Source organism: Nocardia sp. NPDC051981, assembly GCF_040680715.1.
GTDB lineage: Bacteria > Actinomycetota > Actinomycetes > Mycobacteriales > Mycobacteriaceae > Nocardia.
Window position 1 is genome coordinate 226,012 of sequence record NZ_JBFAXK010000006.1, and the last position, 57,671, is coordinate 283,682.

A 57,671-nucleotide genomic window follows, 5' to 3' on the forward strand; every position below is an offset into this window, starting at 1 on the left:
GTCCGTTGCCGTGCACGTCATGCCGCCGCCACGGCGGTCCGATACCGAAAGCGACAGTCATGGACAAAGGTCTGCTCGACGACTTCGACACGATCACCGGCCATCCCGGATTGCCCGGCCTGGCCCGGGAACCCCGCGCGCTGGTGGGCAATACGCCGGTGCTGTGGGTAGGGGAACCGTTCGCGCCCCCGGGGCTCGGCTTCTGGGCCAAGCTCGAGGGACGCAATCCGGGCGGGATGAAGGACCGGCCCGCACTGCACATGGTGCGGTGCGCCCGGGAACGGGGAGTGCTGGCACCAGGCGGGCGGATCATCGAATCATCCAGCGGCACACTGGGGTTGGGGCTGGCGCTGGCGGGGCTGGTATACCGGCATCCGGTGACGGTGGTCACTGATCCGGGGCTCGAACCCATGGTCGCGCAGCTGCTCGCGGCCTACGGCGCCCATGTGGAGCTGGTGTCCGAGCCGCATCCGGCCGGCGGCTGGCAGCAGGCGCGCCGCGATCGGGTCGCCGAACTGCTGGCGGCCGAGCCCGGGGCGTGGTGCCCGGACCAGTACGGCAATCCCGACAATGTCGACGGCTACGAGTCCGTGGCCCGGGAGTTGATCGAACAGCTCGGCGGTGTCGACATCCTGGTCTGCGCCGTCGGGACCGGCGGCCATTCCGCCGGTGTCGCCCGTGCCCTGCGTCGCACCAACCCGGACCTGTCCCTGATCGGTGTGGACACCGTGGCCTCCACCATCTTCGGACAGCAGGCGGGCCCGCGACTCATGCGCGGTCTCGGCTCCAGCATCCACCCGCGCAATGTCGACTATGCCGCCTTCACCGAAATCCACTGGGTCGCACCGGCCGAAGCCGTCTGGGCCTGCCGCACCCTGGCCGCCGCCTACCTCGCCAGCGGTGGCTGGAGCGTCGGCGCGGTCGCGCTGGTCGCCGGGTGGGCGGCCCGTACCCACGCGCCGGGTACTCGTATCGTCGCCGTCTTCCCCGACGGTCCGCATCGCTACTTCGACACCATCTACAACGATTCCTATTGCGCCGCACACGGACTGCTCGGCGCTCCGCAACCCATGGCGCCGGACACGATCGCTCATCCCCGGGACCGGCAGGTGGAGAAGTGGACCCGCTGCTCCACGGTGATCGACCCCCGGGCGTCGGAGCCCGCGTCGGAGACGGGAGCCTGCGACCGCACTCCTGCTCTGACCGCGAACGCGGTCGGCCCGATTCCCGGTGGCGGTCCTGGCGGTGGTGCGGCCGGTCGTTCGACGGCGGTGGGGCCCGGAGATGGTGAGCCGGTGGGGAATCCGGCACTCGGTTCGGCGAGTGCACGCGACGTCGTGGAGCCGCTGTCGTGAACATCGTGGCGAAGTTCCGCGGGTTCGATCGGGCCGCGCGGTTGCTGATGGTCAATCAGTTCGGCATCAACCTCGGGTTCTACATGCTCATGCCGTATCTGGCCGGCTATCTGTCCGGGCCGCTCGGTTTGGCGGCGTGGGCGGTGGGGCTGGTGCTGGGTGTACGGAATTTCTCGCAGCAGGGGATGTTCCTGGTGGGCGGCACGCTGGCGGATCGGCTGGGGTACAAGCCGCTGATCGTGGCCGGATGCCTGTTGCGGACAGCTGGTTTCGCGCTGCTGGTGTTCGCGTCGGATCTGCCGGGCCTGCTCATCGCCTCGGCGGCAACGGGATTCGCGGGGGCGCTGTTCAATCCGGCGGTGCGGGCCTATCTGGCCGCGGAGGCGGGGGAGCGGCGGGTGGAGGCGTTCGCGGTGTTCAACGTTTTCTACCAGGCCGGGATGCTGGCGGGCCCGCTGGTCGGATTGGCACTGCTGGCCTTGGATTTCCGGGTCACGGCTGCCGCGGCGGCCGTGGTGTTCGCGCTGCTCACCGTGGCGCAGCTGTTCGCTCTGCCCGCGCGCCGCGGTGCCGAACCGGCCATGCGAACCTCGGTGCTGGAGGATTGGCGCACCGTCATCGCGAATCGCCGTTTCGTCGCGTTCGCGCTGGCCATGATCGGCTCGTATGTGCTGTCGTTCCAGGTGTATCTGGCGCTGCCCCTGCAGGCCGAGTACCTGGCCCGTGAGCGGGCGCAGACGGTCACCTCGGCGCTGTTCGTGATCTCCGGCCTCGTCGCGGTCGCGGGGCAGCTGCGCATTACCGCCTGGTTCCGGAAACGCTGGGGGACCGGCCGCGGCCTGGTGGTCGGTGTGGCCCTGCTGGCGGTGGCGTTCGTGCCGCTGGCGATCCTGCCCGTACCGCGGCCGTTCGGTGCGCCGGTGGCCATCGGCGCACTGCTGCTGGGGGCGGCGGTGCTGGCGGTCGGCACGGCGGCGGTGTTCCCGTTCGAGATGGACACCGTGGTCTCCCTGTCAGGGAATCGGCTGGTAGCTACGCATTACGGCTTCTACAACACGGTGGTGGGCATCGGCATCCTGGTCGGCAATCTCGCGACGGGTGCGCTGCTGGGTGCGGCGCATGCCGCCGGGGCGGACTGGGCGGTGTGGCTCGGTCTCGCGGTCATCGGCGCGCTGGCGGCCTTCGCCTTGCATGTCCTGAATCGGTCCGATCGGGATCCGGCCCCCACCGGCAGGCATCGCACGCCGATCGAGGATCCGTCATCGCCCGCGGGTCGGCGGATCGACTATCCGACCCGGCCGCTGCCGGTGCGGCGCTGAGCCCAGGACCCGGCGCGGCGATCCGCGCCGGGTCCCGGCTACCCGGCACAGACCTGGATGCCGATGCCGGCGGTGACGATGGACGCCACCGGGATGAACACGGCGGTGAGCGTGATCGCGGTGACCGCGATGCGCGTGTGCAGGCGGGGCGGGTTCTCCGGCGCGGAGAGGCGGCGGACCCGGGGCAGCAGTGCGGCCTCGGCGGTCGTGGGCGGGGTGGGCAGGGTGGAGAGGGTCAGCAGTGCCTGTAAGACGGCGTCGCGCCCGTGGATTCGAGCGGCGACATCGTCGGCGAGCATCTCCAGCAGGCGCGCCACCTCGGAGGCGCCCAGGGTGAACAGCTCGACCCGCGGCAGCACGGTGGCCAGGCCGCGGGTGAGGGTGAGCAGCAGGTGGTGGCGGCCGGCCAGGTGGGCGCGCTCGTGGGAGAGCACCGCATCGAGGTGATGGTCCTCGAGCGCCGCCAGCACGCCGCGGCTGACCACGATCGTATGGGGTTTGCCCGCAACGCAATACGCGGCCGGATGATCGACCTCGAGCACGACCGCGTCCAGGCCGGGGTGGTGGCGTCCGGCGAGCCGGGCCATGCGCGCGTGCTCGAGGGTGGTGCGGCGTGAGCGCAACAGCGTGGTGCCGAGCCGCACCGCCAGCACCAGCACGGCGAGCGTGGCGAATCCCGACAGCACGAACAGCCCGGTCTGCATGTGCCCGCCGTAGTCGCCTTCCGCCGCGTCGTGCAGGTGCAGCAGGCAGCTGTCCATGAATCGGGCGGAGAAGAGCGAAATCCGGTGCGTGACAAGGTCGATGACGATGATCGCCAGCGTCACCGTCCAGGCCAGCACGGTCGAGGCCATGGCCGCCAGCCAGGCCGCCACCGCGATTCGCGGCGCTGTCCCCGCGGTGCTGAGCCGGCGCAGTAGCCGGGGCGCGAGTACGGCCACGGCGAATCCGTACAGCAGCAGGCAGATAGCGACGCTCATGCCGGCACCCGCGATCGCGCTGCTCGCATCCGATCTCCTCCCGTGGAATGGACACGAGTGTAGAGGGCAAAACTGAGGGCAGGCTTACTCCCGCGGCGTGACCGCGGCCGCAGGCGCCCGGCAGGAGTGGCATGTCCAATACCCCTATGGCGTACTGTTTCTATATACCTACTGGGGGTATTATTCCGAACCTGGCGACAGGAGAACCGATGTCGACCCGAACCGAAGCGGCATGGCGCATGGCACGACACCCCGCCACTGTGACCCTCGCCCGCTGTGTCGCTCTCTGCGTGATGGCCGGCGTGCAGGCCGGCCTGCGCGGACGCGCAGCCGACTCGCCGTGCCGGGGTAGGAAAACCGCATGAATCGACCAGGCGTCCTTGCGCTCGGCGGCGATTCTCCGGTACTACGTATCTACGTAGTTGATACGTAGAAAGACCGGGTGTCGTTCTCTCGACGGCACCGGGACGCCGACCGGACCGGCGTCGACCACGGGTGGGGCCGGGTGTTTTCCGCGAGCAACCCCGGCCCCGCCCGTTGTCACCGCGGAGCGGTCAGCAGCGCGTGGGCGGCGGCCTCGATCGCCGCCTCGTCCAGCAGCACCGCCGCGGCGGCCGGGCCCAGCGGCACGAAACTGTCGGCGCTGGTGACACGGGCCATGCGGCCCTCGAATCCGGCATCCAGCAATGCCGCGCACACCGCCTCGGAAATACCTCCGCTGCGGCGGGTCTCATCGGCGACAAGCACCCGGCCCGTGGCGCGCGCCTGCTCGAGCAGATCCGCCACCGGCAGCGGCGCCAGCCAGCGCAGATCCAGCACCCGTGCGTGAATCCCCTGCGCGACCAGCCGATCCGCCACCCGCAGGCTCATCGGCACGCCATTGCCGAAGCTCACGATGGTGAGATCCGCGCCGGTGCCGTACACGCGGGCGCGCCCGATCTCGGCATGGCGCACACCGGAAATCAGCGCCAGCCAGCCGCCGTCCCCGGCGCGATACAGGTCCCGGGTGTGATAGAGCGCGATCGGCTCGAGAAACACGCACACCCGCCCGTCCACCCGCGCCGCCGACACACACGTGCGCAGCATCGCCGCCGCGTCATCGGCCCGGGCCGGCGCGGCGATCACCAGGCCGGGGATATCCCGCAGCGCCGCAAGGGAATTGTCATTGTGGAAATGCCCGCCGAACCCCTTCTGATAGGCCAGCCCCGCGATCCGCACCACCACCGGATTCCGGTACCGCCCACCCGAGAAGAACGACAGCGTCGCCGCCTCCCCCCGCAACTGATCCTCGGCATTGTGCACATACGCCAGGTACTGGATCTCCGGAATCGGCACGAACCCCGCCAACCCCGCCCCCAGCGCGGTCCCCAGCACACTCTGCTCATCGAGCAGCGTGTCGAAAACCCTTCGCACCCCGAAACTCTGCTGCAACCCCTTCGTCACCCCGTACACCCCACCCTTACGCCCCACATCCTCCCCGAACACCAGCACATCCGGATCGCGAGCCAGCAACTCCGCCAGCGTGTGATTCACCGCCTGCGCCAGGGTGCGAGGCTCGCCGGAAACCGATGAAGGAGGTGCTGCGGACGAAATTCCCTGTGCCGCAACCGGGCTCGCTGATACGTCGGCGGCCGCTCGCGTAGTTGCGGCCAGGTCCGATATCCCGGCTCCCGCGTCCGAGGTAGCGGGTGCCGGACGGGCGGTCGCACCGGCCGAATCCACGGCAGCGGCGGTGTGGGATGTGACAGGGTCGGTGGATATCCGGGCCGTGGCGGTCGGGTTTCGGGGAGCGGCGAATTGCGGTGTATCCGGCCCGGCGCCGCCGGTTCGATCCAGGTCGGGCCCGGTGCGCAGGGCGTCGGCGCGGATCGCGGCCGGGTGGGCGGGGGCGAGCGGGGCGGTGATCTCGGCGGCCGAGTGCAATTTCGGTTCGTGCCAGGCTGCTTCGGCGGCCTTGGCGACCTGGTCGCCGATCTCGTCGTAGCGCCTGACGATCTCGGCGGGGGTGGTGACGCCGGCGGTGACGAGCAGGCGGGCGGTGGCGGTCACCGGGTCGCGGCGCAGGTCCGCCGCGATATCGGCGGGGCGGCGGTAGGCCGATTCCATATCGGAGCCCGCGTGGCCGAGCAGCCGCACGGTGCGCAGGCGCAGGAAGGCCGGCTTCCGGTGTGCGCGTACGTGATCCGCGGCGGCGGTCGCCGCCGCCAGCGCGGCGGGCAGGTCGGTGCCGTCGGCATCGAAGTACGCGAGTCCCGGCCGGGATCCGTAGGCCTGCTCGATCCAGGTGCGCGGAGTGGGCACGCTGATGCCCAGGCCGTTGTCCTCGCACACGAACAGGATCGGCATCGGCACGCCCTGGTGGGCGGTGTGGATCGCGGCATTGATGGCCCCGGCCGCGGTCGAATGGTTGGCCGACGCGTCGCCGAAGCTACACACCACCACCGCATCCTGCGGCCACTCGGTGTGCAGGCGCAGCTGCGCGGCCCGGTCGAGGGCGAAGGCCACGCCGACCGCGCGCGGCAGGTGCGAGGCGATGGTGGAGGTCTGCGGAATGATGTGGGCGGGCTTGCTACCGAAAACCTTGTGCCGCCCACCGGAAATCGGGTCCGCGGCCGCCGCCACGACACCCAGCATCACATCGCGCAGCGGATCCAGGCCGGGCACCTGCCGGGCGCGGTGCACGAAGAACGCGCCGGACCGATAGTGCAGCAGCGCCGGATCGGTGACCCGCAGCGCCGCCGCCACCGCGACATTGCCCTCGTGTCCGGACGAACCGATGCTGTAGTACCCGTGCCCCTCCCGGGTGAGCCGCCGCGCGGCCAGATCCAGCTGCCGGGATGCGGCCTGGGCGTCGAACAGCTCCAGGCATCGCGCCCCGGTCAATCCGGTGGCGGCGTCGATCGGTTCCCGGTGCGCGCGAGCTGCTCCCGGCGTCGTCGCCGCCACCTCCGCGCGAAACCACTGATCCAGCTCAGCTTCCCGATCGTTGATGACGCCCTCCCATGGTTCGAGTTCGCCGGGATCTCAGCGTAGGTGTGACACAGCGCGATCAGCGGCAACATCGGATCTGTCGGCCAGGCTGTCCAGACTGCCGGGCGCAGGCCCCTCGCGGGCGTATTTCCGCCATGTTGGTGATCTGTTCGGAAGTATTCCAGGTGAATCGCCGTCATGGCTGTGGACTTCCGAAGACGCGGTCGCAACCGCTCAGCGCGGCCAGGCGTCGCGCGCCAGCATGTCGGTGATCAACGCCGCGATGTTCCAGGCGTCGTCACCGCCGCGATGGTGGGTCCCCTCGAGGGGCAGCCCCGCCAGCCGCAACGCCCCCGCCATCCCATATCGCCGCCTGGTGTCCCGCGCGACCGAGAAGGCCAGCTTGGCATTGGTGTGCCTGCTGCTGAACGGGTACCGCATCCCCGTCCCCTCGCACTGCGCGGTGAACTGCTTGCGGTCGTAGTCACCCCAGCTCGCCCACGGCCGCGAATCGGCATGGAATTCGGTGCGCAGCAACTCGCAGGCCTCCGCGAACCCGATTCCCGCCGCCACCTGGTCCGCCGTGAGTGTGGTCAGCCGGGTACAGAACTCGCTGACCGTCGAACGCTCGGGTCGCACCAGAATGCTGTGCTTGCTCACCCGCTCCCGGGTGACCGTATCGAGCACGCACACTCCGATCTCGATGATCTCGTTCGGCTGTCCCGGGGGATTGGGCCCCTCCCAGCAGGTGGCCTCCACATCCACCACATTCAGATATCTCTCGTCCATACGACCGCACGCTAGCGCGTGGATACCCGCGCACGACAACGATTTTCGGTGGCGTCGCACCGGAGCACCACTCACTCCGCGCGCAGTTTCAAACCCGTGTCGTTGCCGGAGTTGCGGATGGTGAGTTCGTTGGAATCGATGGTGGCCTTGGTCTTTCCGTCCAGTGCGTGCAGCACCTGCTGCTCGACCTCCATGACCTGCGGGTCGCACATCATGCGGGTGGTCGCGATCTGGAAGGTGACAGTGCCGTCGTCGATCTGGGCCGTGCCGGTCATGGTGTTGCAGCCCGCGCTGCCCGAAACCTTGCCGTCCGGGGTGATGGTGAGCGTTGGGCGGACCTCGTCGAGGGTGGCCGAGTGGACCTCGGCGTCGGGGCGCACCAGGGCGGTCACGATCCAGGGCGTGTCGATCAGCGGTTTGTCCGGGTGGGCGGCCTTGCGGTCGAGCATGGTGACGGTGGAGCCGTTGCCCTTCAGGGTGAGCGTGTCGCCGGTCAGCGTCCAGGCCGGCTGGGAGCGCAGCAGGCCGTCCTGCCAGCCGTCCGCACCCGCGAGATCGCCCGGGCATGCCATCAGCGTGGTCGCCATCTCCTCCACCTGGATTGTATTGCCTTGCAGGTCAACGGGTCCGGTGGCGGTATTGCAGCCGGAGGTGGCCGAGATGCGCCCGTCGGCGAAGGTCAGGGTCAACGGCCCGCCACCCGGGATCGGGGTGCCCACCACCGCGGTCGAGACGAAGGAGCGGCCCATGAGCGAGACGGACGGGATGTCGTTGACGCCGCCGTTGGAAGAGCATCCGGCCGCGGTCACGGCGGTCAGCGCGAGCAAGACCCACAGACGAGTTGCTGGCATATCTCCGATCGTACGGCGATCACACCCGGCATCCCGAGTGCCGACGCGAGCGTCCGCCCGATCGGGTCCACGAACGAGCCCGCGCAGCTCAGCCGTGGGCGAGCGCCTGGTCGGTGAGTGCGCCGATGACCGGTCCGAGTGTCCGGGCGTAGCTGACCGTGACATGGTTGTCGTCGCGGTACACCAGGGTGTTGCCGACGATGAGGGGGCAGCGGACGGCAGTGCAGAACAGCGAGGTGAGGTCGGCGTACCGGCCGCCTGCGGCGACGGACGCAGTCTGCTCGGCCACGACACCCGCGTCGTTCACCGCGACCGGTCGCTCGGGGGTGCATGCCAGGGCATCGTCGATGTGCTCGGACAGGCACGCCGGCACGGTGGTGTGCGGATCGGGGATCGGCCCGAGAACGAGGACGGCCGAGCCGATTGCGCGCAGCTGGGCAACCAGGCGGGTCAGGCCGTCGATCCAGGCAGCGTCGTACGAGACGAAGCCGAAGTCTCCGCCATAGCGCCGGGACATGCTCACCACGATCAGCCGTGGACGTTCGCTCTGCAGCCGGGTCAGCACCTGGCCGCGCCAATGCTCGCATTCGGTGTACTCCCTATCCAGATAGGGACTCGTAATGGGCAGGTCCAGCAGCGGGCAGGTGACCTTCGCCATGGTTTCCAGCCGCCAGCCCCGCGCCGCGGCGATCGGCTCCAAGGCAGGACTCCACATCGCGGCGTGCGAGTCACCGACCAGGGCCACCGTGGTGTCCGAGCCTGGATTACCCGAGGCGCACTCAGGTTGGCCCACATCGCGCCAGGAGCGCACACACCCGTTGTTGAACACGTCTGCCTTGTCGCCGGACGCGTTGTCGAGCGAGGGGGTGAGATTCGACGGGACAGCACGGATTCCGGCCGAGGCGGCGACCGCCGACTGCGTTTGCGTCACCAACTGCCGAACCGCCTCCTCACGGGGGTCGGCGGCAGGCGCGGACGGTACAGCGGGTGCGACGAGCGTGAGCGCCGGCGCCGACATGCCGTGGCCGACCGGGGCGGGGACGAGCATGAGCAGTGCCACCACCACACAGATGGCGACAGCAGTGCACGCGCCGCCACAGGCGAGGCTGAGCCTGGCAGAGCTGCGCAACAGTGCCGCGAAGCGGACCGGATTCTCGACCGACCAGTGCGTGAGCAGGGCGAGTCCGCCGGTCATCATGACCGCGCCGAGTGCGTCGACTCGCCTGAGCGGGTGGCCGAGCGCCAGGGGCGCCAGCAGCAACACCGGCCAATGCCACAGATACAAGGTGTAGGACAGGCCGCCGATCGCCCGCACCCGAGCCGGAGCCAATACCCGGCCGACCCCGAATCGTGGTGCGGCACAGCCGGACACGATCACCAGAGCCGTGCCCAGGACCGGCAGCAGCGCCGCGGCGCCGGGATACGGTGTCCTGCCGTTCAGCTGGGTGCAGGCCGTGACGATCAGGACCAGGCCGATCCATCCGGCGGGCGCGGCCACCGATTTCGGCAGCCGGGACCATGCGACGGCCGAGAGCGCCACTATGCCGCCGACCGCCAGCTCCCAGGCCCGAGCGGGCAGCGAGAAGAAGGCCCAGGGCGGCAGCACACGGGTCCACACCAGCGAGATCGTGAACGAGGCGGCCGCGACAACCGCGAGCACGATCAGATGCGGCAGCAGCGTGGCCGATCCGGTTCGGCGCCGCCGCACGAGCCAGGCCGTCGCCATGATGAGCACCGGCCACAGCAGATAGAACTGCTCCTCCACGCCGAGCGACCAGAACTGCTGGAACGGCGACGGCGGCGCATCGGCGGCGAGGTAGTCGGTACCGTGCAGGGCGAGCCGGTAGTTCCCGGCGTACAACGCGCTCGCGATCCCGTCGCCGAGGACCTGGCGGGCCTGCAGCGGCGGCAGCAGTACTGCCGCGCCGATCGCGGTGGTGACCAGGACGATGCTCGCCGCGGGCAGCAGCCGACGAGCCCGTGCACCGTAGAACCGGGCCAGCCCGATGGTGCCCGTGGCCGTCGCCTCCCGGCACAGTATTCCGGTGATCAGGAAGCCTGATATCACGAAAAAGACATCCACGCCGACGAATCCACCACCGAGCCCGGGCGCACCCGCATGGAAGAAAACAACGGCCAGGACCGCGACTGCTCGCAATCCTTCGATATCGGGCCGAAATCCCTCCCGGGGCGGCGATGCATGCTGAACCCGGTCTGCCTGCCGATTTATCAATCCGCTCCCGGCCGTGTCCGTCATGGGGCTGCATTGTTATCGATCGTGTGGGCCATGTCACCGCGACTCTCCGGGGGGTCCCATTTGCCGCTTCGCCCGCGCACCATCGCCGGGCGGCCCGTGCCGATCGCGTCCTGCCACGGTCGGGCCGGATGTTTGCTGCACGCCACCATCGCGGCCATCGGAGAGGTCGGCTGTCAACGCACCACCGTCCAGGAGATCTGCGACCGGATCTGGACACCGCCGTTCTCCGTCTCATGGAGGACATGCTGGCGGTTTACTCCGCCCACGCTTCGACCGCTGCGGCGCCGAGTTGACCTTGCCGCTACGTCAACTCATAGCGTCGAGGCCATGAGCGAGACCACCGAACCGGCCATCGACCGGACGATTTACCCCATGCCCATGTTCGCCACCTTCCGGGTGCGCGACCTCGCCGCCGCGACCGCCTGCTACCAGGCCGCCGGATTCATCGCGCTGGCAACCATTCCCGGCACCGACGGCACACCCGTCCTGGTGCACCTGCGGCGCATGAAATACCAGGACCTGCTGCTGGTCCCGGGCGAACCGGCGCCGGGCAGCACGACGGTCACCTTCGCCGCCGGCGGCGCGGACCTCACCGCACTGGCGACAACCCTGGGGGAGTGCGATCTCCCGGGCCTCGGCGTGGAAGGTCCCGCCGACACCGCGTGGTACACCACCGATGTCACCCTCGACGATCCGGACGGCAACCGGGTCACCTTCACCGCACCCCGCGAGGCCGAGCTGGACCGGGCCAAGGAATGGGCGGCGACCTTCGAGGGCGACTGGGTCGGCAAGAATTAGCACGAGACGGGAGGGCTTCGTGGAGTGGACGATTCAGCAACTGGCCGACAGCGCCGGCGTCACCAGCCGCACGCTGCGTCACTATGACGAGATCGGGCTGCTCCCGCCCGCCCGGGTCGGCCACAACGGCTACCGCTTCTACGACACCGATTCGGTGGCCCGGCTGCAGCGCATCCTGCTGCTGCGCGAGCTCGGCCTGAGCCTGCCGGTGATCGCCGAGGTCCTCGCCCGCGAACACGACGCGGACAAGGCCCTGCACACCCATCTGCGGTTGCTGGAAGACGAACGCGCCCGCCTCGACGAGCGCATCCGGACCCTGCGCCACACCCTCGACGCGCGCGCCGGGGTCGACGGATCGCTGCAGATGATGCTGGAGGGCTTCAACGACCCCTACCGTGACGACGTCGTATCCCGCTGGGGTGAACGCGCTTTCGCCGTGAGCAACCAGTGGTGGCACGGCAAGTCGTTGCGGGAGCAGCGGGAGTGGAAGCGTGACACCGACGATCTGATCGCCTGCTGGATCGCCGCCCGCAAGGACGGGTGCACCCCGGACTCCGAGCGCGCGCAGGCGCTGGCGGCCCGGCACGTGGCGTGGTTGCGGGCCATCCCCGGAACGCCACTGGCGGACGGTGATCGGGAGCGCTCCATCGCCATGATCTGCGGACTCGGGCGGATGTACGTCGAGGACGAGCGGTTCGCCGCGGCCTACGGCGGGCCCGAACACGCTGCGTTCGTGCGTGATTCGCTCGACGAATACGTCCGCCGGACACTGTGAAGCCCTGCCGGGTTGCGAAACGCATGCCCGGCAGGGCTTTTCACGTCGGTATGGCTCAGCTGCCGTAGACCTGGCTGGAGTTGAACGAGAACTGGTGTCCCATCGAGCTGCACTGCACCCCGCCGCGGTAACCCTGCGTGCACGTCGCGCCCGCGTAGCTGATGGCGGCCGGGGACCACGCGTCACCGCTGGACGGCAGTGCCTGGTTGCCGCCGGGCTGGGTGTGGCCGCCGCCGCTCCACTCCGGATGGGCGGGCCAGGCGGCGTTGTCGATGATCGCGGCCGGGGCGTACGGCACCGGATAGACCTGGCCATTGGGCCCGGCCAGCGATACGTACATCAGCACGCCCGCCGGGTTGATATCGCAGCCGACAATGCCATTGGCGGCGATCGAACAGTTGAAACCACCGATATTGAAGAAAGCGGTGTCTCCGATGAGGAAACCCGACGGATCGGTGGGGTCGGCAGAAGCGATGCCGGTACTGAGGAACAAGGCGCTCCCGGCCGCGGCTGCGAGCAGGACAGATCGAGCTTTCATCGTCATGAGTGCCTCTCCTGTAGTGAACCACCTTCGATAGCTGGTCATGTGCTGTTCGTTCAGCACTGGTTAACGGATACTACAGGCGGGCTCGCTCGCCCTGTGGTGGAGATAGGAATTCTGAGGGTCTGCTCTGCTCTCCGATTGATAGCTGCAAATAAGCTGACAGTGTGACGGGGAATTCGCCGACGCCATGGCCCTGACTGCGGCCCCGGAAACTCGGTTGCGGTTTTCCCTGGTCGGCTGCGAATGTTGTTGTACCGCAAGCTCGATGGGGCGGCGGTTTCGGAAGGTTCCGGCCTGTGGAGGTCAGCCGGTCTTGAAAACCGGAGGCGGGCAACGTGTCCCGGGGGTTCGACTCCTCGGCTTTCCGCGGTGTTCCGTCGTGAAACGGGACCGAATGGCGTAGTTGCTCTGTCGGCACGGGCAGCCTGACTTTCACTCAGGACCCACGTCGGTTCGACTCCGACCTACGTCACCAACGACCTCGTGCCGCGCCGACCCGGCGCCCTGACCATCACTCGGGGTAGCCCGAAGCGGCCACGAACCCGTGACGGTTCAGTCGGCGAGACGACTTGCCCGGGGCTAAACTCTGGTTAGCTTCGTTGGCGCGACACGCGCAGAACAAACGTTGATCGCTGCGATGGGACTGAGCCCGGATCCTGATCTGGCTGCTGGCGGACGCTGTTCACCGTCGCTGCCGCGACGGCCGTCGCTCCTCGGTCGTTCGCCACCGGCGGTCGCCGGCCGGATGATCAGTCGACGATCTCGATGAGATCCAGCCGCAGCAGGACCGCATACAGCTCACGCAACGGCACAGCGAGCATCTGCGTCAGTGCCCCCGTCAATGGATCCGACCCGCCGCCCACACCAGTACCAGTACTCATCACGCTCGACACACTGCGGATCCCAAGCGTCGAACACTCGAACGCACTATGACCGGGAGGCAACAAATGGCCGAAAAACCATCAACCGGCCACCAGAACGCCGTCGACCGTGTGCTGGCTGCGCAGGGTTTCGCAGTAGACCTGCCGGTGATCGGCCGGGTTCGCATCCCCCAGCCCGAGCAGTTGGCGTACTACGGCGTACTGGGCGCGCTGGCCGCCGCGGAGATCATCGAATGGCCTGTCGCACTGGTCCTCGCAACAGGTCATTGGCTGCTACACGATCAGCACAATCGCATCGCTCATCAGATCGGCGAAGCTCTCGAAGAGGCGTAGATCCAATTTGCGATAGCAACTAGCCTGCAATTTCGGCCGTTCGGACAGCGGAAATATCATCGCTACAACGGTCAGGCCAGGTCGGAACCGCTTGGAGATGGCATTTTCTGCCTACTTCTCACGTGGACGAGTTGAGTACGCCGCCTTTCGTTTCGATAACCGCAGGGCCGATTAGGGCATCGCGGAGTATTCTGGCAACGCACTAGTTTCCGCACGAAGTTCTTTGCGCTACCTACGACGACTGGGGTGTGATGAGCAGCGTTGCATCGGACACTGTGAGGACGCTCGAGGCTACGGCATCGGCGGGTGTGCATGCGGTCGAGGCGGCCGGTGGAGCCGTCGTCGGCGCGGTGACCGGCGCGGCGCGCGGCACAGTCGAGGGCGCCGTATCCGGTGCTCGCAATGGGATGGACGTGTCTGCCGCCACCGTGCTCGGCGTCGTTGCGGCCGGGGTGACCGGCCTGATCGAGTGGCCCGTGGCCGCCGCTGCGGGCGGCGTCGCGGGTGCGGTCTATCTGTTGCGGCGCGCCAGAACCGAATCCGGGAAGCAGGACACGTCCGAACGACCGCGGCCGCGGGAGCGCAAGAGCACTCGGCCGAAGCAGTCCACCGCGGGTTCGCGACGGTCGCGAACCGCCGCACAGTAGTGGTCTCCCTGCGCGGTCTGGCCACTGCGCCGATCCGGCTGCCCCTCGCGGCCACCGGAGCCACGGTGGGATTGCTCCGGCGGCCGGTCGCGGTAGCGTCGCGGCGGGCGGACCCGGCAGTCGCTCGAACAGTCGCCGAATTCACCGAGGGCATCGGTCGGGAACTCGGCGCGCTCGCAGACCCGCGGCGCATGCGTACGCAGCGGCGGATCACGGTGCATGCCAACCGTATTCACGCCGAGGTTCGCGGCTTGCAGTCGGCGCAGAGCGCTCGGGTAGCCGAGTTGGCGCGCAAGCACCTCGAGCAGGAACCGGAGGTGTGCTGGTTCCAGGTCAATGCCGCCACCGGGCGGGTCGTCGTGGCCGCGGACCCGCAACGCCTGTCTCCGGCACAGCTGGAAGCGATCCTGGAACGCGTCGAAGATCTCGCCGGAACCAGTACGGAGCCGTGGAGCCGTCGACTCGATCACCCCTCCGATCGGGAGCCGGTATTGACATCCGCGCTGCAGCTGGCCGGCGATCTCATCGGGATCGGTGTGGTCGTCACCGGGCGGTTGCTTCCGGCACCGCCGCCGGCCCATGTCGTCCGGGGGGCGGTGGCTCTCGTGGACGGACAGCCGAGGTTGCGCGGCGCACTGGAAGCCCAGCTCGGCCGCCACCGCGCCGACACCGTGATCACGATCGGAAATGCCGTGGGTCAGGCATTGGATTCGGAAGTGACCGGCCTGTGCGCCGACGCGACGCAGCGGGCGGTGCGGCTGGTCGAGGCCGCCGCTCGCTACGCGCAGTGGCGGCGCTGGGAAGAGCTGATCGCCGACCCGGACCTGCCGGGTCTCGACGTCTACGATCCACCCGAGCCGCGGCCGGTGCCGCTGCCGCACGGACCGATCGAGCGCTGCACCGAACAGGTCAGCGCCGCCGCGGCGCTGGCCTCGGCGGCAACGCTGGTCGGCGGCCGCGCGGTCGCCGACGCCGCCGACGCCGTGGCTGCGGGCGTGCCGAAGGCGGCGCGGGCCGGTCGCGAGACCTTCGCCGGTGCGCTGTCGACCCTCATGGCGGCGCGTGGCGTGCTGACCCTCGATCCGTTCATGTGGCGCCGCATGGACCGGGTTTCCGCAGTGGTCGTCGACCGGGATGCCGTGCGCGGTCAACGGGCTGTGGTCCTCGACGCCGAATCCCGCGCCGACAGCTGGCCGGTCGAGCACGTGTGGAGCGCCGCCCAGCGGCTGCTCTGGTGCAATGGCGAGGAACTGCCCATCCCGCCACCGCCCGAGCATCGGCGTGAGAATCTGCATCTGGCCATCGATGCCGACCCGCGGCTCGGCATCGACACCGATCCTCCCGGCACGGACAGCGATCCGGGGTGCCCGAGCTGGCACCTGCTGCACGAGCACGGACACACGGTCGGGCGGGTGCTGATCGGGAGCGAGCCACATCCGGGTGCGGCCGGACTGCTGTCCACCGCCCGGCAGGCGGGCCTGCGGGTGGTACTCATCGGTGACGAGAGCACCGGCGAATTGCGTCGCAGCGCCGATGAATTCGTGCTCGCCGGCGGGTCGGTGTCCGGGCTGGTGCGGCGACTGCAACAGCAGGGGCACGTGGTGGCGGTGGTCAGTGGCGAGGCACATCGCGCCCTGGCTGCCGCCGATCTGGGCATCGGTATCGCCTCCCGGACTCCCGGCGCTCCGGCGCGCATCCCCTGGCAGGCGGATGTGGTGTGCCCGGATCTGAGTTCGGCACGGCAGATCATCGCCGCTACCGGCCAGGCACGCAATGTCAGTGAGCGCGGCCGGGTCCTGACGCTGTCGGCGGCCACGCTCAGCGGTCTGTTGCTCGCGTCCGGTCCCGCGGAGTCTCGCGCGGCGCGAGCCACCAGCCCGGTCACGGCGGCCACCCTGATGGGGTTGGCAACGGGTCTCAACGGCGGGCGCCGGGCCGCCCGCGCGACCGGGCCGGCCGAGGTGCGGCTGGTGCCGTGGCATGCACTGGAACCGGACGAGGTGCTGGCCCGACTACCCGCCCCGCACCGGTCGGCGCCGCCGCCTCGCTCGCACGTCACCACCGTCGCCAGCCGTATCTCGCAGCGATTGGCCACGCCCGCAACGAGTCTCGCCGGTCTGGTCGCAGATGTGCGCCGCGAGCTGGCCGATCCGATGACTCCACTGCTGGGTGTCGGCGCGGTCGCCTCCGCCCTGCTCGGCTCGCCTACCGACGCCGTACTCGTCGGCACGGTGCTGGGGCTCAATGCCACCGTATCGGCCCTGCAGCGCCGCCGCGCCCGGCTGTCGCTGGACAAACTCCTGCTCGGCGAGCGGTTGACTGCTCGGCGGCTCACCGAGGACGGCGAAATCGAGACTCCCGCAGACGGTCTGCTGGCCGGTGATGTGATCGCTCTGGCCACCGGCGAGGTGGTCCCCGCGGACGCGCGGCTGCTGGAGACCGCTGGGCTGGAAGTGGACGAGTCCGGCCTCACCGGCGAGACCGTGACCGTGGAGAAGCAGACGCCCGCCACACCCGGCGCCCTGCTGGCAGAACGCACCGGCATGGTGTTCGAGGGCAGCGTCGTGGTCAGCGGCGAGGCGACCGCGGTCGTGGTGGCGGTCGGAACCGCAACCGAGGCCGGTCGTGCCCTCGCCGCCGCCGGGCCGCCGCCCAGCGGCGGTGTGCAGGAGCAGCTGCGCAGCTTGACCGAACGCGTGCTGCCGTTCACCCTCGGCGGCGGAACCGCCGTTACCGTCACCAGTTTCCTGCGTGGGCTGCCGCTGCGCCCGGCCCTCGCCGACGGGCTGGCCGTGGCCGTCGCCGCCGTCCCCGAGGGACTGCCGCTGGTGGCGACGGTCGCCCAACTGGCCGCTACCCGCCGCCTGTCCCGCCGCGGCGTGCTGGTCCGCTCCAGCCGCACCATCGAGGCACTCGGCCGGGTCGACACCATGTGCTTCGACAAGACCGGCACCCTCACCGAGGGGCAATTGCGGCTGGTCGCGGTCGCCGATCTCGACCAGACGTGGGACAGCGGCCATCTCGCGAGCACGCCACAGTCGCGGGGGCTGCTCCGCGCCGCCGCCTACGCCTGCCCCAACCCTGACGATGCCCCACTGGTGCACGCCACCGACCGAGCTGTCGCCGAGGCGGCACACACATGTCTGGGCCACAGACAGCCCCATGCCTGGGCTCCCATCGAGGAGTTGCCGTTCGAGAGCTTCCGCGGCTACTCCGCGGCGGTGGGCGACACCGGTCAGCACATCCGGCTCGCCGTCAAAGGCGCCCCGGAAGTGCTACTGCCACATTGTGATCAGGTCCTGCGCACCGATGACGAAGGCCGCCGGGAGGCCCGGCCGTTCACGCCCGAGTGCCGTGCCGCCGCCGAGGCGGCGGTGCGCCGGCTGGCCGCGCAGGGGCTGCGGGTGCTGGTGGTGGCGCGGCGCGATTTCGCCGCCGCGCCCCGCGATCTCACCGAAGAGATCGAGCAACTCACCCTGCTCGGCTTCCTCGGTATCGCCGACAGCCCGCGCCCGCAGGCATTGGAACTGCTGGCCGAATTGGCCCGCAACGACATCAGCGTGCGGATGATCACCGGTGATCACCCGATCACCGCGCGCGCGGTCGCCGAACAGCTCGCCATCCCCGCCGACACGGTAGCCACCGGCGCCGATCTGGACCTGCTGGACGAGGACGGCCAGGCCGAACTCATCGAGCAGGCAACAGTTTTCGCGCGGGTATCGCCTGAACACAAAGTGCGCATCGTGTCCGCGCTCCAACGCCGCGGGCACACGGTGGCGATGGCAGGCGACGGCAGCAACGATGCGGCCGCCATCCGCACCGCCGATGTCGGTATCGGGCTTGCCGCTCGAGGGTCGGTCGCCGCACGGGAGGCCGCGGACCTGATCCTCACCGACACCGCCAAGGTCCTCGACCTGACCGTGCTGCAGGAGGCACTGGCCGAGGGCCGTGGCATGTGGCAGCGAGTACGCGATGCGATCGGCGTACTGGTCGGCGGCAACGCCGGTGAGGTGGCGTTCACCGTCCTGGGCACGCTGCTGTCCGGCCGAGCCCCGATCGGCACCCGGCAATTCCTGGTGGTGAACCTGCTCACCGACCTCGGTCCGGCAATGGCGCTCACACTCTCGGACACCCGGCCCGCCGACGACACCGAAACGGCCGACCGGACACTCGGGCCACCGCCCGGTATCGGCAGCGACTTCCTGCAAGCCGTCGCCGTGCGCGGCGCCTGCACCACCGTCGGCGCCGGCGCGGCATGGCTGCTCGGCCGCGCCACCGGCCGGCGCCGCCGCGCGGAAACGATGGCACTGGCCGCCCTGATCGGTACGCAGCTCGGACAGACCCTGGTGATCGGCCGGCACAGCAGTCTGGTCTGGGTGACCGTGGCAGGCAGCTCCGTAGTCCTCGCCACGATCATCATGGTGCCCGGAGTGAACCGGTTCTTCGGGTGCGTACCACTGGGACCGGTAGCGTGGTCGATCGTGCTCGGCTGCGCTGCAACCGGCACCTGCGCGGCCCTGCTCACCGGCCGCGCGCTGTCCGCCCCGCCGCCCGACGTGGCAGGTTCGTCGTCTTAGCTCAATGGTCGGAGTACCGCCCTGAGAAGGCGGGGCCTTTTCGATGACGGAGTCTCGGAGTGGGCTGAGACAATTCCTCATGCGAACAACCACAGTCGTCGTGCTTGCCGTGGCAGCCGCGGTGCTGGTCGCGGTGCACGCAACGTCGGTTTACTGGGTTGTCTGGTCCGTGCTGGTCGTACTCGCGACTGCGCTCTGGCTTGTGCGGCGTTGACCAGGCGCCTCATCGGGGTGTTCGAGCTCGGCACGATCATCTTTTGGTTTCGGCCGTCACCGTGTGCCGCTGGCCACAGCGGTTCCCGGCCTGATTCGGGGTGTTCGGTATCGACCGCATACACTGTCGGCCATGCGGATGTTCCTGGATATCCTCCTCGTTATCACCAGCGTGCTGCTGGTGCTGCTGGTGCTGCTGCACCGGGCCAAGGGCGGAGGTCTGTCCAGCCTCTTCGGTGGTGGTGTGCAGTCGAGCTTGTCGGGGTCCACTGTTGTCGAGAAGAACCTCGATCGCATCACGATCTTCCTGGGGTTGATCTGGCTGATCTCCATTCTCGGCATCGGCCTCGAAATCAAGTTCTCCTAGCCCCAAGCTCCTGAAATCGCCCGGGCACCACATCGGTGCCCGGGCGATTCGTCGTGCGCGGCAGGGTTCGTCGTGCGCGGCAGGGTTACCGCGGATGACTGCGCGGCGGGGTCACCGCGGATGACGTTGCACGGGTGACAGATTCGCGAGGGCGGCGCTGAGGGCCCGGCGGGCGTCGGCGCGGCTGATGGGGGTGTCGTCATCGAGGGCGGCCAGTTCGATGGTGAGGAAGTCGCGGATCAGGTCGGACATGCTCACCCCGCGATGGTCGGCCTCGGCGCGGATGCGCTGATCCATGGCGTAGGGGAGCCGGACCGTGCGCAGCACCGTGACAGGGGTGTCGGGCCCGGGGAGGACGGGTTCGGGGGCGTCCTCGTCGAAGGTGAGGCTGTCGAGGAAGTCGCGGGCTTCGTCGGCCGTGTGCGGGTAGCCCTTGTCCGGATAGTCAGTCATGGTCCGCCTCCCATTGTTCGAACTGGGCGAGAAGCCTTCCGGTCACCGGCCGGACGCCGACGACCTGCTGGTCCCACTGCGACAGCGGACGCACCACCACCGCCAGCGGCTGCCCCGCGCCGGTGCGGCCGATGATCATGAGAGCGGGCAGCCCACCCGTCCCGCGTACCGGTCGCGGCCAGCGCCGGCCCGGGCCGGTCAGGACCCGCATGATCTCCTCGGGTGCGATGCCGAGCCGGGCCGCGACGTCGAGGGCCCACTCGGGAATCTCATATCCCACGGCCGCATAATACGATCGTAAAACAGCTGGTCGCCACCTGTCGACCAGCCTGTCGCGGACAGCGCGGGCGGATCGGTGGCAGCAGTGTTGCCAAAGGATGTCGCCAACTCGCATGACGCGCCGCGCCGAGATCGGCATCATGAACGAATGGACCCGGTGAAGACGGTCGCGCCGAGCCTTGCGGGGGTGCTGGACCGGAATCTGTTCTGGATGGTGTGGAACACCGTATTGGCCTGGATCCCGGTGGCTTTGGCGCTGCTGGTGTTCCGCGGCACGCGCGATGACGAACGGCGACTACCGATTTCGCCGGTGTGGTGGGGCGGATTGGTGCTTTTGCTGCTGTTCCTGCCCAATGCGCCCTATGTGGTGACCGATCTGGTGCACTTGCGCGACGATATCCGCGCGGCCGGCAACGGCCCGGTGGTGACGACGATCCTGCCGGTCTACGGCGCGTTCATCGCCTCCGGTTTCGTCGCCTACTACCTGGTGCTGGCCGAGCTGGGCCGCTTCCTGGAGGCGCGCGGGCTGGGCGCGTTGCGCACCCCGGTGACGCTCACGATCCATTTGCTGTGCGCGGTAGGCGTTTTCCTGGGTCGCTGGGTGCGATTGAACAGCTGGGAGCCGGTGGTGCAGCCGCGCGGCACCTTCGATCGCATGATGCTGGCGCTGAGCTGGAACTGGGCACCGGTGCTGATCGCGGCCATGTTCGTGGCAACGGCCCTGGGGCACTTCGTGACCCGGGCCGTGGTGGAGGCGGGCATCGACAGCGCCCGCCGGGGCGCCCGGCTGATCCGAACCCGGAAGTTCGCCTAGCCGAGCGCCCTCGGGGAAATCAGGCGATGCCCAGGCGCTCCTGAGCCAGCACGCGGATCGCCTTCTTGTCGGGCTTGCCGAGCCCGGTCAGCGGCAGCTCCTCGATCACCACCACGTGCTTGGGCACCTGCACCGAACCCTTGCGCTGCTTGACCGCGGCCTGGATCTCGGCGGTGACCACCTCGATCGCGGCCGGATCGGCCGCGGTGGCGGGGTCGAGGACCAGCACGGCGGTCACGGCCTCGCCCCAATGCGCGTCCGGCACACCGACGACCGCGACGGTGACCACCTTCGGGTGTTCGGAGACAACGTCTTCCACCTCGCGCGGGAACACATTGAAACCACCCGTGACGACCATGTCCTTGGAACGCCCGACGATGAACAGGAATCCGTCCTCGTCCTGGCGGGCCAGATCGCCGGTGCGCAGCCAGCCGTTCTTGAACGTATCGGCGGTGACCTCGGGCAGATTCAGGTAGCCGGCGGCGAGCAGCGGCCCGGAGACACAGATCTCGCCGACCTCACCCTGCGGAACCGGCTTGTCCTCGCCGTCCAGCAGCGCCACCCGGACCGCGACCGAGGGCCGCCCACACGAGGTGAGCCGCTCCTTGTCGTGCTCGTCCTTGCCCAGGTAGCTGATCGCCATCGGCGCCTCGGATTGCCCGAAGTACTGGGCGAAGATCGGCCCGAAGCGATCGATGGCCTCCTGCAACCGATTCGGGTCGATGGCCGAGGCCCCGTAGTACACCGTCTCCAGTGAGGACAGGTCCCGGGTCTTGGAATCCGGGTGATCGAGCAGCGCGTACAGCATGGACGGCACCAGCATGGTCGCCGAGATCTTGTGCTCCTCGATGGCGCGCAGCACTTCTCCGGCGTCGAAGCGCGGCAGCACCACGCACTGCCCGCCCAGCAGCACGACCGGCAGGAAGAACGCCGCGCCCGCGTGCGAGAGCGGCGTGCAGATCAGGAACTTGGGACGCTTGGGCCACTCCCACTCCGAGAGCTGGATCTGCGTCATGGTGTTCATGGTCAGCGCGGTGCCGATCACGCCCTTGGGCTTGCCGGTGGTGCCGCCGGTGTAGCTGATGGAGATGACGTCGGAGGGCAGCAGCTCCACCGCCTCCACCGGATGCGGCTCATACTTGTCGGCGGTCGCCAGCAGATCCACACCGACGTCGGCGAGCAGTTCGGGCACCGGGCCCAGCACCAGGATCTTGGTCAGCGTCGGCACCATGTCGACCAATTCCCGGGCGCGCTGCACGAACGCGGGCACCGGATCCAGGATGAGCGTCGAAATGCCCGCGTCGGCAAGCACATACGCGTGATCGTCGAGGCCGCCGATGGGGTGCAGGGCGGTGCGCCGCGAGCCCACGATCTGGCCCGCGCCGATGGTGAACAGCACCTCGGGCCGGTTCAGCGCGAGCACGCCGACCGGGGTGCCGGTGGTGACGCCGTGCTCGGCGAAGGCGTCGATGTAGCGGCTCATGCCGTCGAGCACCTCACCGCCGGTGAGGACGTGGTCGCCGAGGGTGAGCACCGGGCGGTTGCGGTGCCGCTTCAGCCCGGCCACCAGGGCGTGGCCGTTGTGCACCGGCAGCCGCAGCAGGGTGTCGGGATCGAGTGTGGTCATGGGATTGTCAACTCCGTCCGATGGTCACGCCGTGTGGGCCGCGTACAGGGTGACGACCACCGCGCCGCCCAGGCCCAGATTGTGCGCCAGCGCGGTGCGCGCGCCCGCGACCTGCCGCTCGCCCGCGAGTCCGCGCAGCTGCCAGCTCAATTCGGTGCACTGGGCCAGGCCGGTCGCGCCGAGCGGGTGGCCCTTGGAGATCAGGCCGCCCGACGGGTTGACCACCCAGGTGCCGCCGTAGGTGGTGGCGCCGGACTCGATCAGCGCGCCCGACTCGCCCTCGCCGCACAGTCCCAGCGCCTCGTAGGTGATGAGCTCGTTGATGGAGAAGCAGTCGTGCAGCTCGATCACATCGACGTCGGCGACGCCGATTCCCGCGCGGGAGAACACCTTCGAGGCCGCGGCCCGGGTCATGGGCGCGCCCACCACGTCGATCATGGAACCGGTGGAGAAGGAGGTGCCGTCGTCGGTGGCCAGCTCCTGGGCCAGGATCTCGATGGCTTGTCCCTCGAGGCCGTTGGCCTTGACGAACTCCTCGCTCACCACGACCGCGGCGGCCGCGCCGTCGGACATGGGCGAGCACTGCGAGCGGGTCAGCGGGCCGTGCACCGGCTTGTCGCCGAGGACCTGCTCGAGGGTGTAGGCATCCTGGAACTGCGCCAGCGGGTTCCGGGTCGAGTGCTCGTGGTTCTTGACCGCGACCGCCGCCAGCTGCTCGGGCGTGGTGCCGTAGCGCTTCATGTGCTCGATGGCGGCATTGCCGAAGAACTGGGTGGTGATCGGCGCGGCGGAGAACTCGAAGTGCTCCTTGTTCACCTTCAGGTGCGCGTCGACGGTGGTGACCTTGGGCTTGGTGGCCGGGCCGGCCATGGCCTCCTTGGTCATCTGCTCGAAGCCGACGGCCAGGGCCACATCGGTGATGCCGGCGGCCACCCACTCGCGGGCGAACATGAGCGCGGTGGAACCGGTGGCGCAGTTGTTGTTCACATTGACGATCGGGATGCCGGTCAGGCCGATGTCGTAGAGGGCGCGCTGGCCGGCGGCCGAGGGCTGGAAGACGTAGCCGACCGCGGCGCGCTGCACCTGGTCGTAGGTGACGCCCGCGTCCTTCAGCGCGCCGTTCACGGCCTCGGCGACCATCTCCGGGTAGGTCCACTCACGGGAACCGATCTTGACGAACGGCGTCATGTTCACGCCGACGACGAAAACGCGTCGCATAGGGTTGTCCACTCCTGTTCTTCGGGAACGTAATTCGTGATGTCTAGTCGGCGCGCGGGACGCGGCCGTCGAGGTCGGTGAAGCCGTAGGCCTCGGCCAGGTCGGCGACCTTCCAGGCTTTTCCGGTGCGCGCCAGGCGATTCGGATCCGCGGCCAGTGCGACCACGGCGCGGCCGGCGAAGTGCGGGGTCTCGGCCTGGTCGAGATCGAAGGTGCCCTCGCCGGGCAGGGTGACCAGGCGGCGGCCCTGTGCGTCGGCCGGAACCATCTGCAGCAGTTCGGTGTTCACGATGCCCGGCCAGATCGAGACCGCGGTCGCGCCGGTGCCGTCGAGGTCGTGCGCCATGTCGGCGGTGAGCCGGTCCACGGCGGCCTTGCCGACGCCGTAGACCGCGTTGTGCATCTGACGGATCGCGCCGGGGGAGGACACGCTCACGATCAGGCCCTGCGACTCGATGAGCAGCGGCGCGGCGAAAACGCTTGCCACGTAATGTGATCGGACGCCGATATCGAAGCCCTCGTCCCACGCCCTGGGCGGCACCTCCCAAAATTTGCGGCCGATCCAGCGCGCCGACGCGGGGGAGTTGTAGACATTGTTGACCAGCACGTCGAGCCGGCCCTGCTCGTCGCGCACCTGCGCGAACAGTTTCTCCACGGCCGCGTCGTCACGGTGATCGCAGACCACCGGCACCCCGATCCCGCCCAGGGCGTCGATCTCGGCGGCGGTCCCGGCCACGGTGCCCGGCAGCTGCCCGGCCGTGACGGTGCGCCCGGTGACGTACACGGTCGCCCCGGCCGCGCCCAGCTCCAGGGCGATGCCCTTGCCGATGCCACGGCTGGCGCCGGTCACCACCGCGACCTTTCCGGCGAGAATCTTGGGTATTTCGCTCACGACCTCTGGACATTACCTTGAAATAGGAACGTGTTCTAGAAAATGGAGGCGGAGTGGAACTGACGCATCGGACGATCGACACCGGGGAGGTCCGCATGCACATCGCGGATCAGGGCGAGGGCTTCCCGGTTGTCTTCTGTCACGGGTTTCCGCACACCTGGTTCATGTGGCACCACCAGCTCGACGCCGTCGCCGCGGCCGGTTACCATGCTCTCGCCCCCGACCTGCGCGGATACGGCCGCACCGAGGCGCCCGCCGACCCGCAGGCGTACACGAACGCCGCCGTCATCGGTGACCTCATGGCCCTGCTCGACGACATCGGCGCGGAGCGGGCGGTCTTCGTCGGCCTCGACTTCGGCGCCCAGCTGGTGTGGGAGCTGAGCCTGCGCGCCCCCGAGCGGGTGGCCGCCGCCATGGTCCTGAACAACCCGTTCGCCCCGCGCCCGCCGCGCGCCCCGTCGGCCTTCTGGACGAAGGCGGCCGAACGCCACTTCCTGCACCTGTCCTACTTCCAGACCCCCGGCATCGCCGACGCCGAACTCGCCGCGGACCCGCGCGGCTTCCTCGCCCGCGTCTACTACTCGCTCTCCGGCGACTACCACTACCTCGACACCTGGAAGAACCCGCCCGGCCTCGGCTACCTCGACGTCCTCCCGCAGGCGCCCGCCCTGCCCTGGCCGTGGCTCTCGGAAGCCGAATTCGACACCCTGGTCCAGGATTTCGAGCGCACCGGCTTCACCGGCGGCCTCAACTGGTACCGCAACCTCGACCGCAACTGGGAACTCACCGCCGCCTACGCCGATGCCAAGGTCGAAGTCCCCACCTTCTTCCTCTACGGCCAGAACGACCCCGACATGGAGGGCTTCAGCGGCCGCGACCCCCTGGCCACCCTGCGCGCCAACGTCCCCGACCTCCGCGAGGTGGTCGAGGTCCCGGCCGCGGGCCACCTGGTCCAGCTCGAGCGCCCCGACGCGGTCAACACCTTCCTCACCGATGCCCTGAAGAGCCTTGGCCTCCCGGCGTAACCCGACCGGACCGGTGGCCCGGGACACCACGCCCGGTCACCGGTCGATTCGAAGATCCTGCTGTTCGTGTGTCCAGTGAGAGGCGTACCGTCGGGCAGATATCGGGTGTTGTCTGTCGATCAGGAGGCCCGGTTCATGGCAGTTCGAGTTCACGCTTTCAGCGATGACGCGCTCGGCGAGCATGATGGGGTGGCCATTGCCGCGCTGATCCGCAGCGGTGAGTTGAGTGCGGCCGAGGTCGCGAAGGCAGCCCGGGAGCGGGTGGCCCAGGTGGATCCGGTGTTGCACGCGGTTGTGGTGGAGGCGGATCCGCCGCTGATCTCGGGGGATCGGGAGGCGCTGCTGTACGGCGTGCCGGCCTTCGTGAAGGACAACACCGATGTGGCCGGGCTGCCGACCCAGCACGGCAGTGCGGCCTGGCGGGCCCGGCCGGCGAAGGCGCACGGACCCTTCGCGAAACAGTTTCTGGGCACCGGTATGACCGTGCTCGGAAAGAGCACCCTGCCTGAGTTCGGGTTGAACGCCACCACCGAATTCGTCGATGCCGAACCGACCCCCAACCCGTGGGACACCGAGTTCTCCTCAGGCGCCTCGTCGGGTGGTTCGGCCGCCCTCGTCGCCGCGGGTGCGGTGCCGATCGCCCACGGTAACGACGGTGGCGGTTCCATTCGGATTCCTGCCGCCTGCTGCGGGCTGGTCGGCCTGAAACCTACGCGTGGCCGTCACCTCGACGGCCCGCAGGCTCGTTCCATGCCGATCAACCTGGTCTCCGAGGGCGTGCTCACCCGCACGGTCCGCGATACCGCCACCTATTTCGCGGCGGCCGAACGCTTCTGGCGCAATCCCGCGCTGCCGCCGATCGGGCTCGTCGAGGGGCCCGCCCGGCGGCGGCTGCGTATCGGCCTGCTCAGCGATCCCATCACCGGGGCAACCCTGGACCCGCAGATTCGCACGGTCCTCGAAGAGACCGTCGCGCTGCTGGAGGGCCTCGGTCACGAGGTGCGGCCCATCCCTTACCCCGTGGACCGGGGCTTCGCCGAGGATTTCGCCACCTACTGGGCGATGCTGGCCTTCCTGGGCAGCCACACCGGCAAACTGAGCTTCGGCCGTTCCTTCGACCCCGCCCGCCTCGATCCCTTCACCCGTGGCCTGGCCGCCCGCTTCCACGGCTCCGCCCTGCGCTCACCCGCTGTGCTGTACCGGCTTTCGCGTCTCCGCCGCGCCTACGCGGCCTCCTTCCACGATGTCGAACTCGTGGTGTCCCCGGTGCTGGCGAGCCTCACACCCCGCCTGGGCTATCTGAGCCCCGGTCAGCCCTTCGACGAGGTGTTCGGCCGCCTGCTGGACTATGTCACCTACACACCGTTCGCGAATGTGACCGGGGCCCCGGCTCTTTCGCTCCCGATGGGCGCATCCGAGTCCGGTCTCCCCATCGGGATGATGTTCTCCGCCGTCCACGGCGACGAGCGCACCCTGCTCGAACTCGCCTACGCCCTCGAATCCGTCCGCCCCTTCCCCCGTATCGAGCAGTGACGAGCTAGACCGAGACCGCGCGCAGTGCGTCGGGCGTCAGATCCTTCAGCGCCGGATACCCGTCCACCGCCATGATCAGATCCGCCTCCGCGAGCAGCGTCCGCAGCACGTGCACGATGCCGTCCGCGCCGCCCAGCGCCAGCCCGTAGGCGTAGGGGCGGCCGATGCCGACCGCGGACGCGCCCAGCGCCAGCGCCTTGATGATGTCCGCGCCCGAGCGCACTCCGGAATCGAACAGCACCGGCAGCCCCTCGGCGGCGGCCACCACCTCGGGCAGCATTTCCAGCGCCGGGAGCCCGCCATTGGCCTGGCGGCCACCGTGATTGGAGCAGTAGATGCCGTCCACGCCCAGATCCCGGGCGCGACGCGCGTCCTCGGGGTGGCAGATGCCCTTCACGATCAGCGGCAGCTTGGTCAGCGAGCGCAGCCACGGCAGATCCGCCCAGGTCAGTGGATTTCCGAAGACCTGGATCCAGCGCAGGACGGCCGACTGCGGATCCTGCTCCGGCGACTGCGCCAGGCTCGCCCGGAATACCGGATCGGTGAAATAGTTGGCCAGGCAGTGCCCGCGCAGCTGCGGGAAATTACCGGTGGACAGATCGCGCGGCCGCCAGCCGGTCACCCAGGTGTCGAGGGTGACCACGATGCCCTTGAACCCCGCCCGCTCGGCCCGCTCCACCAGACTGGCGGCGAGATCCCGGTCGGTGGGCGTGTAGAGCTGGAAAAAGCCGGGGGTGTCACCGAATTCGGCCGCCACGTCCTCCATCGGATCCACGCTCAGCGTGGACGCCACCATGGGGACGCCGGTGCGCGCCGCGGCCCGCGCGGTCGCCAGATCACCGTGCCCGTCCTGCGCGCACAGGCCGATCACACCCACCGGCGCCATGAAAACCGGTGCGGGCCAGGTGCTTCCGAACAATTCCACCGACAGGTCACGTTGCTCGGCGCCCACGAACATGCGCGGAATCACGCCCCACCGATCGAAGGCCGCCACATTGGCCCGCTGGGTGCGCTCGTCGCCCGCGCCGCCCGCCACATACGACCACACCGACGGCGGCAGCGCCGCCTGCGCCCGCTCGGCCAGCTCCGCGAAGCTCACCGGCAGCGCCGGCACCACCCCGCGCAACCCGTTGAAGTAGATCTCGTTCTGAAAATCACCGAATGCCACGACGCACTCTCCAGTTCCGTCTCTGCCGAAAGCGACACTGCGATTGTGCGAGACTGGGCATCGGACGCGGGTGAATCGCAGGATACGAGCAGAGGGTGCCGGACCGTGCAGGATGACGTCAGGTTGCTGACCGAGGAGGAGCTGGCGCTCATCCACGCCCTGCAGCTGCGGCCCCGCGCGTCGTGGACCGACCTGGGACGGGTGCTGGGCGTGGACCCGGTGACCGTGGCCCGCCGCTGGCAACGGCTCAGTGACCGAGGCGAGGCCTGGATCAGCGTCTCACCCGGCCCGGCGGTGTTCGATCTGCTGTGCGCCGCCTTCGTCGACATCGATTGCGCCGCAGGGCAGACCGAGGCGGTGGTCGCCACCCTGGCCGCGCACCCGCACATGCTCACCCTGGAACGCGCGGGCGGCAGCAACCGCATTCTCGCCACCGTCGCGACCGGCGATTTCGGGCAGATGTCGCGCTACACCCTCGATGTGCTGCCCGCCGTCCCGCACATCGCGGCCGTGCGCACCCGCATCGTGACCCACTGGTTCGCCGAGGGCGGCAGCTGGCGCATCGACGCCCTCGCCCCCGGCCAGCGCGACCAGCTGCGCACCCCGCCCGCCCCGGCCGGGGCCGATCGCGGCCGCCGCGTCACCCCGCTGGACCGGGCCCTCATCGGCGCACTGGCCCGCGACGGCCGCGCCGCGCACAGTGTCCTCGCCGCCGCCCTCGGCACCAGCGCCTCCACGGTCAAACGCCGCATCGACGCGCTCACCCGGCTCGGACTGCTCAGCTTCCGCTGCGATTTCGCGCGCCCGCTGGGCGGCTGGCCGGTCGCGGTCACCTTCTGGGCCACCGCGCCCACCGCCGCGCTGCCCGAGATCGGTTACGGGCTCATCCGGCTCCCGCAGACCCGCAACTGCGCCGCCGTCAGCGGCACCCACAATCTGGTGCTGCAGGCCGGCCTGCACTCGGTCGCCGAGGTCACCCGCTTCGAAAACCAGATCGCCACACTGCATCCCGAGCTCGTGGTCACCGAACGCACCATCACCCTGCGGCACGAGAAACTGCTCGGCCGCATCCTCGACCGCCACGGCCGCTCCCGTATCGTGGTGCCACCCGACATCTGGCGGGAAACTGCACCGGCACAGGGTGATTCACACTGAGGACCGGAAATCTGTCACCGGCGCAAGGCGATTCGACGCCAACTCTCGGCTCAGACGTCTCAGAAGTTCGCGTTGAGGTACTCCGCCGCATGCGTCGTCCACAGCATGCCCGTGCCCGGCATATTGTGCCCGGAATACAGCACGTGCTGCCCGTCCGGCCACGGCGTCAGATACCCGATCAGCCCACGCACCGCCGCCTCGTACCGGTTCAGGTTCGCCACCGGATTCTGCATCAGGAACTCCAGCAGCTCATGGAAGATCACCGGCGTCAGATTCCCGATCCGCGCCCCCTCGACCAGAGAGAACGGCGAAATCGCGGTATCGATGGCCCGCAGCGGCGAATCGGCGGGGGAAGCGGTGATGATGTCGCCGGGATTCGCGTACTCCCGCACATCCATCCCCAGCGGCCACGCCCCCCGCTGCCCGTGCAGCCCGTACGTCGTCGCCGGGCACAGATTCCCGACCGACTGCCCCGCCCGCCGCATCGGATTGGCGATATTCACCACGAACGCGATCTCCAACGGCGACCCGTCGACATTGGTGTAGATACCCGCGCGCACCCCCTGCAGAATCGTGCTCGCCACGATCCCACCCAGCGAATAACTCATCAGCCCACACACATTCGGCGAATCTTGCAACGCCTCGACCCCCGCCGCCACCCCCAACCGCACCGAGGTGTCCAGCGACGGCCCCCACGTATCCGGGTCCGGCCCGATGGACGCGGGCCAATCCGGCTCGAAGCAGCTGAACTTATCGGTATCCAGCAGCTTGGTGACATCGTGCAGCATGCCCGCGGGCGTCCCGTCGCCGTTCCGCTGCTCCCCGGTGCCGCGCAAGGTGATGATGTCGATCATCGCTTCCCCTTCACACGCCGAACCTTTCGACGCCTGCGCCCGACGCTAGGCTGATCCGGCCCTGAGTTCGCGAGTAGTGAACTACCCGATTCCGAACCCGGGGGCGTCGGCTCACGCACGGCTCGAGCCGGTGGCCGGCCCCGGCAGCCGGGTGGTGTCGTGGTCCGTGGGTCAGGTGTCTTTAGCCCATGCGGTCGTCGGCGATGGACCCTATTTGCTCGCCGGGACCCGCGATAGCGTCCTCAGATGGGAACCGGATGCCGCGCGGTACGCGAGGCAAGGCGTTCGAGGTGATCGGCGATGGGGCCACAGGAAACTCACATGTCGCAGTCGGATCTGTTCACATGGAGCATGGAACAGGACCCGGTGCTTCGCTCGACAATCGTCACGGTGCTGCTGCTGGACACCGAGCCCGAGTGGGATCGCCTGGTGCGCATCGTCGATCGCACCACCCGGGTGGTGCCCAAACTGCGGCAGCGGCCGGTGCCGGTGCCGTTCGGGCTGGCACCGCCGCGCTGGGCCGACGACCCGCACTTCGACGTGCACTGGCACCTGCGCCGGGCGGCGCTGGTTCGGCCGGCGGATCTGGCCACCGTGCTCGAGTTCGCGGGCACCGAGGCGATGACAGCCTTCGATCCGATCCGCCCGCTGTGGCGGATGACCCTGCTGAACGGCATGTCCGGCGGGGGAAGCGCAGTGGTGCTGACCCTGCATCACAGCCTCACCGACGGCATCGGCGGAATCCGCTTGGCCACCGAGATCCTCGACTTCGACCGGGCCGGCTCCGACCGCGGGGCGCTGCCCGAGATTCCGGCCGGACCCGGCGGCGGGCTCCGCGATATCGCGGCCTGGAACTGGAGCGTGGGCGTCGCGCTGGCCCGTGCGGGACTGTCCGGCGTGCCGGCTCTCGCCCGGCGCGCGCTGTCGAACCCGGTGCGCGCCGTGCGCGACGGTGTGAACCTGGCGGCCTCGGTGGCCCGGTTGGTCAGCCCGGTGACCGCGACCCTGTCTCCGGTGATGACCGGGCGCGGCCTCGGCCGCCACCTCATGGTGCTGGACGTCCCAGCCGATCGCCTGCACCGCGCCGCCCACGCCGCCGACTGCACCATGAATGATGCCTTCCTCGCCGCGGTGCTGATCGGCCTGCGGACCTATCACGGCCGTCTGGGCACCGGCGTCGATCATCTGCGCCTGACCATGCCCGTCAGCCTGCGCCGCCCCGACGACCCGCTCGGCGGTAACCGAATCACGCTGCTCCGCTTCGCACTCCCGCTCGGTATCCCCGAAACCGCCGACCTGATGCGCACCCTCGACACCGCCATCGCCGGTGAGCGCCGGGAACCCGCCATCCCACTCTCCGGCGCGATCGCGGCTGCCCTGAACCGCCTCCCCGTCACGTTCGTCACCGGCATGCTCAAGCACATCGATTTCGTCGCCTCCGATGTGCCCGGCTCCCCGGTTCCCCTCTACTTCGCCTGTGCCCGCATAGACCGCATGTACGCCTTCGGCCCCACCATCGGCACCGCCTTCAACATCACCCTCACCACCCATGCCGGCATCTGCTGCGTCGGTATCAACACCGACACCGCTGCCGTTCCCGACCCCGCCCTGCTGACCGACTGCCTTGCAACGGGTTTCGATACGGTCCTGCGGCTCGCCGACGCGGACCGCCCGCCCGCCGAACCGGCACGGTCGGAGCATGCGGACAGAACCGCCGACGTTCCCTGAGGGGTCAGCCGACCCGGTCGCCACGACTCGAAGCCACGAGAAACCGGGTGGTCAGTTGGCAATGCGGTCTACCCTGTGCAGGGCCGAATTCAGTGGGGAAGGTCGGTGGCGGCGGTCTCGTCGAGGAGCCACGTGGTGGATTCGGTGCCGATCGCGCCGGCGGCCGGAATATCCAGGGGGGACGCTCCGCTCAGCGCGGCGGCCACCGCGGCGGCCTTGGCCTCGCCGGAGACGATGAGCATCACGTGACGGGACTTGCGGATGGCGGGGAGGGTCAGGGTGATGCGGACCGCGGGTGGCTTGGGCGAATTGGTTTCGGCCACAACCAGTTCGTGTTCCTCGCGGGTGGCGGCGGTGTGGGGGAACAGCGAATTGATGTGGCCCTCACCGCCCATGCCCAGCAGGTGCAGGTCGAAGGCGCCGTGTTCGGCCAGGTGGGCGTGGACGGTGGCCGAGTACTCACCGGCGGCCTCGAGCGGGTCGGGGTAATCGCCGCTGGAGGTCTCGGTGGGGTGGACGCGGGCCGGATCGACCGGGACGTGGTCCAGCAGGGCCTGGCGGGCCTGGAGTTCGTTGCGTTCGGCGTCGCCGGTGGGGACGAAACGCTCATCGCCCCAGAAGACGTCGAGTTTGGACCAGTCGATGTCGCCGGGGGCCTTGCGGACCCACTCCAGCAGGGCGATACCGGTGCCGCCACCGGTCAGGACCACCGAGGCGGAGCCGCGCAGACGCTGCGCCTCCACCACCTGGGCGACGAACTTCGCGGCCGCGGCCTGCACGAGTTCGTCGGTGGTGGCGAAGGTTTCGACGACGGGCTTACTCATAGGTCACCCTTTCGATTCCGGTGAGGGCCTCGGCGTAGATGTCGTCCGCGTCGAGGTGGCGCAGTTCCTCGGCCAGGCAGTCCTTGGTCTCGCGACGGGCCAGCGCGAAACTCTGGTCGGGTTCCCCCGTCCGGGTGAGCGTCGCGGTGCGGCCGTGCTGTGGACGCGCAATGGAGATCGACACCGTGGGCCGGTGCATCTCCACCTTGAGCTCGCCGGTGCGCCGCAAGACCGGGCAGTCCAGCCGCGCGGCCAGCCAGCCCGCCAGCATGTCGAGCGCCGGCTCTTCCTGCAGGCCCGAAATCGTCACGGACTCAACGGGTTCGAACGGAGCCTCGTCCAGCGCCGCCGCCAGCAGCGCCCGCCAGTAGGTGACCCGGCTCCACGCCAGGTCGGTGTCGCCGGGCGCGTAGGACTGCCGCCGGCCCTTGATGGTCTTCTGCGGATCCGAGGCGAAGGTCGCGTCGGTGATGCGGCGGGTCGCCAGGCGGCCCACCGAATCCTTGGACGGGAACTCCGGCGCGCCCCGCGGCCACCACGCCACCACGGGGGTGTCGGGAAGCAGGAACGGGATCACCACACTCGACTCGTGTGGCACCAGATCCCCTTGCAGCCGAAGCACTATCACCTCGGCCGCTCCAGCGTCACCGCCGACGCGGATCTGCGCATCCAGCCGGGTCGGAGCCATGCGGTCACCGCGCGCCAGCACGATCACCCGGCACGGGTGCTCGCGGCTGGCGTCGTTGGCGGCGTCGATGGCGTCCTCGGCCTCGGAGCTGTCCAGCGTGCACACCACCAGGGTGAGCACCCGCCCCATGGTCACCACGCCATTGGATTCCCGCAGCTGCACAAGACGTTTCGACACCTCGCGGGTGTCGGTGTCGGGCATGTCGATGATCACGGCCGCCGCCATTCCCGCCCGCTGCGCGCGAGCATCTCGTCGGCGGATTCCGGGCCCCAGCCGCCCGCCTCGTACGGGTCGGGTTTGCCGGTCTCGGCCCAGTGCGCGAGCGCGGGATCGAGGATGCGCCAGGACAATTCGACCTCCTCGTTGACCGGGAACAGCGACGGCACCCCGAGCAGCACGTCCAGGATCAGCCGCTCGTAGGCCTCGGGAGAGTCCTCGGTGAACGCCTCGCCGTAGCTGAAGTCCATGTTCACGTCGCGCACCTCCATCGACGATCCGGGCACCTTGGACCCGAATCGCATGGTGATGCCCTCATCCGGCTGCACCCGGATGACCAGCGCGTTCTGCCCGAGCTCCTCGGTCATGGTCTGGTCGAACGGCAGGTGCGGGGCCCGCTTGAACACCACCGCGATCTCGGTGACGCGGCGGCCCAGCCGTTTTCCGGTGCGCAGATAGAACGGCACGCCCGCCCAGCGCCGGGTCTCCACGGCCAGGGTGATGGCCGCGTAGGTCTCGGTGCGGGAGTTGGGGTCGAAACCCTCCTCCTGCAGCAGGCCCACCACCGGCTCACTGCCCTGCCAGCCCGCGGTGTACTGTCCGCGCGCCGTCGTCTCGTCCAGCGGCTCGACGAGTTTCGTCGCCGAGAGCACCTTGATCTTCTCGATCTGCAGCTGCTTGGGCTGGAAGCTCACCGGCTCTTCCATGGCCGTCAGCGCCAGCAGTTGCAGCAGGTGGTTCTGGATGACGTCGCGGGCCGCGCCGATGCCGTCGTAGTAGCCGGCGCGACCACCCAGGCCGATGTCCTCGGCCATGGTGATCTGCACATGGTCCACATAGTTGGCGTTCCAGATGGGATCCCACAGCTGGTTGGCGAAGCGCAGCGCCAGAATGTTCTGCACCGTCTCCTTGCCCAGGTAGTGGTCGATGCGGAACACCGAACGCTCCGGGAACACCGTGTTCACCAGGGCATTGAGCTCCTGGGCGCTCGTCAGGTCGTGCCCGAAGGGCTTCTCGATCACCACCCGCCGCCACGGATCGGGCTGTCCCGCAGGCGAATCCGAGGGCTTGGCCAGTCCGTTCTTCGACAGCTGTTCGAGCACGATCGGGAAGTCACTGGGCGGGATCGACAGGTAGAAGGCGGTATTGCCGCCCGTCCCGCGATCCCGGTCCAGATCCTTGAGGGTGGTGGCCAGCTTGTGGAAGGCCGCGTCGTCCTCGAACGTGCCGCGCACGAAACGCAGACCCGCCTTCAGCTGCTGCCACACCTCCTCCCGGAAGGGAGTGCGCGCCGAGGAGGACACCGACTCGTGAACCAGGTTCGCGAAGTCCTCATCGGTCCAGTCCCGGCGCGCGAAGCCGACCAGCGAGAAGCCCGGGGGCAGCAGCCCCCGGTTCGCCAGGTCGTAGATGGCCGGCAGCACTTTGCGGCGCGACAGGTCGCCGGTTGCGCCGAATATCACCACGTTGCACGGTCCAGCGATGCGCGGAACCCGGCTGTCGCGTGAATCGCGCAGCGGGTTCGGCGTCGCGACCGTCGTCGCCGCGCCTGCCACCGTCAGATTCCTCCTGCGACCTGCAGTTTTTCGGTGGTGGCCGCGAGCAGTTCCTGCCAGGAGGCGACGAACTTGTCGACGCCCTCGGTCTCGAGAACACCGAACACGTCGTCCAGGTCGATACCGACCGCGACCAGCTGATCGAAGATCGCCTGCGCTTCGGCCGCCTTGCCGACGGCCGCGTTCGGCACGATCTCGGCGTGGTCGGCGACCGCCTCGAGGGTCTTCTCCGGGAGCGTGTTCACCGTGTTGGGGGCGACCAGGTCGGTGACGTACATGGTGTCCGGGTATTCCGGGTTCTTCACACCGGTCGACGCCCACAGCGCGCGCTGCTTGTTGCCGCCCGCCGACGCCAGCTTGGCGTAGACGTCGGTGTGCTTGCCGCCGTCGAACACGTCCTGGTAGGCCGCATAGGCCAACTGCGCGTTGGCGATTCCGGCCTTGCCGCGCAACGCCAGCGCCTCCGGGGTGCCGATGGCTTCCAGGCGCTTGTCGATCTCGGTGTCCACACGGGAGACGAAGAACGAGGCGACGGACTGGATCTTGGCGATGTCGTGCCCGGCGGTCGCGGCATTGCGCAGACCGTCGAGGTAGGCGCCCATCACCGAGATGTAGCGCTGCACCGAGAAGATCAGCGTCACGTTCACGCTGATGCCCTCGGAGATCACCCGGGTGATGGCCGGGAGACCGGCCTCGGTGGCCGGAATCTTGATGAACAGGTTGGGCCGGTCCACGATCTTCCACAGCTCGATGGCCTGGGCCACCGTGCCGTCCGTGTCGAAGGCCAGGCGCGGGTCGACCTCGATCGAAACCCGGCCGTCGACGCCGTTGCTCGCGGCGAAGACCTCGGCGAACACGTCGCAGGCGGCCCGCACATCATCGGTGGTGATGGTGCGGATGGCCGAATCCACATCGGCCCCGCGGGCAGCGAGCTCGGTGACCTGCTCGTCGTAGGCGTGGCCCTTGGAGAGCGCGCCCTGGAAAATGGTCGGGTTGGTGGTGACGCCGACGACATTGCGAGAGTCGATCAGGCCCTGGAGGTTTCCGGACTTGATGCGATCACGCGACAGGTCGTCCAGCCACACCGAAACCCCGGCGGCCGACAGGGCCGCGGTGTTCGCGTTCTGGGTCATGAGGACTATCCCTTCACCTTGGCAAGCGAGCGGGTGGCAGCGTCGACGACGGCATCGGCGGTGATGCCGAACTCGCGGAACAGCGTCTTGTAGTCGGCCGAGGCACCGAAGTGCTCGATGGACACGTTCTCACCGGCGTCACCGGTGAAACGGTGCCACGGCATCGCGATGCCGGCCTCCACCGAGACGCGGGCCCGCACCGACGGCGGGAGGACCTCATCGCGGTAGGACTGCTCCTGCGCGTCGAACCACTCCACACACGGCATGGACACCACACGGGTGCCGACGCCCTGTGCCTCGAGCGTAGCGCGCGCCTCGACGGCGAGCTGCAGTTCCGAACCGGTGGCGATCAGGATTACCTGCGGTGTGGCGGTGGAGGATTCGGCCAGGATGTAGCCGCCCTTGCGGACGCCCTCGTAGCTGGTTCCCTCCTGGATCGGCAGGTCCTGGCGGGTCAGTGCCAGCGCGGACGGGCCGTCCTGGTGCGGCGGCTCGGAGACCAGGAAGTGCGAATGCCGTTCGGCGCTATCACGTTCCAGGATGGTGCGCCAGGCGTAGGTGGTCTCGTTGGCGTCGCCGGGGCGGACCACGTTCAGGCCCGGGATGGCGCGCAGCGCGGCGAGGTGCTCGATCGGCTGGTGGGTCGGGCCGTCCTCGCCGAGGCCGATGGAGTCATGGGTCCACACGTAGGTGACCGGGGTGCGCATGAGCGCGCCCAGGCGGACGGCCGGGCGCATGTAGTCGGAGAACACCAGGAAGGTGCCACCGTACGGACGGGTCGGTCCGTGCAGCGCGATGCCGTTCAGGATCGAACCCATCGCGTGCTCGCGTACACCGAAGTGCAGGGTGCGGCCGTACGGGTTGGCCTTCCACGCACCGGTGGAGATGGACTCCGGGCCGAACGACGGCACACCCGGCATGGTGGTGTTGTTGGACTCGGCCAGGTCGGCCGAACCGCCCCACAGCTCCGGCAGCACCGGTGCCAGCGCGGCGAGCACCTTGCCGGAAGCCTTACGGGTGGCCATGCCCTTCGGGTCCGCCTCGTAGGTCGGCAGGGTCTCGGCCCAGCCCTCGGGCAGACGGCGCTCCTGCAGGCGGTCGAACAGCGCCTTGTTCTCCGGGTTGGCGGCGGCCCAGGCGTCGTACTGCTCCTGCCAGACGGCACGCACGGCCTTGGCGCGGTCGGCGACATTGGCGCGCGAGTGCGCGATGACCGCGCCGTCCACGTCGAAGTTCTTCTCCGGGTCGAAGCCCAGGATCTTCTTGGTGGCCGCGACCTCGTCGGCGCCCAGCGCGGCGCCGTGCGAGGAGCCGGTGTTCATCTTGTTCGGGGCCGGGTAGCCGATGATGGTGCGCAGCAGAATGATCGACGGCTTGTCGGTCACGGCCTGCGCCGCGGCGATGGCCGCCTCGATGCCGGTCACGTCCTCGCCGCCCTCGACGGTCTGCACGTGCCAGCCGTAGGCGCGGTAGCGCGCGGCGGTGTCCTCGGTGAAGGCGATGCGGGTGTCGTCCTCGATGGAGATCTTGTTGTCGTCGTAGAAGACGATCAGGTTGCCCAGCTGCTGGGTGCCCGCCAGCGAGGACGCCTCGGAGGTGACGCCCTCCTCCATGTCACCGTCGGAGGCCACCACGTAGATGAAGTGGTCGAACGGCGACTTGCCCTGTGCCGCTTCGGGATCGAACAGCCCGCGCTCGCGCCGCGCCGCCATCGCCATGCCGACCGCCGACGCCAGGCCCTGGCCCAGCGGTCCGGTGGTGATCTCGACGTGGTCGGTGTGGCGGTACTCCGGGTGACCCGGGGTCAGCGAACCCCACTTGCGCAGGTGCTCGAGGTCGGTCAGCTCGAGACCCATGCCCGCCAGGTACAGCTGGATGTAGAGGGTGAGGCTGGAGTGACCGCAGGAGAGCACGAAACGGTCGCGGCCCGCCCAGGCCGGATCACTCGGATCCAGCCGCATCACACGCTGGAACAGCGTGTAGGCAAGCGGGGCCAGGCTCATCGCGGTGCCCGGATGGCCGTTGCCGGTGTTCTGGACCGCATCGGCGGCGAGGACCCGTGCCGTATCGACGGCTCTGGTATCCAGATCGGTCCAGTCGGTGGGGTGGTTCGGCTGAGTGAGCGCGCGGATGTCGTCTGTGACTGACACGACCGAGGTTCTCCTGACCTTCTCGTCAACGATGCGGTTGTGGGCTGCGGGGGATTCGCTGCGTTCGATCCGGGTGCGACGCGGCCGCACCGATCTACAACCACCCTAAAGGGCGGCGTTTCGTGGTCATACGGGAACCCGCAATCACTGCCCGCCGCGTCTCTGGTTCGTGGCGTTTCCCGGACCTGTTCGTGACTACCCGGTGTACGCATCGCGAACCGGTCTCGGGCCGCGCCGGGGTGGACCTGGTCGGGAGCATGGTCGCCGTGGGTCTACCATGCTCTGTAGTAGTGGCCGCGCCGCGCTGGGCTGTGTCTGGAGATCGGCAGAGCGCGCTGCTAGTTCCAGACGGGATCGGATAATGCACGGCGTGCGAGGAGAAACAGTGGGGATTGGGCAACAGCCGGGTGGCGCTCACGGCTCCTCCGGGGCGGTGCTCGCCGACCGTGTCACGGGCAGCGGCCCGCTGTCGGCGGCGGCCAGGCGGGTGCTCGCCTACATCGCGCTGACCAAGCCCCGGGTCATCGAATTGCTGCTCGTCGCAACGATTCCCACCATGCTGCTGGCCGACCGCGGCCACGTCGACATCCGGCTCATCCTGGTCACCCTGTTCGGCGGCTGGATGGGCGCGGCCAGCGCCAACACCCTCAACTGCGTCGCCGACGCCGACATCGACAAGGTGATGAAGCGGACCTCCAAGCGTCCGCTGGCCCGCGAGGCCGTGCCCACCCGCAATGCCTTCGTCTTCGGCGTCACCCTCGGCCTGGCCTCCTTCGCCTGGCTGTGGTGGCAGGCCAATCTGCTCTCGGGCGCGCTGGTCGTGGCGACCATCCTGTTCTACGTCTTCGTCTACACCCTCGGCCTCAAGCGCCGGACCTCGCAGAACGTGGTGTGGGGCGGGGCCGCCGGCTGCATGCCCGCCCTGGTCGGCTGGTCCGCGGTGACCGGAAACATCGGCTGGCCCGCCATCGTGCTGTTCCTGGTGATCTTCTTCTGGACGCCGCCGCACACCTGGGCGCTCGCCATGCGGTACAAGGAGGACTACAAGGCCGCGGGCGTGCCGATGCTCCCGGTCGTCGCCACCGAGCAGACGGTCACCAAGCAGATCGTCATCTATACCTGGCTGACCGTCCTGGCCACCTTCGCCCTGGTCCCCGCCGCCGGTGTGATCTACGCCGCGGTCGCGCTGGTGGCCGGCGCCTGGTTCCTGCTCATGGCCCACCAGCTGTACTCGGGTGTGCGCAAGGGCGAATCGGTCAAGCCCCTGCGACTGTTCCTGCAGTCCAACAACTATCTGGCCGTCGTGTTCTGCGGCCTGGCCGTCGACTCGGTGCTCGGCTGGCACACCATCGGCCACACCCTCTTCGGCTGATCCCGACGCGCGTGTCGATTCGGTTCCCGGCCGTTCGATGACAGGGTAGGGGCGGAACCGCCGCCCACTCACCCGAGAGGACCGCGTCATGCCGAAACTTCGCGTCCACAATTTCGCCGTCTCCCTGGACGGTTTCGCCGCCGGACCCGATCAGGGCCCCGACGCCCCGCTGGGGATCGGCGGAGAACGCCTGCACGACTGGGTCTTCCGGACCCGATACGGCCACGAGATGATCGGCGAGAGCGGCGGCGACCTCGGCGCCGACAACGATCTCCTCGCCGCGGGAGACCGCGGTATCGGGGCCACCATCATGGGCCGCAATATGTTCGGCCCGATCCGCGGCGACTGGCCCGACCACTCCTGGACCGGCTGGTGGGGCGACAACCCGCCGTATCACCACGACACCTTCGTCATGACCCATCACCCCCGCCCTGCGCTGGCGATGCAGGGCGGCACCACCTTCCACTTCGTCTCCGACACCCCCGAAGCCGTCCTGAAGCAGGCTTTCGAGGCGGCCGGAGGTCGGGATGTCCGCCTGGGCGGTGGTGCGGGCACCATCCGCCAGTTCCTGGCGGCGGGCCTGATCGACGAACTGCATGTGGTGCAGGTCCCGATCCTGCTCGGGTCCGGCGAACGGCTGTTCCAGGACCTCGGCACCCTGTCCGGCTACCGTTTGTCGGACATGATCAGCACCAAGGCCGTCGCTCACCTCTGGTTCACCAGGCAATAGGCCCGGGCGCGCAGGACCCTGCTCGCGCACCGGCTCATCCACTCGCGGTACTGGGGCGGGGGAGCGGACCGCGCAGGATCGCCGCCGCCTCGGTGCCGACAGCTCGCCGCAGTTGCTCGGCCGGCATGTCGTCGAGTCCGGCGGCATTGCGCAGGAACGGTTCGAACAGCTGCCAGCCGAGCATGAACGCGGCCACATTCGCGACGGCCAGGGCGGCGTCCCAGTCGTCGGCGTGCTGCGTCCGAGCCTGATCGATCAGGGATTCGATGACCGGGAACCGGCTCTGCATCTGCCCGACCGGGTAGCCGTCGAGGATCGCACGGGCCAGCACACTCCAGTGCCGGCGCAGGCGTGGGTCGTCCGGTGCGAGCACGCCCGCCGCGGCGAGCGCCGCGGTTTCGGCGGCCAGGTGATCGAGCACGGCCGTCACCACCTTGTCCTCGGCCCCGAGGTCCCGCGATCGGCGGCGACACCCTGTTCGCCGACATGTACGCCGCCTACGACGCACTCGACGCCGAGACCCGCGCACGCATCGAAACCCTCGACGCCGTCCACGATTTCACTCGTGCTTTCGGCCACACACTCAACGACGACAGCGGGAGAAGACGCGCGCGGAGCATCCGGCGGTCCGCCACCCCGTGGCCTGCACGCACGCGGTCACCGGTCGCAAACACCTCTACGTCAACCGCGTTTTCGCCGACCACATCCACGGCCTCGACCTCGACGAGAGCCGCGCCCTCATCGACCGCCTGTGCCGCACCGCCGACGCCCCCGAACACCAGGTCCGCCTGCACTGGGAACCCAACACGGTCGCCTTCTGGGACAACCGTGCGGTCCAGCACCATGCCGCCAGCGACTACTGGCCGCAGGTGCGGATCATGGAGCGCGCCTCCATCATCGGCCCGCGCCCCAGCCGCTGACCCCCGAGGTCGCCCGCCGATCGGGGCGACGGGCGACCGTGCGGATGGCGACTCGCGGGGGGGCATGTAACCGACAGCAGCCCTTCGGTTTTCGAGTCGATCATCACCCCGGCCCTGGGCATGGGGAGTCGCCCGACGACCGGTAGTAGCTCTGTGGAGACGGGCAGGCCCAGGGGATTGGCGGTGCCGGTGTGGCGAGGAGCGCGGCGGATAATCGATTGATCCGATTCGGAATTCGCTGGAACACTGACTCGGCTCGACTCTTGGAACGTCGGCTGCACCGAAAGCACTGCGAGGAGGGTTCGGCATGTCTCGGCCGGTTCGAATTCTGGTGTGTGGCGGCGGGATCGCGGGGAACGCGGTCGCGTTGCAGCTGTTGCGGGGCGGGACGGCCGTCACCGTCGTGGAGCGGGCGCCGGTCCCGCGGCCGGGCGGGCAGGCCGTCGACCTGCGCGGGCCCAGCCGCAAGGTGGCCGAGCGGATGGGGCTGATGCCCGGGATCCGCAAGCGGCAGCTCGACGAGCGGGGGATGGTGTTCGTCGACGAGGCGGGACGGCAGCGCTCCCGGATGCCGGCGGAGATGTTCGGCGGCGAGGGGCTCGTCGCCGAGATCGAGATCGCTCGCGGCGAGCTCAATCAGGTGCTGCTCGACGAGATCGCCGGCCTGCCTGCGGAATCCGGGCTACTCGACTATCGGTACGGGGAATGGGTCGAGGAGCTGGAGCAGGACGGAGACGGGGTGAAGGTCCGGTTCGCCTCCGGCGCGACGGACGAGTTCGATGTGGTGATCGGCGCGGACGGACTGCATTCGGCCCTGCGGGAACGGGTGTTCGGCCCGGAGGACCGGTACGCCGAGTATCTCGGGGCCTACATCGCCTTCTTCACCATTCCGACGCCGCCGCGCACCGGTCTGGAAACCGGATGGGTCGGGGTGCTGCCCGTGCCGGGCAGCACGGTCGCACTGCGCCCCGATCCGGATCCGGCGACCTCCATGGCCATCATCTCCACCCGGATACCCGCCGATCCCGCCCTGCGCGGAGATATCACGATGCAGCAGTACCTGATTCGTGAACGGCTGACCGGCTACGGCTGGGTGATTCCAGCGATTCTGGACGCCATGCCCGCGGCGCCCGACTTCTACTTCGACGAGGTGACCCGGGTCCGGATGCCGCGCTGGTCGCAGGGCCGGGTGGTGCTGCTCGGCGACGCGGCCTACTGCGGATCGCCGATGACCGGCATGGGCACTGCGCTCGCGTTGATCGGCGCGTACCTGCTCGCGGGTGAACTCCTCAGCGCACCTGCGGATTTCGAGCGGGCCTTCGATCGATACGAGCAGATCCTGCGGCCGCTGGTGACCGAGGTGCAGAAGGGCACCGAGAAATCGGTGCGGCTGCGCCATCCCGAAACCCGCCGCGGCGTCGCGACCATGCAGATCCTGATGCGGGTGCTGGTGTCCCGACCGTTGCACCCGGCGCGCGCCCTGCTGACCCATCTGATCGGCAAACAGGGCGAATATCCGCTACCGGACTATGCCTGAGCCCGTCAGCTCTCGCCGAGGACCTCGCGCAGTCGGTCGGCGAAGGCCTCCGGCTGCCCCGGGTAGCCGCCGTCGGGACCGGTGAATCCGCCGTGGTGACTGGGGAACACCACCGGGCTGCTGCCCAGGATGGCCGCGGTGGCCTCGGCGGTGCGGCCGGTGAAGACGCCCTTGGACTCCTCGCCCACGGCGATCAGCACCCGCGTGCTCGCCGCCTGCAGCGCCGCGACATCGGGGGCATAGTCGGTCACCGCCCAGGAGGCTTCCGACAGCAGCGGGTCGTCGCGGGTGCCGTCGTCGATGGTGGGCATGCCGAACATGGCCGGATCGGCCGGCGGCTGGGCGAAGTAGGCGTCGGTGAGCTCGCCCTGCCACGAGGTCCAGGCGATGAACGCCGCCATGCCCGCGAAGGATCCCTTGGCCTGGTACGCGTCGCGGACCGCGGCGCGGGCGCGCTCGGCGGCCGCCGCGTCGGGCAGCACCGGGATCATCGGCGGCTCGTGCGCCACCAGTGTGGCCACATCGTCCGGGTGCGCGGTGACCAGGGCCAGCGCGGTGACCGCGCCGCCACTGCTGGCGAACAGGTCCACCGGACCCACGCCGAGCGCGGTGATCAGCGCGTGCACATCCTCGGCCTGGACGGTCGGCGAATTGTCGGTGCGCCCGTCCTTGCGGACGCTGCGGCCGAGCCCGCGCGGGTCGTAGGTGATCACGGTTCGCTCCGGGAAATACGAAGCCAGCGTGGCGAATCCGTCGGCGGTCATGGGCTGGCCGATCATCATGAGCGGCCGATGCGCGCTCGCGGACGGCGCGGGTCCCAGCAGGTCGTAGGCGAGATCGGCTTCGGGTGTTTCGAGGATGTGTGCGGTCATATCGGTAGGGACGGTACCGCGCGGCGGAATTCATCGGTGGCTCCGTGCCGGTGTGTCACGATGGCGGAGTACAGCGGGCCGACGAATGAGCGGTGATGATGGCGCACGGAATTCGGAACACGATGACAGCGCTCGGCCTCTGCGGAGTGCTCCTGTCGGCGACCGCGTGTGGCGGTTCGGCCACGAAGCCACCGGCGACCACCGCACGCGCGGCGGACACCACCACGACCCTCGACGGCGCCGTCTACGGGCAGCCGATCGTGGCCGCAGACACGGTCTTCGCCGCCACCGAGAACGATTCGGTCTACGCGATCGTCAACGGCGACGTCCGGTGGCGCACCCACCTCGCCGACCCGGTCGCGGGCTCGGACCTCCCGTGCGGTGACATCGACCCGGTCGGCATCACCGGCCGGCCGGCGTACGACGATGCGACACACCGCCTTTACGTCGTCGCCGAATCCGCGGGCGCGCACAAGACCCTCTACGGCCTCGATTCCGGCACCGGCGCGGTCACCCTCCGCGTTCCCGTCGACCCGCCGTTCAGCGATCCGCCCGCCACGCTGCAACGTCCCGCCCTGACGGTGCGCGACGGCCGCGTCTACGCCGCCTTCGGCGGCAATTACGGCGACTGCGGCACCTATACGGGAGCGCTTGCCGCCGTGGATGTTTCGACCAGCGCGGTCGAGTGGTACCGGGCCTCGACGAGCGGCCGGGGCGGCATCTGGGCGCCCGGCGCGGCGGCCGAAGCCGATGGGCTCCTGTACTACTCGGTCGGCAATGGCGACGCCGAACCGGGAGACGCCTACGACTACACCGACTCGGTCATCGCCCTGACGCCCGACCTGCGCCGTACCGACTTCTTCGCCCCCGCGGGCTGGGCCCAGGACAATGCCGCCGACCGCGATCTGGGCAGCATGAACCCGGCGCTGGTCCAGGGCCGCCTGGTCATGGCGGGGAAATCCGGCGACGGCTACGTTCTCGATGCCGCGCACCTGGGCGGAATCTCCTCGGCCGCACCGGCTTTCACCGGGTGCCGCGCCTTCGGCCCGGCCGCGGTCGCGGATGATGTGGCCTACCTGCCGTGTGCCAACGGCACCATGGCGATTCGCGTGACCGCCCCGGGCGCTGCGACGGTGCTGTGGCGCACCACCGCTCCCGCGAACGGCCCGCCGGTGGTCGTCGCCGGGCGCGTCTGGGCGACGGATTGGCATGCTGGCACGCTCTACGCCCTCGACCCGGCCACCGGAAATGTGCTCGCCCAGTACGGAACCGGGCCGATTCCGCACTTCGCCACCCCCGCGGTCGGGAACGGTGTGCTCATCCTCGGCACCACGGCCGGGGTGGAGACCTTCCGGCTTCCCTAGCCCCGCACCGGATTCCGGCGCGGGGGAGCGGTCAGTTGCAGGGCTGCAACGGGAAGCAGGCGGGCGCGATGGTCGTCGACGGCAGCGTCGGGTCCACCGAATGCGTCGAGGTGGTCGCCTGGACGACCGTGGAGTGCGGCGGCTGCTGTTTGCTGGGCGTCGGCGTGGTCCGGCCCGTGCAGGCGATGGCGATCACCAGGATGATCACCGCCAGCACCAGGCCGCCGATGATCGGCAGATCCTTGCGGCGCTTCTGCCCGGTCCCGCTCGTGGCCTGCCGATCGTTCCACAGCGGGAACCTCTCACGCTCCCCCGACGGACCGGAAGGACCGGGCTGCGGCCAGGATTGGGGGCCCGGCCCGAAACCCGGCGGCGCGGGTTGACGCGGCTGCGGCGGTTGCCCGAACTGCGGCGCACCGGGCGGTGCGGGCAGGGGCTGGGTCGGTGCGGGCTGCGTCGGCCGCCCGGCCGGGGCCGCGCCCGGGATCGGAGTCGGAGGCGGTGGCGTGCCCCGGCTCGGCGCCTTCGACTCGGATCTGCCTGCCAGCGCGCGGTAGGCCCGCTCGGCCGCGGTCGCCGAGGTAGCACCCGCGATCGCGGCCGCGGCGGCACTGCCTCCGCCGGTGCGGCGCGCCGGATCCTGCTGTACGACAGGACGATCACCACCGCTCGCGGATTCGGCAGCGGGTCCCGGCTCGGCCGGGCCGCTCCCGCCCGTGCCCTCGCCGGCATGGACGGGCACCGACGGGACCGACGGCACCATCACCTCGGTCGGCCGGTTCGCGAACGGCAGGGGAGCGTCGCGTGCCGAGTCCGGCACCGGGAATCCCTCCGACACCAGATCGGAATAGGTTGCGGCGGCGGCGAACCCGAGCGCCCCCAGCGCCTGCCCGACCTGCCCCGCATCCCACGACGCCGGGGCGCCCTCGGCCAGCGTGGTGAAATAGGCGCGCAGCGACGACGGCCCGTCACCGATCAGCACATCGATACCGGTCGGCAGCGCGCCCTTCTCCAACTTCACGCGACTGCCCAGCTGCGGCACCAGCAGCACCAGCCCGCTGACCGGTACATGCTCGCGTCCCGGTGCGGAACGCAATTGCCCGGCGAGGTCCACGGTCTGGCGGCGCACCCGCTCCAGCGGATCGGCGTCCCCGTCGATGGGTGCGGGCTTGCCGTCCACGGTCCACGGCTGATCCTGCGCGCACGCCAGGGTCCCGGTCACCCGCTCGGTGAACCCGTGCACGCCGACCACCACGCAGGTCTGCGGCGTCCACACCACCACATCGGCGTCCTGACACTGCACGACCGCGATACCGGGCACGGCGTGCGGCCCGCTCCAGGATTTGAGCCAGTTCACCACGGTGCGTTCGGTGCTCGACAGCCGCGACGGGTCGTCGTTACGGACCTTCACCAACATCCCAGAACCACCTCTGACCGATGCGCCTCTACCTGCCGGCCGCCCGAACCCTCGCCGCGACCACCTTACGGGGTCGCGGCACCCTCGTGTGGCCGAAAATGTACGGTCTCAGCGAATCGTCTTGCGCGGCAGCATGATCATTCTGCACGGTCGGCCCGGGACTCGGGATCCCAGGGGCTTTCGCCCCGATACGCCCGGAATGCGAACTCCGGCAGTTACCGCTCGGTAGGCGTGCTACGGGATCCGACATATCCGTCGGGACGGATGAGCGCCCAGCTGCCGTCGGCCGCGTCGTAGGCCCGCTGTGCGTCCCCCGCGGCGTCGGTGAATTCACCATTGCCGGAGGCGGATTCCGGCCGGACCACGCGCACGGTCCGCAGGTCCGTCGCGGGGGATCCGGCCTGATCGACCGTCGTGTCCGGGCCGAACAGCAACAGCGTGGCGTGGGGACCGCGGAACAGGTCGAACAGCCGCACGGTCTTTCCGTTGGCATCGACCAGGGGTGCGTCGGGGGCGCGATCGCCGGCCCGGAGCCCCGCCGCGTCGTCGCCGGTGTCCCGGTAGCTGATGTCGAGCTGATGGGTGCCCTCGCGATCCATGGCATCCGGATCGCCCTTCACGGTCCTGTCGAGCAGCTCGCTACTCAACCCGAGGATCCGTGCGGCCACGGTGCGGCGCTCGGACTCGTAGCTGTCCAGCAGCGCCTCGCTCGCGGGTCCCGGATGACGCAGCGCGGCTTCGAGTTTCCAGCCGAGGTTGTAGGCGTCCTGTACACCGGTGTTGAGCCCCTGCCCGCCGGTCGGCGGGTGCACGTGCGCGGCGTCCCCGGCCAGGAAGACCCGCCCGTTCCGATACCGCTGTGCGAGACGGACATTCGGCCGCCACACCGTCGACCAGGTCAGGTCGCTCAGGACGATGTCGTCACGGCGGGAACGCCGCGTGAGATGGTCCTGCAGGTCCGCCAGCTCGGTACCGGACTCGGTGTTCAAGCCGGTCGCGAACTGGAACTTCCGCCCACCCGGCAGCGGCATCAGCGCGATGCCGTCCATGGGGGAGGAGGAGTCGGCGAACCAGTACCCGACCGAGTGATCGAGCGCATCCGCGCACACGTCCCCGAGCAGCATGCGGATCGACTCGTCGGTGGTGCCCTCGAACGGAATCCCCAGCGTCTTGCGCACGATGCTGCGCCCGCCGTCCGCACCGACCAGATAGCCGGCCCGCACGGTCTCGGTCGCACCCGCGTGCTCCAGGATCACGGTCACTCCGTCGGCGTCGGCGCTGAAATCGACCACGGCCGTGGCGGTTTCGATGCGGACACCGAACTCGGCCAGCCGCTCGCGCAGCACCCGCTCGGTGTCGGCCTGCGCCAGTACCCACGGATTCGGGTGCGGCACCGCGGATGTGGGCTCCCGCCAGGCGCTCATCCGCCGCTCCGTCACGAACTGCCCGTCCAGGTGCACCAGTAGCGGCGCCTGCGGCCCGCCCTGTGCGAGCACCGCGTCGAGCACCCCGAGATCGTCGAACACCTCGAGGGTGCGCGGCTGCAGCCCGTCCCCGCGCGACCCGGCGAAGAACTCCCCGGCCTTGTCGACAATGCGGACCCCGATGCCGCGACGCGCCAGATCGATGGCGAGGGCGAGCCCGGTCGGCCCGGCTCCCGCGACGAGGACCTGCGGATTCATGGCGACTCCAATACTGAATCAAAATTCACTGAATGTGGATTCAGTATTGTGGGTGGTACCTTCCGCTGTCAAGGAGGTGAATGGTGGCAACCCGCCGCAGTGAGAAGTCGGCCGAGACCGAACAGGCGCTCAAGCACGCCGCCCGGCAGCTGTTCGCCGACCGCGGCTACCTCAACACCAAGATCACCGACATCACCGCGGCCGCCGGCCGGGCCGCGGGCTCGTTCTACAACCACTTCGCGAGCAAGGAGGAGCTGCTCCAGTCGCTGCTGAAAGACCTTGCCGACGAGAGCGATACCTCCGCCGAGGACCCGGCGCACACCGCCGACTTCACCGACCCGGAGTCGGTGCGCTACCACATCGCGAGCTACTGGTCCTTCGCCCGCACGAACTGGCCGGTCCTGCGCGCCGTCCAGCAGGCGGCCCTGGTCAATGACGACTTCGCCCGCATCGCAGCGCGTTTCGCCACCGAGCAGCGCGACGAGGTGGCCGACCACCTCGACGGTTTCGCCCCCGCCGGCCTGCGCCTACCCGGCTCCGCCGACGCCAGCCTGGCGATGATGTTCGTCTCGGCCACCGGCCTGTTGCAGGCGGTGGAGGAGGGCGGCCTGGCGCTCACCGACGAGCAGGCCGTGGACGCCCTCACCCGATTCGTCTACCGCGGCCTCACCGGCCGCGATCTCGACTGACGAAAACCTCAGGGCACCAACACGATCGAACCGGTGGTCCGGCGTCCCTCCAGATCCCGGTGCGCCTGCTCGGCCTGCGTCAGCGGATAGCTGCCGCCGACCCGGATGTGCAGCGTGCCGTCGGCGATGGCGTTCATGATGTCGCCTGCGCGCCACAGCAATTCGGCCCGATCCCGGGTGTAGTGCGCCAGTGTCGGACGGGTCACGAACAGCGAGCCCAGCGGATTGAGCCGCTGCAGATCGAACGGCGGCACCGGCCCGCTGGCCGCGCCGAACAGCGCCACCATGCCGCGAATCCGGGTGGCCGCCAGACTGGACTCGAAGGTGGAGGCGCCCACGCCGTCATAGGTCGCGGCGGCGCCCGCCCCATCGGTCAGCTCCCGCACCCGCGCCGCGATGTCCTCGTCATAGCGCAGCACCTCGGCCGCCCCGGCGTCCCGCGACAGCTTCTCCTTGTCGTCGGTCGACACCGTGGTGATCACCCGGACCCCGCGCGCCACCAGCAGCTGCGTCAGGATCAATCCGACACCACCGGCTCCCGCGTGCACCAGCACGCTCTCGCCCGGCTCGGGCTTGTAGATGGACTCGATCAGATAGTGCGCCGTCATGCCCTGCAACAGCGCCGACGCCGCCACCGGCGCGTCCACCCCGTCCGGCACCGGAATCGCCACGGCCGCAGGCACGACCACCTGCTCGGCGTAACTGGCCGGCGCGGCCGCCCACGCCACCCGATCCCCGACCCGGAACTCGGTGACGTCGGGCCCGACCGCGGTGACCACACCGCTGCCCTCGGATCCCGGAATGTAGGGCACCGCCTGTGGGTACCGTCCGGTCCGAATGTAGGTGTCGATGAAGTTGATTCCGCTCGCCTGCGTTCGCACCAGCAACTGCCCGGGCCCGGCCTGCGGGTCCGGCACCTCCACGTACCGCAGGACTTCGGGACCGCCGTGCTCGGAAACCTGGATGGCGCGCATGGAATCAGTCTTACATCGCCGCGGCCGCGCGGTGCGCGGCGGCTCGCGGAGTGTGAGATGTGCGGCGCTTCATGGACGCTGAATTACCCGTGGGTAAACTGCAGCGCATGAGCGCTACCACCGCCCCGGCATCCGAGAAGCTGTCGCCGTCCGTCGTGGATTCCGTGAAGGGATTCGTCGCCGAGCATGGCGGTTCCGCGACCGCGGTGCTGCAGCCCATCGGCCGCGTCGGCGTCCGCATCACCCTGGTCGGCGCCGACGGCGTCCTGGGCGACCGCGTCGTCGGGTCCATGGCGGCCGCCAAGTCCCTCGTGGAGACCGTGAACGGCCTGTCCGAGACCGAGGAGTGGGACCGCGAGCTCATCTCCAAGGTCACCCCGGCGAAGGGCCACTGGGCCAAGATGGCAGGCTGGGTCGCACAGCAGAAGCGATTCCCCAAGGCGCGCAACGAGAAGTGACCGCGCCCGCAGCCGGCGGGGGCGGAAAGGACCGGATCGACGTGTCAGGGCGCGTGACCAAGCAAGCGCAACTGCGTTCGGCGCTCACCACCCTGTGCGCGAATCTGCGTCCCGGTGAAATGCTGCCCAGCGAACGCCAGTTGTGCGACGACTACCGGGTCAGCCGCATGACCGTGCGCGAGGTACTGGGTCAGCTCGAATCCGAGGGCGTCATCACGCGCGTCCCCGGCAAGGGCACCTTCGTGGCCGAGCGGGTGGCCCGTTCCCGGCTGCACATGGCCTCGTTCACCGACGACATGCGCCGGCTGGGCCGCGCCCCGAGCACGGTGGTGCTGCACACCGATCATGCGGTGCCGCCCCCGGCCTCGGCGACGGCGCTGGGGCTGACCGCGAATACCAAGGCGTACCACCTGGTTCGGCTGCGGCTGGCCGACGGGCTGCCCATGTCCATCGACGACGGCTGGTACCGTGCCGATCTGCTGCCGGAACTGCTGGATCACGAACTGACGCAGTCGCTCTACGCGCTGTTCTCCCGCGAGTACGACTGCCCGATCGACCGCGCCGAGCAGAGCGTGCGCGCGGTGGCCGCCGACGAGCGGCACGCGGGCTGGCTGGGCACCGAAACGGGTTCGCCGCTACTGGCTTTCGACCGGATCTCGTATTCGCGCGACCGGGCCGTGGAGCACGCGCAGTCCTGGTACCGAGCCGATCGGTACCAGGTCTACATGACAGTCTCGGCCGAGGACAGCTGACCGGCCTACTGGCAATGAATGAGCCGCCGCCCGATCGGGCAGCGGCTCAATTCTTTTCCGGTCTGGTGCGGAGTCTTTCCCGTCTCACATGGAGAACAGCACCGAGCCCGTGGTGACCAGGCCGGTCAGGGCGTTCCGCGCCGATCCCGGGCTGCTGTCCATGACCACCACCGGCACGGCCGCGCTCAGGCCGAGGCGGCGAACGGCATTGGGGGAGAAGGAGATCAGCGGATCACCCGCGGTCACCCGGTCGCCCTCGGCGGCCTTCACCTCGAAGAGGTCCGGCTTTCCGACGGTGTCGATGCCGACGTGCAGCAGCACGCCGGTGCCGTCGTCGGTGACGATGACCGCGGCGTGCGGGTGCAGCTTCACCAGCGATCCGGTGACGGGGGCGACCACGGTGGTGGCGGCATCGGTGTCGAGGGGTTCGATGGCCACGCCCGCGCCCACCATCTCGGCCGAGAAGACCGGATCGGGCACCTCGGACAGGGGCATGGCACGGCCGTCGAGGGGCGCGAGAATCTCGGTGCTCATGGCGGTCAGATAAGGTCGTTGATGTCTTCGGCCAGGGCATCGGCGCTCGGCCCGACCACGACCTGAACCGCGTCACCCATCTTGACAACGCCGTGGGCGCCGGCGGCCTTCAGTGCCTTCTCGTCGACCAGGTTCGCATCCTTCACTTCGCAGCGCAGGCGGGTGATGCAGCCCTCCACCTCGACAATGTTGTCCGCGCCACCCAGTCCGGCGATGATCTGATCCACTTTCGACATTTTTCCTCCGTGCGTGTCGGGTAGACAAAGCTGGTTATAACCAGTATATGTCTGGTTATAACCAGTGACGCTAACTGATCGTGAACAGTACGCGTGACTCCATTCACAGACTGAGGACCATCCATGGCCGATGCCGTCGAGAGCTCCCGCAAGAAGCTCGATTTATCCGGACTGCAGAAGCTCGGCCGCAGCTTGATGCTGCCGATCGCCACGCTACCCGCTGCCGGACTGTTGCTCCGGCTAGGCCAGGACGACATGCTCGGCCGGTTCTCGCCGATGCGGTCCGCCGCCGCCGTGCTCGCCGGCGCGGGCGGCACTCTCATCGACAACCTGCCGCTGCTGTTCGCGGTCGGCATCGCCATCGGCTGGGCGAAGAAGGCCGACGGTTCCACCGCGCTCGCGGCGGTGGTCGGCTACCTCGCCTTCACCGGTGTCCTCAAGGCCATGTCACCGGTGGTGCTGGACGGCAGCTGCGGCCCGGTCCTGGGCTGGCTGTTCCGGGCGGCACACTGGAACTGCCCGGTCGTGGATGTCGCAAAGGCCCCGGCCGCACAGCTCGTCAACTTCGGCGTCCTCGGCGGCATCGTGATGGGCCTGACCACGGCCACGCTGTGGCAGCGCTTCCACCGCACCCAGCTGCCCGACTACCTGGGCTTCTTCTCCGGCCGCCGGCTGGTGCCGATCCTGACCGCGTGCGCGGCCGTCGTGATCGGCGTGCTCATGTCCTTCATCTACCCCGCCTTCAATTCCGCGCTGACCTGGCTGGGCACCACCGTCGCCGACAACTCGGTCGCGGGCGGCGGCATCTTCGGCTTCGCCAACCGCATGCTGCTGCCGCTGGGCCTGCACCACATCATCAACTCAGTGGTCTGGTTCGTCATCGGCGACTACCACGGCGCGCACGGCGACATCCCGCGCTTCCTGGCCGGCGACCCCTCGGCCGGCACCTTCATGACCGGCTTCTTCCCGATCATGATGTTCGGCCTGCCCGCCGCGGCCATCGCCATCTGGCGCCACGCCCGCCCCGAGCACCGCAAGATGATCGGCGGCATCATGCTGTCCACCGGTCTGACCGCGTTCCTGACCGGTATCACCGAGCCGCTGGAGTTCTCGTTCATCTTCGTGGCCTGGCCGCTGCTGGTGATCCACGCGTTCTTCACCGGCACCTCGCTGGCGCTCACCAATGCGCTCGGGATCCACGACGGGTTCACCTTCTCGGCCGGTGCCATCGACTATCTGCTGAACTTCGGCAAGGCCACCCATCCGCTGCTGCTGATCCCGATCGGACTCGGCTACGCGGCCCTGTACTACGTCACCTTCAGCTTCATCATCAAGCGCTGGAACCTGCCGACACCCGGCCGGGAACCGGACGAGACCGAGTTCGAGAAGGAGAACATCGCAGCATGATCACCCGCACCGCCGTAGTCGCGTCCGAGACCGGACTGCACGCCCGTCCGGCTGCCCTGTTCGCCAAGGCCGCCGGGGAAGCCGGTGTCCCCGTCCAGATCTCGGTCGGCGACAAGGACCCCGTCGCCGCCAACAGCCTGCTGCAGGTGATGACCCTGGGCGTCAAGCAGGGCGACACCGTCACCCTGCACGCCGAGGACGGCGCCGACGCGGCCCTCGATACGCTGGTCGCGATGCTGGAGACAGATCTTGACGCGTGAGGTGCGCGGTGTCGCCGCCGCTCCCGGGATCGCCGTCGGATCGGTGAAGTGGCTGGCGCCCGCGCCGGTCACCAGCCGGGACGACGCGCCCGGGAGTGACGTCGAGGCCGAAATCGCCCGCGCGGAGGCCGCTTTCGAGACGGTCGCCGGCCGGTATTCCGCGCAGGCCCTCGACGCGCAGGGCCCGGCGGCGGACATCCTGTTCATGACCTCGGCGCTGGCCGCGGATCCGGCACTACTGGACCAGGTGCGCGCCGAGATCCGGGGCGGGACGCCGACCGCGCACTCGGTGACCGAGGCGGTGGCGCATTTCGGGGCGCAGCTGGCCGCGCTCGGCGGCATGATGGCCGAACGGGCCTCGGATCTGCGGGATGTGGGCCAGCGGGTGGTGGCCGAGCTGCTCGGGGTGGATCCGCCCGGGATCCCGGACAGTGCAACGCCTTTCGTGCTCGCCGCACAGGATCTGGCGCCCGCCGATACCGCGACGCTGGACCCGGAACGGGTGATCGGGCTGCTCACGGTGGCTGGCGGGCCGACCTCACACACCGCCATTCTGGCCAAGGCGCTGGGTATTCCGGCCGTGGTCGCCGCACCGGACGCGGCCGGGATCGCCGAGGACATCGAAGTCGTGCTGGACGGCACGGCCGGCGTGGTCGAAATCGAGCCGACCGCGGCGCGTCGCGAGGAGGTGCTCGCGCTGCGCGCCCGGCAGGCGGCCACGCCGACCGGTCCGGGCCGGACCGCCGACGGGCACGCCGTACCGCTGCTGGCCAATGTCGGCTCCGCGGCCGATGCGCGGCTGGCGGTCGAGCTCGGCGCCGAGGGGGTCGGCCTGTTCCGGACCGAATTCCTGTTCCTGGACCGCAAGTCGGCCCCGACGGTGGCCGAGCAGACCGAGCAGTACGCCGAGATCTTCCGAGTCATGGGCGACCGGCCCGTCACGGTCCGCACCCTCGATGCCGGATCCGACAAACCGCTGCCGTTCCTCGACCTGCCGGATGAGGAGAACCCGGCGCTGGGCGTGCGCGGCCTGCGGTTGAGCAGCGTCGATGAGGGGACACTGCTCGACCAGCTCACCGCCATCGACACCGCGGCCGGCCAGACCGGCACGCCGGTACAGGTGATGGCGCCGATGGTCGCCACCGCGGAGGAGGCGGGGTACTTCGCCGCCCGCGCCCGCGACGCCGGGATCGGAACCTGCGGCATCATGGTCGAAATCCCCGCCGCCGCACTGTGTTCGGAGCAGCTCGGCGCGGAGGTGGACTTCTTCTCCATCGGCACCAACGACCTGTCGCAGTACCTGTTCGGCGCGGACCGCATGGCGTCGTCGCTGGCGGCGCTGCACAATCCGTGGCAGCCCGCGCTGGCCGCGACCGTCGCCATGACGGTGACCGGGGCGCGCAAGCGCGGCGTGAAGGTCGGCGTCTGCGGCGAATCCGCGTCGAATCCCGAATTCGCCTGTGTGCTGGTGGGTCTCGGCGTCGGGACACTGTCCATGGCGCCCCGCTCGATCGCGGGCGTCCGGGCCCAGCTCGGCGAGGTCACCCTGGAGCAGTGCAGAGCGGCGGCGGCAGCGGTGCTGTCGGCCCGCACCGCCGACGACGCGCACCAGGCCGCGCGCCGGGCATTGGGGCGAGATACGTGACGACCACCCTGCGCGGCCGGGTCGTCACCCTCACCGAGGCGGGCGAGCTCGCCGACGGGGTGGTGTCGTTCGACGGGGCACGCCTCGACTATGTGGGCCCGGCAACGGGATTCGGCGGTGACCTGCCGGACCTGCCGGACGAACCGCCGATCATCCTGCCGGGGCTGATCGACGTGCACTGTCACGGCGGCGGCGGATTCGGCTTCCCGGAAACCGATCCCCAGGGCGTGGCCGCTGCCGCGAACTTCCACCGCCGCCGCGGCACCACCACGCTGGTGGCCTCCCTCGTCTCCGCCACCGAGGCCGAACTGCGCGATCGTATCGACGTGCTCGGCAAGGCCATCGACGACGGCCTGCTGGCGGGCATCCACCTCGAAGGCCCGTTCATCAGCGAGCACCGGCGCGGCGCCCACGATCCCGATCGGATCATCGCCGGTGATCCGGCGTTGCTGGAGCGGCTCCTCGACTACGCGGGCGGCCGCGTCGTATCGGTGACCGTGGCCCCGGAAACGGCGAACTTCGACGCCCTCGCGGCCGTGCTCGCCGACGCGAATGTGATTCTCTCCCTGGGACACACCGTCGCCGACTACGCGCAGTCCGTGCACGCCATGCGCCACGGCGGGCGGGTCTCCATCACCCACCTGTTCAATGCCATGCCCGAACTGGCGCACCGCGACGCCAACTTCCTCACCGCCGCCATGGCCGCGGCGGGACGCGGGGATGTGGTGGCCGAGGTCATCGGCGACGGCGTGCACCTGGCCGACGGCACCGTGCGCATGGTCTTCGACACCATCGGTCCCGACAATCTGGCCCTCATCACCGACGCCATGGCCGCCGCCGGGCAACCAGACGGGCGCTACCAGCTCGGCAGCCTGGATGTCGTGGTGCGGGAAGGCATCTCGCGCATCTACGACCCGGACGGGGAGGGCGCCATCGCCGGCGGCACTGCCACCGCCGCGGAAGTGCTGCGCCGCACCGTCTTCCACGCGGGCGTCGAGCTCACCGCCGCGGCCACCGCCGCGTGCGCCACCCCGGCCCGCCTGCTCGGCATGGCCGACGACATCGGCGCGCTGGCTCCGGGTATGCGCGCCGACGTCCTGGTCGCCGACCACCACCTCAACCCCGTGACCGTGTACAAGGATGGAGCGCCATGGAACTCGTGATCACCGACAACGCGGCCGAGGCCGGTGTGCTGGCCGGCCGCATCATGGCCGACCACGTGCGCCGCGGCGCCCGCGCCATCGGGCTGGCCACGGGCTCCTCACCGCTGGGCGCCTACCGGGAGCTCATCCGGCAGTATCGCGAGGAGGGCCTGAGTTTCTCGGGCGTGCAGGCGTTCCTGCTCGACGAGTACATCGGCCTGCCGCCGGGACATCCGCAGTCCTACCGGCAGTTCATCCGTGACGAGTTCACCTCGCATGTCGACTTCGCCGACACCGCCGTCCACAGCCCCGACGGCAATGCCGCCGACATCCCGGCGGCCGCGGCCGCCTACGAAAGCGCCATCGCCGAGAACGGGCCCATCGCCGTGCAGATCCTGGGCATCGGCGCGAACGGGCACATCGGCTTCAACGAGCCGGGCTCCTCGCTGCGCTCACGCACCCGGGTCAAGACCCTGACCCCGACGACCCGCGAGGACAATGCCCGCTTCTTCGACGACGACCTCGCGCAGGTGCCCACCCACGTCCTCACCCAGGGCCTCGGAACCATCAGCGACGCCGGCCATCTGCTCATGATCGCCACCGGCGCGGGCAAGGCCGAGGCGGTCGCCGCCGCGGTGGAGGGCCCGCTCTCCGCGTTCTGCCCGGCGTCGATCCTGCAGATGCACCCGCACGTCACGGTCATCGTGGACC

The 57,671-nt window shown here is 69.4% G+C and carries 52 protein-coding genes and 1 tRNA gene (1 of these 53 running past the window's edge); 27 read left to right on the plus strand and 26 right to left on the minus strand.

Annotated elements, in window-relative coordinates:
* Positions 1–59 precede the first annotated feature (59 nt).
* The gene (locus AB0L60_RS14365) at positions 60–1,355 is read left to right on the plus strand and encodes a PLP-dependent cysteine synthase family protein (RefSeq protein ID WP_364612637.1); all 1,296 of its coding nucleotides are present in this window, start codon (positions 60–62) and stop codon (positions 1,353–1,355) included.
* Positions 1,356–1,402: 47 nt separating this feature from the next.
* Positions 1,403–2,674: an MFS transporter gene (locus tag AB0L60_RS14370; RefSeq protein ID WP_364613108.1), complete on the plus strand. Its 1,272-nt coding sequence runs from the start codon at positions 1,403–1,405 to the stop codon at positions 2,672–2,674.
* Between the two features lie 38 nt (positions 2,675–2,712).
* On the opposite strand, the gene AB0L60_RS14375 is transcribed toward AB0L60_RS14370, so the two are convergent.
* The 5 genes from AB0L60_RS14375 to AB0L60_RS14395 form a co-directional block, all read right to left on the minus strand.
* Positions 2,713–3,654, minus strand: a complete 942-nt coding sequence (locus AB0L60_RS14375; RefSeq protein ID WP_364612640.1) for a M56 family metallopeptidase — start codon at positions 3,652–3,654, stop codon at positions 2,713–2,715.
* A 540-nt stretch (positions 3,655–4,194) separates the two neighbouring features.
* Positions 4,195–6,600 carry a thiamine pyrophosphate-dependent enzyme gene (locus tag AB0L60_RS14380; protein WP_364612643.1) on the minus strand — a complete coding sequence of 802 codons (2,406 nt, stop codon included), beginning with the start codon at positions 6,598–6,600 and terminating at the stop codon, positions 4,195–4,197.
* Between the two features lie 258 nt (positions 6,601–6,858).
* On the minus strand, positions 6,859–7,413 hold the full coding sequence (locus tag AB0L60_RS14385; RefSeq protein WP_364612646.1) for a 3'-5' exonuclease: 555 nt from the start codon (positions 7,411–7,413) through the stop codon (positions 6,859–6,861).
* 71 nt (positions 7,414–7,484) lie between these two features.
* A complete protein-coding gene (locus tag AB0L60_RS14390; RefSeq protein WP_364612649.1) occupies positions 7,485–8,264 on the minus strand; it encodes an META domain-containing protein in 780 nt (259 codons plus the stop codon).
* An 88-nt stretch (positions 8,265–8,352) separates the two neighbouring features.
* Positions 8,353–10,521, minus strand: a complete 2,169-nt coding sequence (locus tag AB0L60_RS14395) for an acyltransferase family protein (RefSeq protein WP_364612652.1) — start codon at positions 10,519–10,521, stop codon at positions 8,353–8,355.
* Between the two features lie 327 nt (positions 10,522–10,848).
* Between AB0L60_RS14395 and AB0L60_RS14400 the strand changes: the two genes are divergently transcribed.
* Positions 10,849–11,319, plus strand: coding sequence for a VOC family protein (locus AB0L60_RS14400; protein ID WP_364612655.1), 471 nt, complete (start codon positions 10,849–10,851; stop codon positions 11,317–11,319).
* Between the two features lie 19 nt (positions 11,320–11,338).
* A complete protein-coding gene (locus AB0L60_RS14405) occupies positions 11,339–12,094 on the plus strand; it encodes a MerR family transcriptional regulator (protein ID WP_364612658.1) in 756 nt (251 codons plus the stop codon).
* Positions 12,095–12,149: 55 nt separating this feature from the next.
* On the opposite strand, the gene AB0L60_RS14410 is transcribed toward AB0L60_RS14405, so the two are convergent.
* Complete coding sequence (locus AB0L60_RS14410) at positions 12,150–12,638, minus strand: hypothetical protein (RefSeq protein WP_364612661.1); 489 nt, start codon at positions 12,636–12,638, stop codon at positions 12,150–12,152.
* 396 nt (positions 12,639–13,034) lie between these two features.
* Between AB0L60_RS14410 and AB0L60_RS14415 the strand changes: the two genes are divergently transcribed.
* Positions 13,035–13,113 (plus strand) — tRNA-Glu (locus AB0L60_RS14415).
* Between the two features lie 274 nt (positions 13,114–13,387).
* On the opposite strand, the gene AB0L60_RS14420 is transcribed toward AB0L60_RS14415, so the two are convergent.
* Complete coding sequence (locus AB0L60_RS14420) at positions 13,388–13,519, minus strand: Rv1535 domain-containing protein (protein WP_364612664.1); 132 nt, start codon at positions 13,517–13,519, stop codon at positions 13,388–13,390.
* Positions 13,520–13,585: 66 nt separating this feature from the next.
* Between AB0L60_RS14420 and AB0L60_RS14425 the strand changes: the two genes are divergently transcribed.
* From AB0L60_RS14425 to secG, 4 genes are all read left to right on the plus strand, one after another.
* Positions 13,586–13,852, plus strand: a complete 267-nt coding sequence (locus AB0L60_RS14425) for a hypothetical protein (RefSeq protein ID WP_364612667.1) — start codon at positions 13,586–13,588, stop codon at positions 13,850–13,852.
* A gap of 275 nt (positions 13,853–14,127) precedes the next feature.
* Positions 14,128–14,499, plus strand: coding sequence for a hypothetical protein (locus AB0L60_RS14430; protein ID WP_364612670.1), 372 nt, complete (start codon positions 14,128–14,130; stop codon positions 14,497–14,499).
* A 65-nt stretch (positions 14,500–14,564) separates the two neighbouring features.
* Complete coding sequence (locus AB0L60_RS14435; RefSeq protein WP_364612673.1) at positions 14,565–19,076, plus strand: cation-translocating P-type ATPase; 4,512 nt, start codon at positions 14,565–14,567, stop codon at positions 19,074–19,076.
* A gap of 346 nt (positions 19,077–19,422) precedes the next feature.
* Positions 19,423–19,656 (plus strand): preprotein translocase subunit SecG, encoded by a 234-nt coding sequence (gene secG / locus AB0L60_RS14440; protein ID WP_040858416.1) that lies wholly within the window; start codon positions 19,423–19,425, stop codon positions 19,654–19,656.
* A 111-nt stretch (positions 19,657–19,767) separates the two neighbouring features.
* On the opposite strand, the gene AB0L60_RS14445 is transcribed toward secG, so the two are convergent.
* Positions 19,768–20,109 (minus strand): hypothetical protein, encoded by a 342-nt coding sequence (locus AB0L60_RS14445; RefSeq protein WP_364612678.1) that lies wholly within the window; start codon positions 20,107–20,109, stop codon positions 19,768–19,770.
* Positions 20,102–20,389, minus strand: a complete 288-nt coding sequence (locus AB0L60_RS14450; protein ID WP_354846545.1) for a hypothetical protein — start codon at positions 20,387–20,389, stop codon at positions 20,102–20,104. Before AB0L60_RS14450 ends, AB0L60_RS14445 begins: the two co-directional genes overlap by 8 nt.
* A 147-nt stretch (positions 20,390–20,536) precedes the next feature.
* On the opposite strand from AB0L60_RS14450, the gene AB0L60_RS14455 reads away from it, so the two are divergent.
* Positions 20,537–21,202, plus strand: coding sequence for a DUF1361 domain-containing protein (locus AB0L60_RS14455; protein WP_364612682.1), 666 nt, complete (start codon positions 20,537–20,539; stop codon positions 21,200–21,202).
* A gap of 19 nt (positions 21,203–21,221) precedes the next feature.
* Here the strand turns inward: AB0L60_RS14455 and fadD8 are convergent, their stop codons facing one another.
* Genes fadD8 through AB0L60_RS14470 form a run of 3 tightly spaced genes read right to left on the minus strand, consistent with a single transcriptional unit; the run spans position 21,222 to position 24,939 of the window.
* Complete coding sequence (fadD8, locus tag AB0L60_RS14460) at positions 21,222–22,829, minus strand: fatty-acid--CoA ligase FadD8 (RefSeq protein ID WP_364612685.1); 1,608 nt, start codon at positions 22,827–22,829, stop codon at positions 21,222–21,224.
* A 24-nt stretch (positions 22,830–22,853) separates the two neighbouring features.
* Entirely contained in the window at positions 22,854–24,047 is a 1,194-nt protein-coding gene (locus AB0L60_RS14465) for a Nonspecific lipid-transfer protein (protein WP_364612688.1), read from the minus strand.
* 43 nt (positions 24,048–24,090) lie between these two features.
* Entirely contained in the window at positions 24,091–24,939 is an 849-nt protein-coding gene (locus AB0L60_RS14470) for an SDR family NAD(P)-dependent oxidoreductase (protein WP_364612691.1), read from the minus strand.
* Positions 24,940–24,992: 53 nt separating this feature from the next.
* On the opposite strand from AB0L60_RS14470, the gene AB0L60_RS14475 reads away from it, so the two are divergent.
* Together AB0L60_RS14475 and AB0L60_RS14480 are read left to right on the plus strand one after the other, a co-directional pair.
* A complete protein-coding gene (locus tag AB0L60_RS14475) occupies positions 24,993–25,964 on the plus strand; it encodes an alpha/beta hydrolase (protein ID WP_364612694.1) in 972 nt (323 codons plus the stop codon).
* A gap of 135 nt (positions 25,965–26,099) precedes the next feature.
* Positions 26,100–27,497, plus strand: a complete 1,398-nt coding sequence (locus AB0L60_RS14480; protein WP_364612698.1) for an amidase — start codon at positions 26,100–26,102, stop codon at positions 27,495–27,497.
* Between the two features lie 4 nt (positions 27,498–27,501).
* On the opposite strand, the gene AB0L60_RS14485 is transcribed toward AB0L60_RS14480, so the two are convergent.
* A complete protein-coding gene (locus tag AB0L60_RS14485; protein WP_364612701.1) occupies positions 27,502–28,665 on the minus strand; it encodes a lactate 2-monooxygenase in 1,164 nt (387 codons plus the stop codon).
* Between the two features lie 105 nt (positions 28,666–28,770).
* Here AB0L60_RS14485 and AB0L60_RS14490 point away from each other — a divergent pair, with 105 nt between their 5' ends.
* Positions 28,771–29,820: an Lrp/AsnC family transcriptional regulator gene (locus AB0L60_RS14490; protein WP_364612704.1), complete on the plus strand. Its 1,050-nt coding sequence runs from the start codon at positions 28,771–28,773 to the stop codon at positions 29,818–29,820.
* Positions 29,821–29,879: 59 nt separating this feature from the next.
* Here the strand turns inward: AB0L60_RS14490 and AB0L60_RS14495 are convergent, their stop codons facing one another.
* Complete coding sequence (locus AB0L60_RS14495) at positions 29,880–30,674, minus strand: hypothetical protein (RefSeq protein ID WP_364612707.1); 795 nt, start codon at positions 30,672–30,674, stop codon at positions 29,880–29,882.
* 321 nt (positions 30,675–30,995) lie between these two features.
* Here AB0L60_RS14495 and AB0L60_RS14500 point away from each other — a divergent pair, with 321 nt between their 5' ends.
* Positions 30,996–32,402 carry a wax ester/triacylglycerol synthase domain-containing protein gene (locus AB0L60_RS14500; protein WP_364612710.1) on the plus strand — a complete coding sequence of 469 codons (1,407 nt, stop codon included), beginning with the start codon at positions 30,996–30,998 and terminating at the stop codon, positions 32,400–32,402.
* 89 nt (positions 32,403–32,491) lie between these two features.
* Here the strand turns inward: AB0L60_RS14500 and pgl are convergent, their stop codons facing one another.
* The 5 genes from pgl to tkt are packed head-to-tail and all read right to left on the minus strand — an operon-like array spanning position 32,492 to position 38,969.
* Positions 32,492–33,226: a 6-phosphogluconolactonase gene (gene pgl, locus AB0L60_RS14505; RefSeq protein WP_364612714.1), complete on the minus strand. Its 735-nt coding sequence runs from the start codon at positions 33,224–33,226 to the stop codon at positions 32,492–32,494.
* Entirely contained in the window at positions 33,219–34,127 is a 909-nt protein-coding gene (opcA, locus tag AB0L60_RS14510; protein ID WP_364612717.1) for a glucose-6-phosphate dehydrogenase assembly protein OpcA, read from the minus strand. Before opcA ends, pgl begins: the two co-directional genes overlap by 8 nt.
* On the minus strand, positions 34,124–35,686 hold the full coding sequence (zwf, locus tag AB0L60_RS14515; RefSeq protein ID WP_364612720.1) for a glucose-6-phosphate dehydrogenase: 1,563 nt from the start codon (positions 35,684–35,686) through the stop codon (positions 34,124–34,126). Before zwf ends, opcA begins: the two co-directional genes overlap by 4 nt.
* A 2-nt stretch (positions 35,687–35,688) precedes the next feature.
* Positions 35,689–36,819, minus strand: a complete 1,131-nt coding sequence (tal, locus tag AB0L60_RS14520) for a transaldolase (RefSeq protein ID WP_364612723.1) — start codon at positions 36,817–36,819, stop codon at positions 35,689–35,691.
* A 5-nt stretch (positions 36,820–36,824) separates the two neighbouring features.
* Entirely contained in the window at positions 36,825–38,969 is a 2,145-nt protein-coding gene (tkt, locus tag AB0L60_RS14525) for a transketolase (RefSeq protein WP_364612726.1), read from the minus strand.
* Positions 38,970–39,354: 385 nt separating this feature from the next.
* Here tkt and AB0L60_RS14530 point away from each other — a divergent pair, with 385 nt between their 5' ends.
* Complete coding sequence (locus AB0L60_RS14530) at positions 39,355–40,341, plus strand: heme o synthase (RefSeq protein WP_364612729.1); 987 nt, start codon at positions 39,355–39,357, stop codon at positions 40,339–40,341.
* Positions 40,342–40,429: 88 nt separating this feature from the next.
* Positions 40,430–41,071 (plus strand): dihydrofolate reductase family protein, encoded by a 642-nt coding sequence (locus AB0L60_RS14535; protein WP_364612732.1) that lies wholly within the window; start codon positions 40,430–40,432, stop codon positions 41,069–41,071.
* A gap of 34 nt (positions 41,072–41,105) precedes the next feature.
* Here AB0L60_RS14535 and AB0L60_RS14540 read toward each other — a convergent pair whose 3' ends face one another.
* Complete coding sequence (locus AB0L60_RS14540) at positions 41,106–41,501, minus strand: hypothetical protein (RefSeq protein WP_364612735.1); 396 nt, start codon at positions 41,499–41,501, stop codon at positions 41,106–41,108.
* Between the two features lie 4 nt (positions 41,502–41,505).
* On the opposite strand from AB0L60_RS14540, the gene AB0L60_RS14545 reads away from it, so the two are divergent.
* The gene (locus AB0L60_RS14545; protein ID WP_364612738.1) at positions 41,506–41,991 is read left to right on the plus strand and encodes a TauD/TfdA family dioxygenase; all 486 of its coding nucleotides are present in this window, start codon (positions 41,506–41,508) and stop codon (positions 41,989–41,991) included.
* Between the two features lie 307 nt (positions 41,992–42,298).
* Positions 42,299–43,528: an FAD-dependent monooxygenase gene (locus tag AB0L60_RS14550; protein WP_364612741.1), complete on the plus strand. Its 1,230-nt coding sequence runs from the start codon at positions 42,299–42,301 to the stop codon at positions 43,526–43,528.
* A 5-nt stretch (positions 43,529–43,533) separates the two neighbouring features.
* Here AB0L60_RS14550 and AB0L60_RS14555 read toward each other — a convergent pair whose 3' ends face one another.
* Positions 43,534–44,400, minus strand: a complete 867-nt coding sequence (locus tag AB0L60_RS14555) for an alpha/beta hydrolase (RefSeq protein WP_364612744.1) — start codon at positions 44,398–44,400, stop codon at positions 43,534–43,536.
* A 122-nt stretch (positions 44,401–44,522) separates the two neighbouring features.
* Here AB0L60_RS14555 and AB0L60_RS14560 point away from each other — a divergent pair, with 122 nt between their 5' ends.
* Positions 44,523–45,764, plus strand: coding sequence for a PQQ-binding-like beta-propeller repeat protein (locus AB0L60_RS14560; RefSeq protein ID WP_364612747.1), 1,242 nt, complete (start codon positions 44,523–44,525; stop codon positions 45,762–45,764).
* 31 nt (positions 45,765–45,795) lie between these two features.
* Here the strand turns inward: AB0L60_RS14560 and AB0L60_RS14565 are convergent, their stop codons facing one another.
* Together AB0L60_RS14565 and AB0L60_RS14570 are read right to left on the minus strand one after the other, a co-directional pair.
* Complete coding sequence (locus tag AB0L60_RS14565) at positions 45,796–47,181, minus strand: hypothetical protein (RefSeq protein ID WP_364612750.1); 1,386 nt, start codon at positions 47,179–47,181, stop codon at positions 45,796–45,798.
* Positions 47,182–47,396: 215 nt separating this feature from the next.
* Positions 47,397–48,863 (minus strand): FAD-dependent monooxygenase, encoded by a 1,467-nt coding sequence (locus tag AB0L60_RS14570; protein WP_364612753.1) that lies wholly within the window; start codon positions 48,861–48,863, stop codon positions 47,397–47,399.
* 80 nt (positions 48,864–48,943) lie between these two features.
* On the opposite strand from AB0L60_RS14570, the gene AB0L60_RS14575 reads away from it, so the two are divergent.
* Complete coding sequence (locus AB0L60_RS14575; RefSeq protein WP_364612756.1) at positions 48,944–49,552, plus strand: TetR/AcrR family transcriptional regulator; 609 nt, start codon at positions 48,944–48,946, stop codon at positions 49,550–49,552.
* Between the two features lie 8 nt (positions 49,553–49,560).
* On the opposite strand, the gene AB0L60_RS14580 is transcribed toward AB0L60_RS14575, so the two are convergent.
* A complete protein-coding gene (locus tag AB0L60_RS14580; protein ID WP_364612759.1) occupies positions 49,561–50,526 on the minus strand; it encodes a quinone oxidoreductase in 966 nt (321 codons plus the stop codon).
* A gap of 107 nt (positions 50,527–50,633) precedes the next feature.
* On the opposite strand from AB0L60_RS14580, the gene AB0L60_RS14585 reads away from it, so the two are divergent.
* Both AB0L60_RS14585 and AB0L60_RS14590 read left to right on the plus strand, forming a co-directional pair.
* Positions 50,634–50,984 carry a hypothetical protein gene (locus AB0L60_RS14585; protein ID WP_364612762.1) on the plus strand — a complete coding sequence of 117 codons (351 nt, stop codon included), beginning with the start codon at positions 50,634–50,636 and terminating at the stop codon, positions 50,982–50,984.
* A gap of 53 nt (positions 50,985–51,037) precedes the next feature.
* Positions 51,038–51,736 (plus strand): GntR family transcriptional regulator, encoded by a 699-nt coding sequence (locus AB0L60_RS14590; protein WP_364612765.1) that lies wholly within the window; start codon positions 51,038–51,040, stop codon positions 51,734–51,736.
* Between the two features lie 84 nt (positions 51,737–51,820).
* Here the strand turns inward: AB0L60_RS14590 and AB0L60_RS14595 are convergent, their stop codons facing one another.
* Both AB0L60_RS14595 and AB0L60_RS14600 read right to left on the minus strand, forming a co-directional pair.
* Positions 51,821–52,270 carry a PTS glucose transporter subunit IIA gene (locus AB0L60_RS14595; RefSeq protein ID WP_364612768.1) on the minus strand — a complete coding sequence of 150 codons (450 nt, stop codon included), beginning with the start codon at positions 52,268–52,270 and terminating at the stop codon, positions 51,821–51,823.
* A 5-nt stretch (positions 52,271–52,275) separates the two neighbouring features.
* Positions 52,276–52,506, minus strand: a complete 231-nt coding sequence (locus tag AB0L60_RS14600; protein WP_354846627.1) for a PTS glucose/sucrose transporter subunit IIB — start codon at positions 52,504–52,506, stop codon at positions 52,276–52,278.
* A gap of 123 nt (positions 52,507–52,629) precedes the next feature.
* Here AB0L60_RS14600 and AB0L60_RS14605 point away from each other — a divergent pair, with 123 nt between their 5' ends.
* The 5 genes in view from AB0L60_RS14605 to nagB are tightly spaced (each overlapping or abutting the next) and all read left to right on the plus strand, a layout consistent with a single transcriptional unit that may run on beyond the window.
* Positions 52,630–53,913, plus strand: coding sequence for a PTS transporter subunit EIIC (locus AB0L60_RS14605; protein WP_364612772.1), 1,284 nt, complete (start codon positions 52,630–52,632; stop codon positions 53,911–53,913).
* Positions 53,910–54,173 carry an HPr family phosphocarrier protein gene (locus tag AB0L60_RS14610; RefSeq protein ID WP_364612775.1) on the plus strand — a complete coding sequence of 88 codons (264 nt, stop codon included), beginning with the start codon at positions 53,910–53,912 and terminating at the stop codon, positions 54,171–54,173. The genes AB0L60_RS14605 and AB0L60_RS14610 overlap by 4 nt, the downstream gene beginning before the upstream one ends.
* A complete protein-coding gene (gene ptsP, locus AB0L60_RS14615) occupies positions 54,163–55,818 on the plus strand; it encodes a phosphoenolpyruvate--protein phosphotransferase (RefSeq protein ID WP_364612778.1) in 1,656 nt (551 codons plus the stop codon). Before AB0L60_RS14610 ends, ptsP begins: the two co-directional genes overlap by 11 nt.
* On the plus strand, positions 55,815–56,981 hold the full coding sequence (locus tag AB0L60_RS14620; RefSeq protein ID WP_364612781.1) for an amidohydrolase family protein: 1,167 nt from the start codon (positions 55,815–55,817) through the stop codon (positions 56,979–56,981). Before ptsP ends, AB0L60_RS14620 begins: the two co-directional genes overlap by 4 nt.
* Positions 56,969–57,671: the 5' portion of a glucosamine-6-phosphate deaminase gene (nagB, locus tag AB0L60_RS14625; RefSeq protein WP_364612784.1), read on the plus strand. It continues 80 nt past the right edge of the window; the window shows 703 of its 783 coding nt (coding positions 1–703); it begins with the start codon at positions 56,969–56,971; its stop codon lies off the right edge, out of view. Before AB0L60_RS14620 ends, nagB begins: the two co-directional genes overlap by 13 nt.

Coding starts and splice junctions, on each gene's coding strand:
- AB0L60_RS14365 (WP_364612637.1), top strand. CDS start 60: ATGGACAAAGGTCTGCTCGACGACTTCGACACGATCACCGGCCATCCC.
- AB0L60_RS14370 (WP_364613108.1), top strand. CDS start 1,403: ATGGTCAATCAGTTCGGCATCAACCTCGGGTTCTACATGCTCATGCCG.
- AB0L60_RS14375 (WP_364612640.1), bottom strand. CDS start 3,654: ATGAGCGTCGCTATCTGCCTGCTGCTGTACGGATTCGCCGTGGCCGTA.
- AB0L60_RS14385 (WP_364612646.1), bottom strand. CDS start 7,413: ATGGACGAGAGATATCTGAATGTGGTGGATGTGGAGGCCACCTGCTGG.
- AB0L60_RS14390 (WP_364612649.1), bottom strand. CDS start 8,264: ATGCCAGCAACTCGTCTGTGGGTCTTGCTCGCGCTGACCGCCGTGACC.
- AB0L60_RS14395 (WP_364612652.1), bottom strand. CDS start 10,521: ATGACGGACACGGCCGGGAGCGGATTGATAAATCGGCAGGCAGACCGG.
- AB0L60_RS14400 (WP_364612655.1), top strand. CDS start 10,849: ATGAGCGAGACCACCGAACCGGCCATCGACCGGACGATTTACCCCATG.
- AB0L60_RS14410 (WP_364612661.1), bottom strand. CDS start 12,638: ATGACGATGAAAGCTCGATCTGTCCTGCTCGCAGCCGCGGCCGGGAGC.
- AB0L60_RS14420 (WP_364612664.1), bottom strand. CDS start 13,519: ATGAGTACTGGTACTGGTGTGGGCGGCGGGTCGGATCCATTGACGGGG.
- AB0L60_RS14425 (WP_364612667.1), top strand. CDS start 13,586: ATGGCCGAAAAACCATCAACCGGCCACCAGAACGCCGTCGACCGTGTG.
- secG (WP_040858416.1), top strand. CDS start 19,423: ATGCGGATGTTCCTGGATATCCTCCTCGTTATCACCAGCGTGCTGCTG.
- AB0L60_RS14445 (WP_364612678.1), bottom strand. CDS start 20,109: ATGACTGACTATCCGGACAAGGGCTACCCGCACACGGCCGACGAAGCC.
- AB0L60_RS14455 (WP_364612682.1), top strand. CDS start 20,537: ATGGACCCGGTGAAGACGGTCGCGCCGAGCCTTGCGGGGGTGCTGGAC.
- fadD8 (WP_364612685.1), bottom strand. CDS start 22,829: ATGACCACACTCGATCCCGACACCCTGCTGCGGCTGCCGGTGCACAAC.
- AB0L60_RS14465 (WP_364612688.1), bottom strand. CDS start 24,047: ATGCGACGCGTTTTCGTCGTCGGCGTGAACATGACGCCGTTCGTCAAG.
- AB0L60_RS14480 (WP_364612698.1), top strand. CDS start 26,100: ATGGCAGTTCGAGTTCACGCTTTCAGCGATGACGCGCTCGGCGAGCAT.
- AB0L60_RS14495 (WP_364612707.1), bottom strand. CDS start 30,674: ATGATCGACATCATCACCTTGCGCGGCACCGGGGAGCAGCGGAACGGC.
- AB0L60_RS14500 (WP_364612710.1), top strand. CDS start 30,996: ATGTCGCAGTCGGATCTGTTCACATGGAGCATGGAACAGGACCCGGTG.
- pgl (WP_364612714.1), bottom strand. CDS start 33,226: ATGAGTAAGCCCGTCGTCGAAACCTTCGCCACCACCGACGAACTCGTG.
- tal (WP_364612723.1), bottom strand. CDS start 36,819: ATGACCCAGAACGCGAACACCGCGGCCCTGTCGGCCGCCGGGGTTTCG.
- AB0L60_RS14535 (WP_364612732.1), top strand. CDS start 40,430: ATGCCGAAACTTCGCGTCCACAATTTCGCCGTCTCCCTGGACGGTTTC.
- AB0L60_RS14550 (WP_364612741.1), top strand. CDS start 42,299: ATGTCTCGGCCGGTTCGAATTCTGGTGTGTGGCGGCGGGATCGCGGGG.
- AB0L60_RS14555 (WP_364612744.1), bottom strand. CDS start 44,400: ATGACCGCACACATCCTCGAAACACCCGAAGCCGATCTCGCCTACGAC.
- AB0L60_RS14560 (WP_364612747.1), top strand. CDS start 44,523: ATGACAGCGCTCGGCCTCTGCGGAGTGCTCCTGTCGGCGACCGCGTGT.
- AB0L60_RS14565 (WP_364612750.1), bottom strand. CDS start 47,181: ATGTTGGTGAAGGTCCGTAACGACGACCCGTCGCGGCTGTCGAGCACC.
- AB0L60_RS14570 (WP_364612753.1), bottom strand. CDS start 48,863: ATGAATCCGCAGGTCCTCGTCGCGGGAGCCGGGCCGACCGGGCTCGCC.
- AB0L60_RS14575 (WP_364612756.1), top strand. CDS start 48,944: ATGGTGGCAACCCGCCGCAGTGAGAAGTCGGCCGAGACCGAACAGGCG.
- AB0L60_RS14580 (WP_364612759.1), bottom strand. CDS start 50,526: ATGCGCGCCATCCAGGTTTCCGAGCACGGCGGTCCCGAAGTCCTGCGG.
- AB0L60_RS14585 (WP_364612762.1), top strand. CDS start 50,634: ATGAGCGCTACCACCGCCCCGGCATCCGAGAAGCTGTCGCCGTCCGTC.
- AB0L60_RS14595 (WP_364612768.1), bottom strand. CDS start 52,270: ATGAGCACCGAGATTCTCGCGCCCCTCGACGGCCGTGCCATGCCCCTG.
- AB0L60_RS14600 (WP_354846627.1), bottom strand. CDS start 52,506: ATGTCGAAAGTGGATCAGATCATCGCCGGACTGGGTGGCGCGGACAAC.
- AB0L60_RS14605 (WP_364612772.1), top strand. CDS start 52,630: ATGGCCGATGCCGTCGAGAGCTCCCGCAAGAAGCTCGATTTATCCGGA.
- AB0L60_RS14610 (WP_364612775.1), top strand. CDS start 53,910: ATGATCACCCGCACCGCCGTAGTCGCGTCCGAGACCGGACTGCACGCC.